Source organism: Streptosporangium jomthongense, assembly GCF_042650425.1.
In the GTDB taxonomy this organism is placed as follows: Bacteria; Actinomycetota; Actinomycetes; order Streptosporangiales; family Streptosporangiaceae; genus Streptosporangium.
On record NZ_JBHSBC010000032.1, the window covers coordinates 493,439 to 542,701 of the forward strand.

Below are 49,263 nucleotides of genomic sequence, written 5' to 3' on the forward strand. Positions count from 1 at the left end.
GAGTCGAACCTGACACGGAAGTCGTCGCCGGGCTCGACCGTCGCGGGGGCGGTCACGGTGTAGTCGCGGGTGTAGCCCTCGATGGGGGTCCACACGCCGTCGATGCGGGTCCGCGAGATGTACGGAACCGTCACCGTCGCGGTGGTCCGCACGGCCCCCGTCGCTGTCCCCGTCGCCCCCGTCGTCGTGGTCTGCCGGGCCTCGGCCGGGGCGGTCAGGCCGGTCAGGGCCACGGCGGCGAGGCAGGCCGCGGCGGCGGTACGGAGGGTCCACTTGTTCATGCGTGTTTCCTTCGTTCGTTACCCATTGTTTTCCAGGAGGTTTTCCGGGTTTTTCGGCGCGAGCCGTCCCCGGCGTAGGAGAGACACGAGGTCAGGAGGAGATCAGGGTGGTGGTGAAGACCACCGGCGCGTCAACGGGGACGTAGCACTGGAAGGGGTCCCACTGGCCGTTGACCGCGTGCTCACGCGTCCACCCGAAGGCGGGCCGGTCGAACCCGGAGCCCCCCGGCGACGTGGTGACCGTGCCCGGCCCCTCCGCGCGCACCGTGACGACCAGGTCGGGCACCGCGACCTCGACCCCGCCCGCGATGGTCCCGCCGAAGCCGACCACCAGGTCGTCGTCCTGCCGCTCGGCGGTGAACTCCAGCCCGCCGGGGGTGTCGCCCCCGCGCAGCTCCCACTCCAGTACGGCCGCCTGGCCGGAGACCCGGTAGGCGATCCGCAGGTCGGTCAGCGTCCGGTTGAACGCGGGCAGGGCCAGGATCGGCGCGCTGGCGAAGACGACCGTGAACTCCTCTCCCGGCGCGACCCGTTCCGGAGCGGTCACCGTGAAGTCCCTGGAGTACTCGATCGGCGTCCACTCGCCGTCGATCCTGGTCCTGGCCAGGTACGGCACGCTCACCGCGACACCTCACCGTTCACTGAGCCGTTCACTGAGCCGTTCACTGGGCCGCCCGCCGCCGCGCCGACCGTGGTGGCCGGTTCCGGCTGCCAGTCGTGCTCGACCCATCGGGACCTGACCAGCAGGCCGCCGTCGGCGTCCTCGACCAGCACGTCGTGGACCACGCAGCTCGGCGCGATCTCCGGCTGCCTGACCCCGGGGCGGGTCGCGACGACGAGCACGTAGAAGGTGGCGTGGATCTCGCCGCCGGAGCCCGGTTCCACGCGCAGCATGTTGAACCAGTGGCGCCGCTGCACGGGGTCGCCGGCGAAGCGCTCCCGGTGGAAGGCCTTCAGCTCCTCGGCGATGCCCGCGCGGGTCCTGGCCGCGGGCCGTCCCGGCGTGTGCCGGAACTCGCCGTCCTCGGTGAAGGTCTCGGCGTAGGCGTCGAATTCACCACCGTCGAGCGCGTGCATCTGGGTGGCGTGGAACTGCTGTATCCGCGCGTACAAATCCGGTGGGGCCGTAACTTCTCTCATCTGGCGGACTCCTTTCGAGAAGTCCTCATAATGCTAGAAAGAGGCGCTCGAATGACACTTGAGAAACATGGCCGACCGCTCATCCGGACTCCGCCACGGTGCCGCGAGCCCCGTTCAGCTGCCGGATATTTCCGGATTCAACACGGGCAAGGGCATCAAGGATGGCATTCTGCCTAATGTCCCTTTTTGTGGAGAGTTCCGGGTAATTTCCCACGCCGTAGACCCGTTCCGCCTCCGAGCTCAGCAGCTCGATCGTCTCCTCCGTCAGCTCGGGACTGCCGAGTTCCCGCCAGCTCGCCTCAAGTCCCCGGCCCAGGTGCCCGAGCCAGCGGCGCAGACCTCCCTCGCCGCCCCCCAGGTGGAAGGCCTGGAACGGCCCGACCGTCGCCCACCGCAGGCCGATCGAGTTGACCACGACGCTGTCCAGCTCCTCCATCGTGACCACGCCCTCGCGGACCAGGTGGATGCTCTCCCGCAGCAGCGCCGTCTGCAGCCGGTTGGCCACGAACCGGGGCACCGGCCTGCGCAGCGCGATCGGGACCTTGCCGACCGAGCGGTAGAAGGCCATCGTCTCCTCGATCGCCTCCGGGGTGGTGCGCGTGCCGCCGACCACCTCGACCAGCGGCACCACGTGCGGCGGGTTGAAGGGATGGCCGACCACCAGCCTGCCCTGGTCCGGGACCCGCTCGCCGAAGTCGTCGGGCACCAGCGTCGAGGTCGAGGACAGCAGCAGCGCCCCGGGCGGGGCCGCGCCCGCGATCACCCCGAACAGCTCCCGCTTCAGCGCCGGGTCCTCCGGGGCGTTCTCCTGCACCACGTCGGCGCCGGAGACCGCCCGCGCCACGTCGGGTTCGAAACGCAGCCCGGCCAGCAGCTCCTCCGGGTCACGCCCGCCGCCGGGCAGCGTCGGCGCGAAGGTCCGCAGCCCCTCCTCGACGACCCGCCGGGCGTCGGGGCGCCTGCTGTTGACGGTGACGTCCAGCCCGTGCGCCGCGAACAACGTGATCCAGCCCAGCCCGATCGTGCCCGCGCCGATGACCGTCACGGCGCCTGGTCGCGTTCCCATCCGTTCCGTCCTCCCTGTCGGGCTTGTCGGGCTCACCAGCCGACCGCTCCGGTGTTGAGGCAGGCGAGCAGGGAGCGCGCCTGGACGTTGACGTAGTGCGGGTGCCGCGCCAGGAAGCGCAGCTGCCCCGGGGTGACCCAGCGGAAGCCGGGCGGCGGGTCGAGCGGCGCGTCCGCCTCGTTCACGTCCACCACCAGGTAGCGGCCCTCCGCGTTGAGGAACCTGCCGCCCTCTTCCGAGTGGATCGCCCGGTAGCGGACGCTCTCCGGCCCGGCGGTCAGCACCAGGTCCAGGAAGGGCGGCCGGTCGGCGCCGCTCAGGTGGGCGTAGTTCTCCGGGGTGTACTGGACGGTCGGGGCCAGCTCGATCGTGTCGCGCAGTCCCGCCTCCGCCTTGGCGTGCACCAGGACGTGCGGGACCCCGCCGATGCGCCTGGTCAGGAAGGCCGTGACGGCCAGGCCGTGCGGTTCGAGCAGCGGCTGGGTCCAGCGGGTCACCTCGCGGTTGCCCGCCGCGACGGAGACCGCGACGATGCTGAAGTAACGGCCCGCGTCGTGGTCGATGGACCAGGGGCCGCGCCGCCAGTCGTTCACCTCGGTCAGCGGCATCAGCTCCACCCGCATCTCCCGCCTGGCCCGCTCCGCGGTGAACCAGGACAGCAGCTCGGTGTCGCTGTGCAGCGCGCCCGCCTCGTCGGAGCCGATCGGCGCGCAGGCCAGGACCGTACGGGCGTCCATGTTGACGACGTTGTCCCGGCGCAGCAGCTCCCCGATCTGCCCGAGCGTCAGCCAGCGGAAGTCGTCGCCGATCGGGACGTCCTCGTCCACCTCGACGATCATGTTGCGGTTGATCTTCTGGTGGAACCACGAGCCCTGCTCCGACTGGAGCACGTCGGCCAGGACCCGTCCCCTGGTGGGATCGACGAAGTACTCCAGGTAACGCACCTCGGAGCCCCGGTGCACCTTGGTGTAGTTGCTCCGGGTGGCCTGGACGGTCGGCGACAGTTGCAGCAGGTTGGGGTTGCCCGGCTCCATCTTCGCCTGCATCAGCAGGTGCGGAACCCCGTCGAACTCCTTGAGCAGCAGGCCGAGGATGCCGACCTCGGGCTGTCTGATGATCGGCTGGTCCCAGCTCAGGACGGGCCCCTGGTCGGCCGTGACACGCAGCCCCTCGACGGTGAAGAACTTGCCGCTGTGGTGGGCCAGCCTCGCGCCGTCCTCGACGAAGTCCCACTGGTCGAGTCTGGCGAACGGGATGCGTTCGACGACGAAGCGGTGGGCCAGGGCGCGTTCGGCCAGCCAGTCCGTGACCTGCGCGGTGCTCAGCTGCCAGCCCGCCGTCGTCTCCGCCAGCGAGCGCGCGAGCCGTTCGGCCAGTCCGGCGTCCTCCCTGGCGCGCAGCCTCGGCAGGTCGAACAGCCCGGCCGTCATGCCCCCACCCCCGCCGCCGTCCGCAGGGCGTGTTTGACCGGCCCCCACCAGCCGGGGTTGTCCCGGTACCAGGCGACCGTCTCGGCCAGCCCCCGCTCGAACGGTACGGCGGGCCGGTAGCCGAGTCGTTCACGGATCTTGGTGTCGTCGAGGGAGTAGCGCCGGTCGTGCCCCTTGCGGTCGGCCACGGGACGGATCACCGAGCGGTCGGCGCCGAGCAGCGCGATCAGCCGTTCGGTGACGGCGATGTTGGTCTGCTCGCTGCCGCCGCCGATGTTGTAGACCTCACCCGCGCCTCCCCCGGTCAGGACGAGCTGGACGCCCCGGCAGTGGTCGTCGACGTGCAGCCAGTCGCGGACGTTGAGGCCGTCGCCGTACAGGGGCAGCGGCTCGCCTTCGAGCAGGTTGGTGACGAACAGCGGGATCATCTTCTCGGGGTGCTGGTGGGGGCCGTAGTTGTTGGAGCAGCGGGTGATCGAGACGTCGAGCCCGTAGGTGCGCCAGTAGGAGCGGACGAACAGTTCGGCCGCCGCCTTCGAGGCCGCGTAGGGGGAGTTGGGCAGCGGCGGGCACTCCTCGTGCCAGGAGCCCTCCTCGATGGAGCCGTACACCTCGTCCGTCGAGACGTGCACCACCCGCTCGACCCCGGCCGCGAGGCAGGCCTCCAGCAGCGTCTGGGTGCCGCCCACGTTGACGTGCGCGAACTCGGCGGCGTTCCTGAGGGAGCGGTCGACGTGCGTCTCGGCGGCGAAGTGGACGACCGCGTCGTGCCCGGGCAGCAGGTCGAGCAGCAGCGGCAGGTCGCAGACGTCGCCGTGCACGAATTCGAGGCGGGGGTGCCCGATCGGCAGGTTCGCGATGTTGCCGGCGTAGCTGAGCTTGTCGAGCACGGTGACCCGGACGTCGTGGAAGCCCGGGTAGCCGTCGTCGAGAACGGTGCGCGCGTAGTGTGAGCCGATGAAACCGGCGCCGCCGGTGACCAGCAGTCTCATGCCGCCGTCTCGATTCTGGCCTCGTCGCCGACCACGAGCCGTAACACGCCGTCCGGCGGACGCCCCCCGACGACCGTGCCGCGCCCGATGACGGAGTCACGCAGCCCCGCCACGCCCGTCAGGCGGGCCCCGTCCATCACGACCGAGTCCCGCAGCCGGGTGCCGCTGATCACGCACCCCCTGCCGACGGTCGTGCCGGGGCCGATCTCGCTGTCCTCGACCACGCTGTCGCCGCCGATGAGCGCCGGGCCCTCGATGCGGGACCGTACGACACGGGCGCCCGCCTCGACGACCACCGGGCCGGTGACACCGCTGGCCGCGTCGATCGAGCCGTCGAGACGCGGGGGCAGGCCGCCGAGCAGCCGCCGGTTGCAGTCGAGGACGTCCTCGACCCGGCCCACGTCCCGCCAGTAACCGGGGTACTCGGCGGCCGTGACCTCGGCCCCGTCGTCGACCAGCCACTGGATCGCGTCGGTGATCTCCAGCTCGCCCCTGGCGCTCGGCCGGATGGCGGCGACGGCCCGGTGGACGGCGGCGGTGAAGAAGTAGACGCCGATCAGGGCGAGGTCGCTGCGGGGCCTTCGCGGTTTCTCGACCACCCGCTCAAGCCTGCCGTCGGGGCCGAACTCGGCCACTCCGAACGACTGCGGATCGGCGACCTTGCGTACCACCACGTGTGCGGCGGGCCGGTTCGCGGTGAAGCGCGCCGCGGGCTCGGCGACCCCCTCGGGCAGCATGTTGTCCCCGAGGTACATCACGAAGTCGTCCTCCCCGAGGAACGGCCTGGCGATCGTGACGCAGTGCGCCAGGCCGAGCGGCTCGTCCTGCGGGATGTAGGTCACGCTCATCCCCAGCCCGCCGCCGTCACCGATCGCCTCGCGGATCTGCCGTTCCCCGGCGCCGACGACGATCCCGGCCTCGGTGACGCCGACGGCCCTGAGGTTGTCCAGGACGTGTTCGAGAACCGGTCTGTTGACGATGGGGATGAGCTGTTTTGGCATGGAGTAGCTGAAAGGGCGCAGGCGGGTTCCCGTCCCGCCTGCCAGCACCAGAGCCTTCACGGCGGAGTCCTCTCTGGACGATCTCGACGATCGCGGCGCCGGGCCGCTATGTGCTCTCCCGTTGCCGCTGGAACCCGTTGACGACCTCAAGCCAGCGCTCGTGGTCGGTGACGCGCTCGGCGGCCTGGTCGGCGACCTCGGGATGCGGAAGGATCAGGAACCGCTCCTCGGCGATCCCCTTGAGCAGCGCGTCGGCGACCTCCTCCGGGCCGATGGCGGTGGAGGTGAGCGTCAACCCGCTCGAACTCGCGGCCCTGCGCGTCTCGGTGCGGACGCCGCGGGGGCAGACGGCGTGCACGCTGACGCCGCGGTGCCGGTAGGTCAGTGACAGCCACTCGGCGAAGGCCAGCGCCGCGTGCTTGGACACCGCGTACGGCGCCGCCCCGACCATGGTGAGCAGTCCCGCCGAGGAGACGACGGAGACGAAACGCCCCTGCCCCCGTTCGAGCCAGCCGGGCAGCAGGTCCCGCGCGGCCCGCACGTGGGCCATCACGTTGACCTGCCAGGCGCTCTCCCAGTCCTCCTCGGGCGCCTCGGGACCACCGGCCCGTACGGCTCCCGCGTTGGCGCAGTAGACGTCGATCCGCCCGCCGAGCAGGCGCAGGGCCTCGGGCACCAGGCCCCGCTCCGCGTCGCCGGGCAGGGCGATCCCGCCGATCTCCCCGGCCACCTCCTCGGCGCGCTCAGGGTGGCGGTCGTTGACGACGACCCGGGCGCCCTCCTCGGCGAACCGCCTGGCCAGCGCGGCCCCGATGCCGCGTCCCGCGCCGGTGACCACGACCGCCGCCTCTCGCAGGCCCATGCCGTACGGCTCCTCTCTCACGCGCCGTGCCCGGCGGCCCGCAGGCCGTCCAGGGCCCGGCTCGCGGCGTAGTCCGGCAGGATCCCGGCGCGTTCCGCCTCGGCGAGCGTGGGAGCCCGCCGGTCGCGCTCGGACAGGACCAGGTCCAGGTCGCGCGGCAGCGGCAGCCCCAGGGCCGGGTCGAGCGGCGAGACCGCCAGCTCGTTCTCCGCGACGTATCCCGTGGACAGCAGGTAGGAGACGGCCGTGTCGTCCTCAAGCGCGACGAACAGGTGCCCGACGCCGACCGGGAGGTAGACCGACCTGAAGTCCCGCTGGTCGAGGACCACGCTGTCCCACACGCCGTAGGTCGGCGACCCCACCCGGGTGTCGAGGACCACGTCCAAGGCGACGCCCCCGGCGCAGTAGGCGTACTTCGCCATGCCGGGGGGTGTGGCGGTGAAGTGGACGCCGCGGACCACCCCGCGCCGCGACCGGCTGTGGCTGGCCTGCGCCACCGGGAACAGCGGGCGCCCGACCGCCCTGACGAACGGTTCCTCCTGGTAGGGCGACAGGAAGAAGCCCCGTTCGTCCCCGAACACCTCGGGGGTCAGCTCGTAGGCCCCCTCGACCTTCAGCTCGCGGACGCGCATCCCGCTCACCCGGCGCCCAGGACGCCGACGTACAGGCCGGGCCCCGCCCAGTCGTGCTCGACGAACTCCGCGGCGAAGCCCGCACGGGTGAAGGCGTCGAGATACTCCCGCCTGGAGAACAGCGACATGACGTGGACGTCGGAGTGGTGGCTGATCCCCGTCTCCGGGTGGGCGGCCGTCCAGTGCACCTCCATCCGGCTGGCGGCTCCCTCCCGCTGCCACGTCGAGTGGGAGACCCGGGAGACCGTCAGGCCGCCGACCTTCACCACGTCCCCCTGGACGTGCCCGGGGAGGAAGTTCTCCGGCGCCCACCAGGGTTCGACGACCACGACACCACCCGGGTTGAGGTGCCTGGCGAAGCTCTCCAGCGTCGCGGTCAGCTCACCGACGTCGGCCAGGTAGCCGACCGAGCTGAACATGCAGGTCACCGCGTCGTAGGTGACGCCGAGGTCGAACTTGCGCATGTCGCCCTGCCACAGGGGCACCCCGGGGACCCGGTCGCGGGCCCTGGCGAGCATCCGCTCGGACAGGTCGACCCCGGCGACCTCGCCGAACGTCCCGGCGAAGTGACGCAGGTGCGAGCCGGTCCCGCAGGCGACGTCGAGCAGGCTCCGCGCGCCGGGGTTGCGCTCGCGGATCAGCGCCGAGGTGACCGCGGCCTCCCGCTCGTAGTCCTTGCCCCTGCCCTCGTAGACCACCTCGTAGAGGTCGGCCCTGTCGTAGGCCCCGAGGACCTCGCTCTCGTTCATCTGACGCCCTCCAACGGGTCGGCTCCTACAGCGTGGACAGCACTTCGCGCAGCGCGGCGATCACCTTGTCCTGCAGCTCCTCCGACAGCGCCGGGTACATCGGCAGGGAGAAGATCTCCTTGGCCAGCCGTTCCGTCACCGGCAGCGACCCGGCGCCGTAGCCCAGGTGGGAGAAGCCGGTCATCGTGTGCACCGGCCAGGGGTAGCTGATGTTCAGGGAGATCCCGTACGACTTGAGCCGCTCGATGATCCGGTCCCGTTCCGGGTGGCGGACCACGTACACGTAGTAGACGTGCTCGTTGCCCGGCGCCGTGGACGGCAGCAGCAGCCCGCCGGGGCCGGTGAGGTCGCCGAGCGCCTCCTCGTACCGCCTGGCGACCGCCTGACGTGCGGCGATGTAGGAGTCGAGTCTGCGGAGCTTGCGGCGCAGGATCTCGGCCTGCACCTCGTCGAGCCGGGAGTTGTGCCCGGGGGTCTGCACGACGTAGTAGACCTTCTCCATGCCGTAGTAGCGCAGCCGCCGCAGGTTCTGCTCGATCTCGTCGTCGGAGGTGGCCACCGCCCCCGCGTCGCCGTACGCGCCGAGCACCTTGGTCGGGTAGAAGGAGAAGGCCGCGGCGTCCCCGAGCGTCCCGGCCAGCCTGCCGTGGTGACGGGCGCCGTGCGACTGGGCGCAGTCCTCAAGGATCTTCAGCCCGTGCTCGTCGGCCAGGGCGCGCAGCGGCGCGAAGTCCACGCACTGGCCGTACAGGTGCACCGGCAGCAGCGCCTTGGTCCGCGGGGTGATCGCGGCGGCCACCTGGGCGGTGTCCATGAGGAAGTCCTCCTCGCGGACGTCCACGAAGACGGGCCTGGCCCCCGCCCCGTCGATGGCGACCACGGTGGGGGCCGCGGTGTTGGACACCGTGACGACCTCGTCGCCGGGGCCGACCCCGAGCGCCTCAAGCCCCAGCTTGACGGCGTTCGTCCCGTTGTCCACGCCGACGCTGTGCCTGAGCCCGTGGTAGGCGGCGAACTCCTCCTCGAAACCCTTGACGCTGGGCCCCAGGATCAGCTGGCCGGAACGGAAGACCGTGTCCACGGCGTCGAGGATGTCCTCGCGCTCGTTGTCGTACTCCGCCAGGTAGCTCCAGACGTAGGTGCTCATGAACGTGCTCCCGGTCCTTCCGGTGGTCAGCTGTGGGCTCCGATGAGGGGGAAGACGCGGTCGTCGTCGAGCGGCTGGCCGGGCAGCAGCCCGCCCAGGTCGTCGGGGACGAGGTCGCTCGGCTCGTAGACGGCTTCGGCGTCCATGTAGACGGTGGCCAGCGAGACCCTGACCTCGTCGGTGTCGTTGCGGCCCGCCAGGTGCAGGACCCGCTCGTGGTGGAAGGTGACGTCCCCGGCCCGGACCGGGACGGTGACCCGCGGCTCCCAGACCAGGTTCACCGGGCAGCGGAAGGGGTCCTGGTCCCCGGAGTCGTCCCGCTCGTGCGGGACCAGGTGCGAGCCGGGGATGTAGCTCATGCAGCCCCGCTCGACCGGGACGTCGGTCAGCGCCGCCCAGGCGGTCAGGCCGATGGACCGGCCGGCGAACGGGATGGCCGGGGCGTCGGCGTGCAGCGGGGTCAGGGCCGACCCCGCGGTGCCCTTGCGCAGGAGCTCCGACTTGAACAGCCGCAGCGGGCCTCCCGCCAGCCGTTCGGCGACGGCTGTCACCCGGGGGTGCAGCGCCAGGCCGCGCAGTTCCTCACTGACACGGTCGACGTGGGGAACCCAGTCCATGACCCGCCCGTCGGCCCGGTCCCAGTTCACCTTCTCCGCCTCGTCGAGACGGAGAAGGGAGACCGCCAGGAGGCTCTCCACCTCCTGCGGCGTCAGTACGCCGGGGATTCGGATGAACCCCTCCCGCCGATAACGCTCAACCACTTCGTCGGAGACGAGGTCGGGCATGTGCCTGCTCCTTCCCGTGTGCCCCGCGGCGCCCTCGTGGACGCCGGGAACGATCGGACGGCGCGAGTGTCTCCGACACGACTCGAAGCGCGGTCGAGCCTTCCTCCATCGGGTCCCCGAGCCGATTTCGAGCTGTGCTCAAGGCGGCTGACCCATGCTGCTGCTGGCTCCGCGATCGACGGACGCCCGCACACAGGTACACAGCCTGGAGGTACGCCGATGGAAAGTTCAGCCAGAGGCCGGCGCGTCGTCATGACGGGGATGGGCGTCCGCACTCCCGGCGGGGCAGGCACCAAGGAGTTCTGGGACCTGCTCACCTCGGGGAGGACGGCCACCCGCCGGATCTCCTTCTTCGACGCCTCACCCTTCCGCTCGCAGGTCGCGGCCGAGGCCGCCTTCGACCCCGTCGCCGAGGGCCTGACCCCCCGGCAGATCCGCAGGATGGACCGGGCGACGCAGTTCGCCGTCGCCTGCACCCGGGACGCGGTCGCCGACAGCGGACTCGACTTCGACGCGCTCGACCCCTACCGGGTCGGGGTGAGCCTGGGCAGCGCGGTCGCCTCGGCGACCAGCCTGGAGAAGGAGTACCTCGTCATGTCGGACGCGGGCAGGAACTGGCTCGTCGACCCCGCCTACCTGTCGCCGCACATGTTCGACTACCTGAGCCCGGGGGCGATGCCCGCCGAGGTCGCCTGGACGGTCGGGGCGCAGGGGCCGGTGACGATGGTCTCCGACGGGTGCACCTCCGGCATCGACGCGGTCGGCCACGCCGTACGGCTCATCCGGGAGGGCAGCGCCGACATCATGATCGCCGGGGCGACGGACACCCCGATCTCGCCGATCGTCGTCGCCTGCTTCGACGCGATCAAGGCGAGCACACCGCGCAACGACGACCCCGAACACGCCTCCCGGCCCTTCGACCGGACCCGTGACGGCTTCGTCCTCGCCGAGGGGGCCGCCGTGTTCGTCCTTGAGGAGTACGAGGCGGCGCGGGCCAGGGGCGCGCACATCTACGCCGAACTCGGCGCCTCGGCGACCCGGTGCAACGCCCACCACATGACGGGCCTGACCAGGCACGGCCGGGAGATGGCCGAGGCGATCAGGAACGCGCTCGACGACGCGCGGGCCGACGCCACCGACATCGACTACGTCAACGCCCACGGCTCGGGCACCCAGCAGAACGACCGGCACGAGACCGCCGCCTTCAAACTGGCGCTCGGCTCCCACGCCTACCGGGTGCCGGTCAGCTCCATCAAGTCGATGGTCGGCCACTCGCTCGGCGCGATCGGCGCCATCGAGATCGCCGCCTGCGCGCTGGCCATCGAGTACGACGTCGTGCCGCCGACCGCCAACCTCCACGAACCCGACCCCGCCTGCGATCTGGACTACGTGCCGCTGACCGCCAGGGAGCTGCCGGTGCGCACCGTGCTCACGGTCGGCAGCGGCTTCGGCGGCTTCCAGAGCGCCATGGTCCTGCGAGCCGTCGCGTGAGCGGCCCGGCCGTACGGCCCGCGCCGGCCGGGCACGTTCCCACGGTCGTCACGGGCGTCGGCGTGGCCGCGCCCAACGGCCTGGGCACCGAGGAGTACTGGCGGAACGTGCTCGAAGGCCGCAGCGGCATCACGGACATGACCAGGTTCGACACCTCCGGCTACCCGTTCAAACTGGCCGGGCAGATCACCGGGTTCGTCGCCGAGGACCACCTGCCCGCCAGGCTGCTGCCGCAGACCGACGTCTCGACCCGGCTGGCGCTGGCCACCGCCGACTGGGCGCTCGCCGACGCCGCCGTCGAACCCGGCGACGGGGAGAACTACGACATGGGGGTGATCACCTCCAACGCCACCGGCGGGTTCGAGTTCACCCACAGGGAGTTCCACAAGCTGTGGGACCAGGGGCCGTCCTACGTCAGCGTCTACGAGTCCTTCGCCTGGTTCTACGCGGTCAACACCGGCCAGATCTCCATCCGCAACGGGCTGCGCGGCCCCGGTGCCGCCCTGGTCGGCGAGCAGGCGGGCGGGCTGGACGCGCTGGGGCACGCCTGCCGTACGGTGCGGGAGGGCACCGGCCTGGTGATCAGCGGAGGGGTCGACTCCGCGCTCGACCCGTGGGGGTACCTCTCCCAGTTCGCGGGCGGCCTGGTCAGCGCGGAGTCCGACCCGCGCCGCGCCTACCTGCCCTTCGACGCCGCGGCCGGCGGCTACGTGCCCGGCGAGGGCGGGGCCGTACTGGTCGTGGAGTCCGCCGAGGCCGCCGAACGCCGGGGAGCGCCGCGGATCTACGGTGAGATCGCCGGATACGCGGCGGCCTTCGACCCGCCTCCCGGCTCCGACCGGCCGCCCGCGCTGCGCCACACCGCCGAGCAGGCCATCGCCCGCGCCGGTCTGCGGCCCGGCGACATCGACGTGGTCTTCGCCGACGCCGCGGGCGTGCCGCGCCTCGACCTGGCCGAGGCCCAGGCCATCAGCGGCCTGTTCGGCCCGGGGGCGGTGCCGGTGACCGCGCCCAAGGCCCTGACCGGACGGCTCTACGCGGGCGGCGGCCCGCTGGACGTCGTGACCGCCCTGCTGTCCATCAGGGACGGGGTGATCCCGCCGACCGCGCACACCAGTGACGTCCCCGGCTCCTACGGCATCGACCTCGTCGTCGGGGAGCCGCGCGCCCTGCCGGTCTCCACCGCTCTCGTCGTGGCCCGTGGCAGGCACGGCTTCAACGCGGCCGTCGTGGTACGCGCCTGGACGAACTGATCCCGTTCCCAGCCCGAACCACGCCGTGGAAGACGGCGTGGTGTGAAAGGAGCACGACCATGTCCGCACTGAGCATCGACGACCTGCGCCGCGTCCTGGTGGAGTGCGCCGGGGAGGCCGAGGGAGCCGAGTTCGACGGCGACGGCCGGACGTTCGAGGAGCTGGGATACGACTCCCTCGCCCTGATCGAGACCGCCGCCAGGCTCAAGCAGCGCTACGGCATCGACCTCGACGACGGCGACGTCATGGCGGCCGAGACCCCGGCCGCGCTGCTGTCCCTGGCCAACGCGGCGGCCCGCTCCTGAGACCTCCCCGACCCTCCCGGGTCTCGGCGCCTTCCCAGGACTTCCTCGGACCTTCCGGGCGTGGCGCCCTCCCGGGACGGGACCTTCCCCGACGTGACATCGAAAGGCCAGTAGATGAGCACACACCGCACCGAGCACACGCTCACGGTCGACGCCCCGGCCCGCGTGCTGTACGACCTGGTCTCCGACGCCGGGACCTGGCCCGCCGTCTTCGGGCCCAGCGTGTACGTCCGGCACCTGGAACGCGACGCGAACCGGGAGCGCTTCCGCATCTGGGCCGTGGTGAACGACGAGGTGCGGAGCTGGACCTCGCGCAGGGAGCTGGACCCGCAGGGGCTCTCGGTCACCTTCCGGCAGGAGCACAGCAGGCCCCCGCTCTCCTCGATGGGAGGCGGCTGGCGCTTCCGCGAGCTTCCCGGCGGCCGGACCGAGATCGTCCTTGAGCACGTCTTCGAGACCGACGGCACGCCGGAGGCCCTCACCTGGGTCACCGCCGCGCTCGACCGCAACAGTCCCGAGGAACTGGCCGCCCTCGCCCGGATCGCCACCCTGGCACCGCGCCCACAGGACGTGGTCGTCTCCTTCACCGACACCGTCGAGGTGCCGGGGACCGCCGCCGAGGCCTACGACTTCATCCACCGCGCCGACCTGTGGGAGCGGCGGCTGCCGCACGTCGAACGGGTCAGCCTGCGTGAGGACGCGCAGGGCGCGCAGGTGCTGGAGATGAGCACCCGTACGGCGGACGGCGCGGCGCACGAGACCCGCTCGATCCGGATCTGCGAGCCGGGGGCCTGGATCGCCTACAAACAGCAGCTCACCCCGGCCCTGCTGCTCGGCCACAGCGGACTGTGGACGTTCACCGACGGCCCCGGCGGCACCGGTGGAGCGGTCGTGACCTCCCGGCACACCGCGGTGATCTCGCCGGAGGCGGTGCCCGCCGTCCTCGGGCCGGGCCGTACGCTCGCCGACGCCCGGGAGTACGTCCGCACGGCGCTGAGCCGCAACAGCCTGGCCACTCTGGAGGCGGCCGCCGCCCAGGCCAGGGCCGCCCGGTGACACCCCGATGACATGACGCCGCCCCGGAGCCGAGCGGGCTCCGGGGCGGCACCGTCTGTCTGGCACCGTCTGTCTGGCACTGTCTGTCTGGCACTGTCCGTCTAGGGCGATCGCGCCGTGGCGGTCCCGTCCTGGGCGGCCCCGCCCTTGGGCGGCGCCGCCCCTCCTCGTCAGGTCAGGCCCGGCCGGGAGCCGTCAGTAGTTGCCCAGGCCGCCGCAGACGTTGAGAGCCTGGGCGGTCACGGCCTGGGCGTCGTCGTCGACGAGGTAGTCCACCATGGCCGCCACCTCCTTCGGCTCCACGTAACGCCCGATCGGGACGCGGGTGGTGATGCGGCTCTTGGTCTCCTCCTCGTCCACCCCCCAGATCGCGGCGTAGTGCTTGCGCACCCGCTCGGCCATGGGCGTCTCGACGAACCCGGGACAGACCGCGTTGACGGTGATGCCGGTCCTGGCCAGTTCGAGGCCGAGCGCCTTGGTGAAACCGACCACACCGTGCTTGGAGGCCGAGTACGGCGCGGCGTGCACCACCCCCTGCTTGCCGCCCGTCGAGGCGATGTTGATGATGCGGCCCCGGCCCGCCGCCAGCATCCCGCCCGCGTTCAGCACCTCCTTCGTCATCAGGAACACGCTGTTGAGGTTGGTGTTGATGACGTCGAACCAGAGGTCGTCGTCGAGTTCGGCGGTGGCTCCGCCCCCGCTGCGCCCGGCGTTGTTGACCAGGATGTCGACGGGGCCGTACCGCTCCCTGGCCGTGCGCACGAACGCGCGGATCTCCTCGGGCCTGGAGACGTCACAGGTCGTGCCGTCCACCTCGTACCCCTGCTCACGCAGGGACTTGACGGTCGCGGCGACGTCCTCGGCCCCGCGGGCGCAGACGAAGACCGCGGCGCCACGGCGGGCGAGCCGTTCGGCGATCTCCCGCCCGATCCCGCTGGTCGCCCCGGTGACGAGGGCGACGGGACGCGCGGGACGGTCGGTCGGCGTGATGTCGGTCGTGTCGGTCAACTCGGCTCCCTCGCTTCGGCGAACACCTCACGTGCAGAGTGCCGCAGCGCGCTCAAACCCTGGTCGAGAAGCTCTCGGGGAGGCCGACGCCGTACGGCCTGGGCCGGATGCCTCCGCCGTCGGTGACCAGGTCGAGGGTCGGGTCCCCGGCGAGCATCGCCAGGTGCAGGCGGCGCAGGCGGGCCGACGGTTCGATGCCGAGTTCCTCGACGAGCTTGGCCCGCAGCCGGTGGAACTCCTCAAGCGCCCGTGACACGTTGCCCGTGCGGTACAGCGCCAGCATGAGCTGGGAACGGAAGCCCTCGTGCATGGGGTGCTCGGCGACCAGGACACTCAGCTCGGGGAGCAGCGCGGCCTGTCTGCCCAGTTGCAGGGCGGCGTCGATCCGCTGTTCGAGCACGCTCATCCGCAGGTGTTCCATGCTCATGACCTCGCGTTGCAGGATTCTGCCGTGCGGGACGTCCACCAGGGCCGGCCCCCGCCACAGCCGCAGGGCCCGTTCGAGCGTGGCCAGTGCCCGGGGGTCACCCGCCTCGTGCGCGGCGATGCCCGCGGTGGCCTGCGCCTCGAACTCCTCGGCGTCGGAGAGCCCCGGGCCGCGTTTGAGCATGTAGCCGCCGAAACAGGTGACAAGAAGCTCCTTGGGGGAACGTCCCGACTCCCTGGGCTGCGCGGCGGCGATCTTGTTACGCAACTGGAGCACGTAGGTCTGCAGGGTCGTGGAGGCGCTGCGCGGTATGCGGTCCCCCCAGAGTTCCTCCATCAGGGTGGACACCTGGACCACCCGTTCCCCGCGCAGCGCGAGAAGGGAGAGGACCTGCCGTGGCTTGCCCGCGCTCGGCACCACGGAGATTCCGCCTTCACTGATTCTCAGCGGACCAAGGACACTGATATCCAACAGATAACCCCCTCTTCTATTTACAGGTACTTTACATCTGACGTCTTCAACTCCCTGTCCAGCACCCTCAGAGCCTTACACACATCCATCTGTGAAACCATGTGACCACATCATGATCTTGACCGTGAAAAATACACGATGATTCATTCCCGTGTCCCCCGCACTACGGAACGACACACCTCACAGCGTTAACTTCGGCGTAACACGCAGGCCACACGCTCTTCTTCCACCCCTCCCCCCGGCATCCGATCCGCCTATTAGACAGGACGGACGAAGGCGTATCACTCTCCGTCGCCCATCGACTCCGGACCGAAGGAATTCTTTTCAAGAATATGTCAACCATTGCCACGCGAATAATCCTGAGACATCGGCGGGGAAGCGCCGGCCGCTCTTTTCAATGAGCTTCGGGAACGTTCCCTCCACCGGGAACACCGTCACACCCACGGCTCGCCACCCCTTTCCCGAGGCGCCACAACCGCCCGCTCCCCTCCGGGAACGCCCTCCGAAGCGCCGCCCCCCTCCGAGGCCGTCGCCTCCCGCATGACTCGCCCCGTTCCCCAGGAGTCGTCTTCTCGGGAACCCCGCCATCACCCCCCACACAACTCGTCCCCGTTTCCCGGAGGCCGTCGCCGTCCGCCCTCCAGGAGTACCTCCACCCCATTCCTAGCGCCGCTAGATTTCCTGCCTAAGGCATGCTAGCTTCACTCCTGTTCCTAGCGTTGCTAGCAAAGAGAGATGCTCATGCTCACCCCCGTCGCCTACGGGCTGGCCGTACTCCTCGATCTCCTCATCGCCTTCATCGGCCTCAGGTTCCTCCTGACGCCGGGCCCCGCCGCCGCCGGTTACGGCGTCCCCGCCAAGGAGAACGGCGACGCCGCCTACCTGACCATCAAGGGGCTGCGCGACCTGACCTACGGCCTCCTCGGCCTGGCCCTGCTGGCCTTCGCCGGCGCCAGGGCCGAGGCGTGGTTCATGCTCGTCGTCGCGATCGTCCCGTTCGTGGACACGGTCATCGTCCTACGCCACGGCGGCACCAAGGCCGTCGCCTTCGGCATCCACTTCGCCACCGCCGTAACCGTCCTCCTCAGCGCCGCCCTGCTGTTCATGGTCTGATCACCGCGACCGGGCCCGGAACGCTCGGCGGTAGGCGCCGGGGGTCGTGCCCAGGGCCGTGAGGAACCGCCTGCGGAGGTTGGTTGAGGAGGAGAGGCCGGCCCGGCGGGCGACGGCCTCCAGCGGGAGGTCGGAGGACTCCAGCAGGTCCTGGGCGACGGCGATCCGCTGGGCGAGCAGCCACTGTCCCGGGCTCGTGCCGAGCTGGTCGGTGAACCGCCGGGCGAGGGTGCGCGCCGAGAGCCCCGCCCACCCGGCCATGTCCTCGACGGTCACCGGTTCGTCGAGCCTCCCGGCGACCCACTCCAGCAACGGCGCGAGCGTGCCGTCGATCTGCTCGGGGTGCGGCGGCGCCGAGTACTGCAGTTGCCCGCCCTCACGGTGCGGCGGCATGACCATGGTCCTGGCGATGTGCGCGGCGTACCGGGCCCCCTGGTCGCCACGGACCAGGTGCACGCACAGGTCGAACCCGGCCCCCGCCCCGGCGCTGGTGGCCACGTCGCCGTGGTCCACGTACAGCACGTCCGGGTCCAACCGGACATGCGGGAAGCGTCTGGCGAACTCCCCCGCCAACGCCCAGTGAGTGGTCGCCTGCCGTCCGTCGAGCAGACCCGCGTACGCCAGCGCGAAGGCGCCGGAGCAGATGCTGACCACCCGCGCGCCACGGGAGTGCGCGCGACGCAGCGCCCGGACGACCTCGGAAGACGGCGGCTCCTCGACGGGCAGCCAGCCCGGGACGACCACGGTGTCCGCATGGTCGAGTGCCTCCAGCCCGTCGTTCACGAGCATGTCGTACCCGGCGAGCGTCGGGATCGGGCCGGGCCGCTCCGCGCACACGCCGAAGGCGTACCTGACGGGAAGGCCCGGCCGTTCGACCCCGAACACCTGGGCCGCGCAGGCGAGTTCGAAGGTCGACTGCCCGGGGCGGACGAGCGCCGTCATCCGATGCATGGCAAGAAAGTACCGTACGACGTCATTCCTGACACTCGGCAGGGAGACGGCCGGCCACCAGGCTGGCCACATGACGACAGAGCGGTATGTGTGGTCCACCGTCCAGGACGCCCCGGTTCGTGAGCTCTTTCCCGGCATTCGCCTGCACTCCCTGTGGAAGGGGGGCGACGGCGCCAAGGCCTACGTGCTCCAGATGGACCCGAACACGTCCTGGCAGGGGATCGACGTCCACGACCCGGGCCCCGAGGAGGTCTTCGTGGTCTCCGGGGTCTTCAACGACGGCGACCGGGATTACCCTGCTGGCACCTTCATCCACGCCCCCGCGGGCTCCTCCCACGTCCCCCGGACGACCGTCGGCTGCACCCTCTTCCTCTTCTACCCGGAGGGCTGAACCCTTCCGCCAGAGGTCTGAGCCCCAGGTCACACGGTGCCATCCCGCGAAAACCACGTCGGGCGCCGAACCGTGTTCACCGGACCCGATCCCCAGGGGCTCCAGGTCACGTGGACGTCGCCCAGGGAGGGCAATGGCCGAGAATCTGGCCGTCATATCGGCCAAGCAGATATCATGGACGTATGGAGATCATCCCGATCAGTGAGGCCAAGGATCGGCTGACCGAACTGGCCGACCGGGCCGCTCGCGAGCATGACCACTTCACCCTGACCCGGAACGGGCGGCCACACGCCGTGATCGTGTCCGTGGCCGAGTGGGAGTCCCTCCAGGAGACCCTGGAAATCCTCGCCGACCCACAGATGCGCGCCGACCTGGTCGAGGCGGCGTCCGCCGAGGCCCGCGGCGATGTGACCACCGAGGAGGAGATGGCCGCCATCATGGCGAACCGTCTTGGCAGGGCCAGCGCGTGAGCGACCGCTACACCGTCCTCCTGGCCCCTCCCGCACGACGTGCCCTGACGGCGAGTCTGCCCGAGACAGTGGCGGTCGCGGCCTGGGAGTTGATCACCGGCGCGCTCGCCAAAGAACCGTGGCGCGTCGGCAAACCCCTCCAGGAGCCATATGAGGGCCTCCACGTCGCCCGACGCGGGACCTACCGGGTGATCTACCGCATCGATGAGGACAAGCACACGGTGACGGTTCAGGTCGTCAAACACCGCCGGGATTCATACCACACCTGACATCGTCACCGTGTGCGGTCTGTCCTCAGCCGCGCCGTACCTCGAAGTGGAAGCAGCCGAATTCGATCGCGCGGACGTGGACCACCGCCGTCTCCGGGTCCTCGAACACCTCCCGCAGCGCCGTGTCCGGGTCCTCGCCGGCGGCCAGGTAGCGTCCCCCCAGGATGTGCCCGTCCGTGGCGTAGGCCCGGAGCATCCGGTGCGACTCGTGCCCCGCGGGCCAGCCGTCGGACCCGGCGCCGGGACAGTCGCCGGCGTGCACGAAGATCGGCCCCTGCTCGTCGTAGGCGCCCGGGTCCACGCCCCGTTCCGCCGCCCACCGGCGCAGCGGCGCGTACGACAGCAGCGCGACCCTCTCCCCCGCTCCCGCCCTGGTCAGGCAGCAGCGCAGCGGAGCGCCCTCCCGCTCGGTCGACACCCGGGGCGGGCGGCCCGCGTCGTCACCCTCCAGCAACTCCTTCACGACCTGGGCGTCGATCGCCCGAATCTCATATCCCATGCCGCCATCGTCGTACCGCCCGCACCCGGGCACCGGCGCTCCTCGGACCTCACATTTGCGACGGCCAGTTCCGCAGGAGGACGTCGAGGGCGTCCAGGTTTCTGGCCCAGGACTCGTCGATCGCCTTCGAGTGGCTGAACCCGCCCGCCGTCTCCAGGCTGACGTACCCGTGGAAGAAGCCGTGCAGCAGCCGTACGGCGTCCGTCTGGGCGGGTTCCGGCAGGTGGTAGCCGCGGAGCAGCGCCCGCGTCATCGTCGAGTGCCGGGTGGCCGCCTCGGCGGAGGCGTTCTCCGGGTCCAGTTCGAAGCGCGCCGCGGCGTATCTCCCAGGATGTTCCCTGGCGTAGTCGCGGTAGGCGTTGGCGAAGGCCACCAGCGCGTCCTTGCCCGAACGCCCGGTCAGCGCGGCGGCGGCCCGGTCGGCCAGCTCGGTCAGCGCGAGGATCGCCACCCTCGTCCTGAGGTCGCGCACGTTCTTGACGTGGGAGTACAGGCTCGCGTCCGTGACGCCGAATCCCCGCGCGAGTGCCGAGACGGTCACGTTCTCGAAGCCGATCTCGTCGGCCAGGTCCGCCGCCGCCCGCGTCAGCCGTTCGACGGTCACTCCCGCGCGCGCCATACGCCTCCCTCTCACAACTTAGATGAATTAACCATTTGCCTAGAGTTCCTAGGAAAGGATAGCGTCCCAACCATGAGACCGGTTACCGAGCGCGACATCCGCGCGGCCTTCGTCAACTGCACCAAAGGAGAGGCGAAGCGGCTGGCCGTACCCCGGGATCTGGCCACGCGGCCCTGGGACGACCTGGACTTCCTCGGCTGGCGCGATCCCGCCTCACCGGAGCGGGCCTACATGGTCGCCGAGTCCGGCGACGGCCTCGTGGCGATCGCCCTGCGCCAGGCCGCCCCCCACGCCGGTCATGTACGGCGCAGCATGTGCTCGCTGTGCCTGACCGTGCACCCCGGAGACGGCGTGAGCCTGCTGACCGCCCGCAGGGCGGGAAAGACCGGGCAGCAGGGCAACTCCGTCGGCGCCTACATCTGCACCGACCTGGCCTGTTCCCTCTACCTCCGCGGCAAGAAGGAAGCCGCCCCCGGTGCCCGTCTCCACGAGTCCCTGACCCTGGAGGAACTGATAACCCGCACCGCCACCAACCTCACGAACTTCCTGAACAAGGTCGTCGAGTAGTCCCGCACGACCACCGGAAAGAGGTTCGTGTCGCTCGGCAACGCGTGTGGCGAAGTTCCGGCGACCGGCCGTACGGTCATCCGGAGGCGGCATCGCATGTCTCGCGGTCGCCCTGGCGGATCTTGCCCATCTACGATGATCGAGTTCGGTGATCACCAGGGGAAGGGTGACATGGCGCAGGATCCGGATCATGCCTCCGTTCCCGGAACCCCGGCCGGAGGCAGGGTCATTCTGCTCAACGGCACGTCCAGTTCCGGCAAGAGCAGCATCGCCGGGGAACTGCTCGACGTCCTGGACGGGACGTGGTTCCACATGCCGGTTGACGCCTTTCACGCGATGCGGTGCAAGCGTGAGATAGCCGAGGAGGACCTGCAGGCCGAGGTCGACCGCACCGTGAAGGGCTTCCACCGCGCCGTCGCCGGTATGGCCGCGGCGGGGAACAACCTTGTGGTCGACCATCCGCTCAGCCGACGCTGGCGGTTGCTGGACCTTCTCGATGTGCTCGTGCCCGAGAACACGGTGCTGGTGGCGGTGCGCTGCCCGCTGCCCGAACTGGAGCGCCGTGAGGCCGAACGTGGCGACCGGCAACCCGGGCTGGCGGCTCTGCAGTACCACCGGGTCCATTCCCACGAACTGCATGACATCGACGTCGACACGAGCGTCCACAGCCCGCGGGAATGCGCCGTCCGGATCAGCGACGCACTGCCGGACCTGCCGCGCCCGACCGCCTTCGAGACGCTCAGGCGAACGCTGCGACGGCCGGGCCGATCACCCCGGAAGCACCGGTAGGGCCCGGGCCTTCTCGGCCTCGGCCTCCTCGGACTCGGCGGGAAATCCCTTCACCGTCAGCAGCACTCCCAGGCCTACTTCGAAAAGGCCGCCGGGAACCGAAAGGGCCGTGCCGACGCCGTACCCGAGGATTTCGAGAATCGCACCCACCGCGAAAACGGCGTAGCCCACCGCCCCCCACACCGCCATGAATCCGGGCACGAGTTTCGCCCGGAACAGAACGCGGCAGAACAGCAGGCTGCCAAGGCCCAGGGAGACCATGGCGATCTGGTAGGCGTAAAGGTTCCCCTGCCGCAGGACGGCGGCCAACGACGGGGAAAGGGAGATGTCCCGCGCGAGGGGGATCAGCAGAAGCAGGAAGACGATCCCGACGGCCAGCATCACCGCCTCGACGACCCTGGAGACCAGGTAGGCGTGGGCGGAGAGTTCGTGGTGGCGTTTCAGGACGGGGAACATCAGCACTCCGATGCCGGCGACGGCGACGGAGTTGACCAGCATCAACAGTGCTCCCGCCGACGTCCGCATCTGGTCGGCGGCGGCACCGGTCAGGGCGTTGCCGGGGATGTACACGACGAACGCGAGCAGAAAAAGAGCACCCACGGCTCGTCCCGTTGCTCTGGCTGACATCTCTTCCCTCTTTCACCGGACCGAGCTTCACCGGACCCGGACGTCACCGGGCCCGGCGAAGCCCGGCCCGGAGTGCGCTCGTACTAAGTACGGTCACGGTAACGTACTAAGTACGAAACGACAATCGTCCAGGAGGGCGCGATGGCTCAGCTCAGCCGTGAACGGGTGTTGCGCGGCGCCCTCGCGGTCGCCGACGCGGGGGGAATCGGGTCGCTGACGATCCGCTCGCTCGCCCAGGAGCTCGGTGTCAAACCGATGTCGGTCTACCATCACGTCGCCGGCAAGGAGGAGATCCTCGACGGCATCGTCGACCTCGTCTTCCAGGAGATCGAGCTGCCGTCGGCCGACGGCGACTGGCGAGAGGAGATCCGGCGGCGGGCGTCCTCGGCCCGTCTCGTGCTGCGGCGCCACCCCTGGGCGCTCGGGCTCCTGGAGTCGCGGACCACCCCCGGCCCCGCGACCCTGCGGCACCACGACGCGGTCCTCGGCATCCTGCGCGGGGCGGGTTTCCCGGTGCGGATGGCCGCCCACGCCTACGCGCTGCTCGACAGCTACGTGTACGGCTTCGCCCTCCAGGAGGCGTCTCTGCCCTTCGACGGCCCGCGGAACGTGACCGAGATCGTCGAGCCGATGGCGCAGCAGGCCTTCGCCGAAGGATATCCCCACCTCGTCGAGATGGCGACCGAGCACGTTCTCAAGCCCGGCTACGACTTCGGCGACGAGTTCGACTTCGGGCTCGACCTGATCCTCGACGGACTCACGCGGAGGAGATGACACGCCGGGCGGGAACCCCGCCGAGGGGCCCCGCCCAGCGACTCAGACCTGTTCGAGGGGCAGCAGGCCCCGGACACTGCGGCAGACGCCGTCGCTGGCGGCCGAGGCGGCCAGCCGCTCGGCGTCCGGCGTGCCGTACTCCGTGGTCCGCTGACGGATCCGCCGCCCGGTCGGGGCCACCATCTCCCCGATCTCGGTGATCGTCTTGAACGAGCCGTTCTCCGAGCCCGCCATCCGGCTGATCGTCTCCTCCATCAACGTGCCGCCCAGGTCGTTGACGCCGCCCTGGAGCACCTGACGGCACAGGTCGTCACGGAGTTTGACCCACGAGCACTGGATGTTGTCGATCGCGCCGTGCAGCAGGATCCTGGACAGCGCGTGCACGGCGCGGTTCTCCCGCGCCGTCGGTCCCGGCCTGGCGATCCCGGCCAGGTAGATGGGCGCGCTGTGGTGCACGAACGGCAGCAGGACGAACTCCGAGAAACCGCCCGTCTCCTCCTGCATGCGGCGGATCAGCTGAATGTGCCGTACCCAGTGGGCGTGGGTGTCCACGTGGCCGTACATCATCGTCGAGGTCGTCGGGATGCCGACCCGGTGCGCGGTCGAGATGACCTCGATCCACTCCCTGGCCGGCAGTTTGCCCTTGGTCAGCACCCAGCGCACGTCGTCGTCGAGGATCTCGGCCGCAGTGCCGGGCAGCGAGTCGACCCCCGCCTCCCTGGCCGCGACGAGCCAGTCCTCGATGGACAGGTTCGTACGGCTCGCACCGTTGATGACCTCCATCGGGGAGAAGGCGTGGACGTGCATTCCCGGCACCCTCGCCTTGACCGCCCTGGCGATGTCGAAGTAGGCGTCGCCCGGCATGTCCGGATGGATGCCGCCCTGCATGCACACCTCGGTCGCCCCGGCCTGCCAGCCCTCCCAGGCCCGGTCCGCGACCTGCTCCAGGCTGAGGGTGTAGGCGTCGGCGTCGGTACGGCGCTGCGCGAACGCGCAGAAGCGGCAGCCGGTGTAACAGACGTTGGTGAAGTTGATGTTGCGGTTGACCACGAAGGTCACGTCGTCGCCGACCGCCTGCCTGCGCAGGTCGTCGGCGATCCGGCACAGCTCGTCGAGGGCCGCGTCGTCGGCCCCTGCCCCGTTCTGGTCGCCCGCCACGTCGAGCAGGGCGACGGCCTCCTCCTCGGTCAGCGCGGCCGGGCTCTCCGCGGCCTTCCGCAGGGCCCGGCCGACCTCCCCGACCAGCACGGAGGGAGCGGCGGCCACGGGCAGCCGTTCCCTGAGCGCGTCCCAGTCACCGTAGACGTCGTCGAAGTCCTCGCGACGGTCGGCGGTCCGCCCCTCGGTGTCCACCGCGGTGTGCAGGTCGGTACGGCCCGCCGAGACGAAGCCGCCGTCGGGCTCCTGCCAGGGACGGCCGACGAGGACGGCGTCCTCCCGCGCCAGCCCCGTCTCCGGGTCGGCGAGGGCCGCCACGTGCGCGTGCAGGCGGGGATCGAGCCAGGGCTCACCCGCGAGCACGTACTCGGGGTAGATCGTCAGCCGCTCACGCAGCGTGAAGCCGGAGGCGGCGGTACGGGCGGCGAGTTCCTCGATCTGCGGCCACGGCCGTTCCGGGTTGACGTGGTCGGGGGTCAGGGGCGAGACACCGCCCCAGTCGTCGATCCCGGCCCTGATCATCAGGTCGTACTCGGCGTCGACCAGGTTCGGCGGGGCCTGCACCCGCATCCGGGGGCCGAGGACCAGCCGGGAGACCGCGATCGTGGCGGCCAGTTCCTGCAGGTCGGCGTCGGGCATGCCGCGCATCGCGGTGTCCGGTTTGGCGCGGAAGTTCTGGATGATGGTCTCCTGGAGACCGCCGTACTCGCGGGCCACCCTGCGCGTCGCGAACAGCGACTCGGCCCTGTCCTCGATGGTCTCGCCGATGCCGATGAGGATGCCGGTGGTGAAGGGCACGTTGCTGCGGCCCGCGTCCTCAAGGACGCGCAGCCGTACGGCGGGGTCCTTGTCGGGGGAGCCGTGGTGCGGCATGCCCTTTACCTCGAACAGGCGCCGTGAGGTCGTCTCCAGCATCATGCCCATCGACGGCGCGACCGGCTTGAGGCGTTGCAGGTCACGCCAGGTCATGACGCCCGGGTTGAGGTGCGGCAGCAGGCCGGTCTCCTCAAGGACCCGGATGGCCATCGCGCGGACGTAGGAGAGCGTGTCGTCGTAGCCGTGCGCGTCCAGCCACTCGCGGGCCTGGTGCCAGCGGTCCTCGGGGCGGTCGCCGAGGGTGAACAGCGCCTCCTTGCACCCCATGGCGGCGCCCTGTCCGGCGATCTCCAGCACCTCGTCAGGGCTCAGGAAAACGCTCTCCAGCTTGTGCGGAGCGGTCGCGAACGTGCAGTACCCACAGCGGTCACGACACAGACGGGTCAGCGGTATGAAGACCTTGCGGCTGTAGGTGATGATTCCCTGCCGTCCGACGGCTTCGAGACCCGCGTCCCTGACTCGGCCGGCGTGTTCGAGCAGGGTGTCGAGATGACCGTCCCTGGCGTGCAGGAGGACGGTGGCTTCGGTGAGATCAAGAGCTTTGCCGTCACGGGCGCGGGCCAGCGCCCTACGCATCGCGCTGTCGGTGGGGTTGTCGCTCATGACGGCACATTACGACCCTGCTCCGGACGGACCGGGCGCGGGGTACGGCTCCGACTTCAGCACTGCTTAAGTGGACCCTCAAGCAAATCTCGATAGACGTAAATTATTGCACCTGCATATATTGGAGGCATCCCCGGAAACCGCTCCACAGGAGTTCACGATGCTCTGGTTCCTCCTCGCCCTGCTCGCCGTGTCCGCGCTGGCCCCGCTGCTAGGCACCGACACCCGTGACGGCCGTGACTGGCGCGACGACGACCCTGCCACGTCCAGGAGAAGGCTCCCCGTCAGAAGGATCGGTAGTCCCGCACCCGTGCCCTCGGCCCCCGTGCGGGCGGGCGTTCGCCGTCCGACCTCAGCAACCTGCTGACCCGGTGACGATGCCCCAGGTAGGGGGCGAGCAGCCGCAACATCCCCGCGTCGTCGGTCCGCCGCCCCGTCAGCGCCCAGCCGACCAGCGACGACAGGTGATAGTCGCCGACGGAGAGCGCGTCCGCGTCGCCGTGTGAGCGCTGACGCACCTCGGCCGACGTCCACACCCCGATCCCCGGCAGCGCCCGCAGCAGCAGATCGGTGGCGGCGCTGTCCCCCGCCGCCTCCAGCCTCGCGGCGTACCGGGCGGCGTTCACGATCGTCCTGGCCCGTACGGCCTCGGCCCCCGCCCGGTGCCAGTCCCACGAGGGGATCGACCGGCACACCTCAGGTCCGGGAAAGACCCGCATCCCCTCGGGCGCGGGCCCCGGAGCCGGCTCACCGTAGCGGTACAGCAGCCACCGCCACGCCCGCCAGCCCTCCTCACTGACCACCTTCTGCTCCAGTACGGCGGGCACCAGGGACTCGAAGACCCGGAAGGTCCGTCCGATCCTGAGCCCTTCGTGCCGTTTCGCCGCGCGCCGTACCACCTCGTGCTCCGGGACGAAGCCCGAGACGTCGTCGTCCTCGCCGAGCAGCGCGGGCAGCGTCTCCAGCAGCCATCCGGCTCCGGGGCCCCACGCCGCACCGGTGACGCGGCCGTCGGCGACGGCGACCCGCAGCGTGCCCGGTCCGTCGGGGGTGGCGCAGGTGCGCCAGAACGCCCCGTCGGGGGTGTGCCGCCAGGCGGGGTCCCCGGGACCGTGCCGCAACGGACGCAGAGTCGCCCTGAGATCGAGCGGCCGGTCCGGCCGCCACCGTCTTTCCGCCAAGGGAGCGGGTCAGCGGTCGCTGGAGAAACGGATGGCGCACTCGGGCAGCACGACACCCGGCCAGACCCGGCTGCCCGCGAGCAGTTCGTTACCCGGCCCGACGACGGCGCCGTCACCGACGACCACGTCCCGCAGGACCGCGCCCGGCTCGACCCTGGCCCCGATGCCCACGACCGAGTCGGTCACCGACGCCCCTGCGCGGATCACGCAGTCGTCGCCGAGCACGCTGCCGGAGACCTGCGCCCCCGCCTCGACGACCGCGCGGGCGCCGACGACGGAACCGCCGTCCACCTTCGCCCCCGCGTCGACCACGGCGCCGGGCAGCGCCAGCAGGTCACCGGTCGGTCCGGGCAGGGCCGGGGAGGCCAGCCGGCCCAGGACCAGGTCGCGGGAACCCTGGACGAACGCGGCGGGGGTGCCCACGTCCAGCCAGTAGGAGGCGTCGGCGTAGCCGAGCACCAAGGCGCCGTCCTCGATGAGGCCGGGGAAGGTCTCCCGTTCGACGGAGACGACCTCCCCCGCCGGGATGGTGTCGATCACCGAGCGGGTGAAGACGTAGCAGCCCGCGTTGATCCGGTTGGTGACCGGGTTCGGTGTCTTCTCCAGGAACGCGGTCACCCGGCCGTCCCCGTCGGTCGGCACGCAGCCGAACCGCGAGGGGTCCTCGACCTCGGTCAGGTGCAACGTCACCGCGGCCTGTCTGGCGATGTGCCTGGCGACCTGGTCGCCGATGTCGTGGCCGGACAGGATGTCGCCGTTGAGCACCAGCACCGGGGCGTCCGGGCCGCAGGTCAGCGCGTCGGCGGCGTTCCTGATGGCGCCGCCGGTGCCCAGCGGCGTCTCCTCCGTCATGTACTCCAGCGAGAGCCCGAACGCCGAGCCGTCCCCGAACGCCTCGGAGAACATCTCGGCCCGGTAGGAGGTGGCGAACACGATGCGCCGTACCCCGAACGAACGGGCCCGCGCCAGCTGGTGCGCCAGGAAGGGGACCCCCGCCGTGGGCAGCAGCGGCTTCGGGGTGCCCAGGGTAAGCGGACGCAGTCGCGTTCCTTGTCCTCCGACAAGAAGAATCGCCTCAAGCTCCGACAAAGAGGTCTCCATCATCCCGCGAGATTAGCTCACCGTTCAACGGCGTGCTGAATAGCCCATTAACCGATGGAAGATCGATTCTTTCGCTAATCGAGCGCACGCTGATAGGACAACAGATGGGCCTCGGCCGAGGCGTCCCAGGTGAACTCCTTCGCCCTGGAGTGCCCCGCCTCGGAAAGCGCCGCGCGGCGCTCCGGCGAGGTCAGCAGCGAACGCAGCGCGTCGGCGATGCTGGCCTCGTCGGGCTCGGTGTAGGCGACCGCGTCCCCACCGACCTCGGGCAGCGAGGTCCGGTGCGTGGTCAGCACCGGTGTGCCGCAGGCCATGGCCTCAAGGACGGGAAGCCCGAAGCCCTCCCCTCGGGAGGGGAAGGCCGCCACCAGCGCGCCGCCGAGGAAGCCGGACAGGTCGGAGAAGGCCAGGAAGCCGGGACGGACGACCCTGACGTCCGAGGGCACCTCGTCGATCGCGGCGTCCACGTCGGCCTCGTGGACCCCGCCCGCCAGCACCAGCGCGGGCGGCGAGGGCAGCTCGCGCACCGCCCTGGCGAACCCCCTGATCAGGTTCGGCAGGTTCTTGCGCGGCTCCATCGGGCCGAGAAAGGCAACGTACGGCGTGCCGTGCAGCCCGAGCCGGTCGGCCGCGTGCGCCAGCTCCCGCTCCGAGGGCCGGTGGAACAGCCGGGGATCGACCCCGTGGTAGGCCACGTCGATCCTCGTCGGGTCGGCGGTCAGCACCCTGACCAGCTCGTCCCTCGTCGCCTTCGAGGGGACGACGACCCGCGCGGCGTGCCGTACGGCGGTGCGGGTCGCCGAGCGGAAGAAGGAGGCCCTGACCGTGTCGTGCTGGGAGGCCTCGGTGAACCACGTGACGTCGTGCACGGTCACCACGGCGGGCAACCCGGAACGCAGCGGCATCGAGTAGTAGGGGGCGTGGATCACCCGGGCGCCCACCTGCTGGGCGACGACCGGCAGCCCGGTCTGCTCCCAGGCGATCCTGGCGGCCCGGTTGGCGATGCCGAGCGGCCCTGGAACGATCCTGGCCGAAGGGGCGAGCCCGGCGTAACGTTCGGCGTCGGCGCGTTGGCACACGATCGCCAGGTCGGCTCCCGCCCGGTCAAGCGCGGCGAGAAGTCCGTCGACATATCTGATCAGAGCACCACGGTCAGCCGGAACCGCGGCCGCGTCGACGAGCACTCGGGGCGTCAAGAACGATCACTCCCCCTCAAGGGTCAGCGCGGGCTCCTTCTCCCATTTCCCCCTCACTCTATTGCGAGCGTCTTCGAAAACGTGGGGTATATCACACGGGTTTTCCCGTTGTTTGATCGTGCGTGGGACCGACGTCACGACGGGCCGCGATCCCGGCCGCACCGGCGCAAACAAGGTCACCGACCACGATCACGATTCTGGAGCAGAGCGCCACCGTGATCGCCTGTCCCTGGCTCAGCACCGGGGCCAGCACCGCGACCATGGCCACCTCGCGCACCCCCGCCCCCGCCGGGACCACGAACGTCATGATGCCCAGGCACCAGGAGAGCGCGAACGCCCCGATGGAGAAGACGATCGCGGAAAGCCCGGAGGGGCCGAAGTCACGGACGACGGCGGCCAGGTGCAGGCCGTAGGCGGTCCAGCCGAGCAGCGCCCAGCCGAGCGCGGTGAGCATGCCCCCGCGGGTGAGCGGGCGTTCGAGCGGCTCACGCCCCAGCTTCCGCAGCCCGAACCCGAGGACCGCGTTGACCACCCGGGGCTCGAAGGCCACCGCGAGCACCGGGATCAGCAGGAACACCCAGGCGTACGGCGCCGCCGAACCCGGCATGGCGGCCAGCAGCGTCACCCCCGAGACCACCAGCCCGCTGCCCAGCTGCACCGGCATCGTCAGGAAGAACGCCGCCGCGCTGCGCGACCTGGGCACGCCGAGTTCCCTGCCCATCTCCATCTGGGCCAGGACCGGCCACAGCGAGCCGGGGATGTACTTGCCGAGCTGGCCGACGAAGAAGACCTTCGCGGCGGGGCGGAATGGCAGCGGCGAGCCGAGGTCGGCCAGCAGCGCCCGCCACGTCATCATCCCGCCGCCCAGCGCGGCGATGACGGCCAGCAGCGACAGGACCAGGCCGGGCCAGGAGAGCCGGGCGAACCCGGCGCGGATGTCGTCCCACTGCCGGGCGACCGCCCACGCGCCGAAGCCGAGCGCGACGACCAGGAACGCGATCCGGACCAGGCGTTTCACGCTCTCACGGTTCCAATCTCACAGGGGTCTCACAGAGGGAGCACCGGCTCCGGCGGCTGCGGCAGGGCGGCCCCCGCGGGACGGCGTCGCCCCTTGGTCGCCACCCACAGGTAGGTCGGCACGACCGGCAGCAGCGCGCCGAGCACCGGCCGTGGCAGCCGGGACAGGACACCCTCCGCGGCCCGGCCGACCGCGCCGGGGAACAGCTCGGACCCGGCGAACTCCGCCGGGGTGGCCAGCACCGGGAAGGTGTAGTCCCACACCCGCAGTCCCCTGACCATCCGGCGCAGCCCCCTGCGGGTCCGGTAGCGCTCGTAGTAGCTGTCGGCCCGCCCGGACAGGCGCACGTAACGGTCGGCGAGCGCGGGCGGCAGATAGGACAGGAACGGCAGCCTGTAGTGCGGCTCCATCACCCCGAGCCGGTTGCCCAGGCCCAGGTAGAGCACGCCGTCGGGGGCCAGCACCCGGCGCATCTCCGCCATGATCGCGTCAGGGTCCACCACGTGCTCGTAGATGTGGTTGAAGACCAGCACGTCGATGGAGTCGTCGGGGAAGGGCAGCGCCGTACCGTCGGCACAGACGAAGCTGACCCGCTCACCGAACCGCGCCGAGGCCTTGCGCAGGCCCGGCACGTCGATGTCCACGCCGAACGTCCGCCGCGCGCCCGCCGCCGCCAGCTCGTCGGCGATGAACCCGGCCGAACAGCCGATGTCGGCGACCGTCAGCCCTTCGAGGACCCGCTCCCTCCTGCCGAGGAAGTGGCCGAGCACCGCCACGATCTTCGCGGCCTTGCGGCGGCGTTTCTCCTCGTCCAGCATGGCCGCCTGGAACTCGGAGTACTCCAGCTGCGCAACCCGCTCGCCGCTCATCGTCCGTTCACCGTTCCTCGTCGCCATCACGGCCCGCCCCTGCCCGCCGGGGCGCGCGACCCAAGCGTACCGGCGTGCCGTGTCCCTTACCGGTCACCGACCAGAGCCGCCAGGTAGGCGTCCCAGTAGGGTTCGGGGTCGACCGGCTTGACCCCGGACCGCAGCCGTTGCGGCTCTCCCGGCCGGTAGAAGGCCTCAAGCGCGGCCCGCAGGGACTCCACCGAGCCCGGCTCGACCAGCAGGCCGTCCACGCCGTCGGTCACGTGGTCGCCGAGCGTCCCCACCCGGCTGGCGATCACCGGCACGCCCTGTTCGTGGCCGAGCCACACCTGCTGGCTGGCCGTACCGCCACGGTAGGGCAGGACCAGCGCGTCCACGTCGGCGAACAGCTCCGGCACCTCGGTGTCGGCCACGTAACCCGGTCGCAGTTCGACCCGGTCGGTCAGCCCGAGCTGCGCGACCAACGCCTTCGTCTCGTCGAGACCGCCCCAGAACTCTCCGGCGACACGCAGCGAGACCCCTTCGGGCAGTGCCCTGATCAGCACGTCGAGCCCCTTGTACGGACGGACCAGGCCGAAGAACAGCAGCCGCCCGGCCACCTCCTCACCCGCCCCCCGGGCACGTCCGCGCAGGGCGGCGGGCAGGTGCGGCGCCATCTCGGCCACCGTCACCGGAGCGGGCGTCAGCCCTCGGGCCAGGTCCCCCTGCGCCCGCGAGTGGGCCAGCACCCCGTCGACCCTGCGCAGCAGCGCCCGCATCAACGGCACGTCGTACGGCTTGCGCTCGTGGGGCAGCACGTTGTGGCACAGCGCGACGACCCGGGTACGGCGCCGCAGGCCGTACAGGATGCCCAGGTAGGCGGGCACCTGCACCGGGCTGAGCACGACGAGGATCACCAGGTCGGCCCCCGCCAGGCGGCGCCCCGCGCGCACCCAGCCGTCGGGACGGCGCCAGTCGAGGTCGCGCAGGACGTTGGGGAAGGGGGCGCCGTCGGGGGTGTCCACGGTCTGGGTGCCCGGGTAGAGGAAGGAGGGGTACTGCGCCCGCCACGACTCGATCAGCACGTCGTGCCCGGCCGCCCGCAGACGGTGGGCCAGTTCCGTGGTGTGCGCGACCCCGCCGCCCTTGTAGGGGTGGGCGGGCCCGACGATCGCGACGCGCATCTACTCGCTCCTGGAGCGCACGATGAGGTCGGCCAGCAGCGCGAGCGAGCCGATGAGCAGACCGGACAGGAAGATGACGATGGTGTTGCTGGTCAGGTAGAACCCGTAGCGGATCATGTCGACCACGCCCTTGACCAGGCCGATGCCGACCAGCCACAGCGCGGGCGGCATGAGGACCTTGAGCGGGTTGAAGTACATGACCATCCGCAGCACCTGCAGGATGTAGCGGTAGGCGTCGGAGACGAAGCTGAACTTCGACGTGCCCGCCCGCTTGCTGTACTCGATCGGCAGATAGTAGACGTCGTGCTGGTTCGACAGGAACGACAGCGTGATCGTGGTGACGCAGGAGAAACCGGGAGGCAGCAGCCGCAGGTACGGCTTGGCCACCGACTTGCGGAAGGCCCGAAGCCCGCTGTTCAGGTCGGGGATCTTCTGCCCGGCGAGCCGCTCGGCCACCTTGCGGATGAACCACTTGGCGGGCACCCGCAGGAACTTGTGCGAGCCCTCCTCGGTGGTCCGCGCGCCCACGACCTGGTCGATCGCCGCGTCCTTGTCCAGGATCGCCACCAGCTCGGGGATGCGCTCGTTCGGGTAGGTCATGTCCGCGTCGGTCCACACGACGATCTCGCCCCTGGCCTCCTGCGTGCCGATCCTGCGCACGGTGCCCGAGCCGCCGTTGCGGTGGAAGGCCCGCACCCGCATGTTGGGGAAACGCGGCGCGGCCTCGTGCAGCCTGGCCAGGGTCGCGTCGGTCGAGAAGTCGTCGACGGCCACGAGCTCGTAGGTGTAACCGCTGTCGTCCATCGCCCGGCAGATGCGCTCGACCTCGTCGATGACGTGGTTCTGCTCGTTGTAACAGGGCAGGACGATTGTGACGTACGGTGTTGCGTCCACGGCGGTTCCACTCTTCGGCGTCTCGGGCGTGCTCACGACGGGCGAGGATACTCTGCCCGGCTGGGAGGCGAGTGCACTTCGCCGTCCGGCTCAGCCTGTCTCCACGACACCGGCGCCGCCGACGCCCGGCAGTTCCTCCATCGTCGCGGCGAATGACCGGGCGTCCGTCGGGTCGGCGAGCTTTACAAAGTATCCCTCGGACACGGCCGCCGAGTCGGGCAGGCGCCCTGCCCACATGAAGGACAGGACGCGCCGGGCGTGGGCGGCGTCCTCGACGTAGACGTGCTCGACCTCCTCCATGCCCGCCAGCCTCGCCTCGACGGCCTTCCTCTCCTGGGAGGTGGCCCGGCCGCGTCCCGCGCAGTCGTCCGCCCCGCACAGCGTGAGGTAGGCGTCGGCCTTGTACCGCCAGAAGGGGTGGCCGAAGGCACCGGCGTTGGCGACGCCCGGAGCCCGGTTGAGCGCGGCGGGGAAGGGGGCGATGTCGGCCCGGTCACGGAGTGTCCCGACGAACGACTCCGGCAGGTCCCCGGCCTTGAGGACGGAGAGCATGACCTCGTCCCCCGCGTAGGCCCTGCGGTAGTCCGCCAGGGCCTCCTGGCGGGAGACGAACCGCACGTCCTTCACCTGGGGCATCGCCCGCAGCCTCTCCCCGAGAGCGCGCCGTTGCTCGGCGGTCACGGCCCTGCCGTGGCAGTTCTCCCACGGGGCGTCGTCCCAGCACAGGAAGACGGAGAACGTCCCGCCCTTCGGCCAGGGACCGGCGGGCGGCGGGGAGAACTTCTGGCCGGTCGCGGAAGACCCCGTCGTGAGGGACGGCGCCTTGAGGGACGGGGCCTTGGGAGGCCGTGCCGTGGGAGTCGCGGCCTCGGGGGAGCGTCCCCGCGGGGACTCCGCCCGGGGAGCCGACGCCCTGGCAGCCGACGCCTCGGGGGACGGAGCCTTGGGGGACGACACCGCCTGCGCGGCCGTCGGCGGGAGCACCGGCAGTACGGCCACGGCCGCGACCCCGCTCAGTACGGCGCGGCGGGCCCGTGCCCGTCTCCGCGAGCCACCGGACCCGCTCCCGGGAACAATCGTGTCCAATGCGTCACCCACCGCGATAACCAGATGTCCTTCACAACAGCCATGAATGGATATCACGGATTCGATCACCGCTTGACGAGGTGGTCCCCGGCGGGCGAAACCGTTACCTACGGGCCTTCAGGAGGCGGGCGGGACGGTCATCCAGACGTCCACGGCCATCGACCAGGTGCCGTTCGGCGGCTCGACGAGGGAACGCTCGTCCTGACGGGCCCGCAGCTTCATCACCTGGACCGGATCGCCGTACGGAGCGAGCTGGTCGGCCCTGACCGCGAGCAGGACGGGCACCCGGCCCGCCGCCCGGACGCGGCCGACCAGGCGGTTGACGTCGGAGGGGATGGGGATGTCCGCGCCCTGCCGGTGGAAGACCTTGGCGGTCGGCACGCCGCAGGTGCCCCTGACGACCTGGGTGAACCGGTCACCGGTGACCCGTTCGACGATCAGCACGGAGGCGTTGGCGGGCAGGGCCGCGCACATCGCCTCGACCGCGGCGCGCTCACCGCGCTCGACCGGGGTGAAGGCGACGCCCGCCGAGGTGACCACGGGCGGCACGATCAGCAGCAACACGCCCGCGACGACCAGCCCGCGTTGCACGGGCCTGCCGTACCCGAGCCTGCGGGCCTTGTCCCTGACCCAGCGCAGCCCCCAGACCGCCAGCAGCACCAGGCCGGGGATGACGACGGGCACCAGGCGCCGGGAGGCCCACGGGTGGTCGGGGGTGATGGAAGGCAGTATCAGCGTGGCGACCGTGGTCCAGCCGATCACGGCCAGCGGCAGCAGCCAGCCGAACCCGCGCCGCCTGACCAGCCTGCGCGTCAGCAGGGCGGCGGCCATGGTGGCCAGGGCGACGGCGGGAACGCCGAGGTACCAGATCACCCAGTAGAGCGACTCCTCGTAGTAGAGCCGGGTCGGGTCGGCCGCCAGGCCGTTGTCCGCCTGGGTTCGCTGGATGAACGCGGCGTTCAGCGCGTCGTCGGCGGTCACCGGGATGCGGGTCACGGTCTGCAGCCAGGGCCGGGCCACGAAGATCGCGACGACCAGCACCACCAGGCCCGCGGCGATCTCGGGAAGCCCGCGCAGCCGTACGGCCCGCCGCAGCGGCGGGGCGAGCACCGGGGCCAGGGCCGCCGCCACCAGGGTGAGGGCCAGGACCGCCCCGCAGATGGCCAGCAGCGGCCTGACCGAGGCTCCCAGGTAGGTCAGGTACGGCCGGGACAGGAAGTAGGCGGCGGCCAGGCCGACCCCGGTTCCCACGGCCAGCCCGCACAGCAGCGGCAGGCCGAGCCGTCCCTCCTGACGGCCGCCGACCCTGCGCATGGCGATCAGCAGTCCGGCGTAGGCGAGCACGGGCAGGATGTCGCGCAGGCCGTCGATCCTGACCAGCACGGCCAGCCCGAACACCAGGCCCGCCAGGTCGGCGCCTGCGACGGCACCGTAGGCCTGGGCCGCGCGGACCAGCCCCGGCCGCTCCCCCGAGGGGACCGGCGGCAGGTAGCCGAGCCCCATGACGCCCGAGCGCAACCTGGCCCGTGCGTCGTGGAGCAGGACGAGCCCGCCGAAGAGCATGATCAGGGACGGGATCTCACTGAAGGTGGTGCGCGAGGTGTAGAGGATCGGCAGGCTGACCGCGAACACCAGGGCGGCCAGCGGCGCCCAGCGGGCGCCGACGAACCTGGCGACGAGCCCGGCGACGACCAGCACCGCCATGGCGCCGAGCAGCGGCGGGACCAGCAGCAGGCCGCCCAGCCCGCCCAGCCAGTGGCCGAGCGCCTGGATCATCGGCGGCCCCGGCATGAACTGCGGCACGACCACGCCGCCGAAGTCGTAGAAGCCCATGCTGCCGAAGACCAACGCCGGGTCGGCCCCGCCGAAGGCCGCCTCCTGGTACGGGATCGGCAGCGAGCCGTGTTCGGCCAGCCAGACGGCGTACTGCGCGTAGGTCGCCGGGTCGCGGCGGACGATGAGCTGCTCGCTGCCGAACACGGTGTTGAAGATCGCGGAACCGGCCGCGACGGCGACGACCGCGGCCGTCTGCCCGGCGGTCGCCTCGACCGTCTCCGGCAGGCGGCGCAGGCCGTAGCGGCACAGCAGCGCCGCGACCAGCAGGCCGAGCGGCAGCGCGGCGACCGGCCTGAACCAGCCCAGCATGAGCAGCGCGAACCCGGCCAGCAGCCAGCCCGCCAGGACGAGCGCGGGCACGGCCGAGAGCACGGCGAGCACCCTGCCCGCCGTGGGTCCGCGCGCGCTGTCCCACGGGCCGATCCTCATGGCTGGCCCCGAGCGTAGCGGCCCCGCCGCGTGACGGCGACGGGGGCGCGCGACGGGCGGGCCGAGCCGGTAGCGTACGCGCAGCATGCGAAGGGGGCGGTAGTGGTCGGGTGGGTGCGGGGGCGCAGGGGGCTCTTCCCGGTGCCGGAGCGGGCCGCGCTGGAACCGCTGAGGCAGCGGTGGTTCCTGGTGGTGCTCGGTCTCGGCGTCGTCCTGCGGGCGCTCGCCATGCTCGGCTACCGGCCCGCGCTGTGGTTCCCCGACTCCTACACCTACGTGGTCACCGCGATGCGGCCCAGGCCCGACCTGGTGCGCCCGGCGGGCTACTCGATGTTCCTGCGGCTGTTGGAGCCCCTGCACAGCTTCGCCCTCGTCGCGGGCGTCCAGCACCTGCTCGGGCTCCTGACGGGCGTGATGGTCTACCTCACCGCCAGGCGGCTGCGCGCCCCCGCCTGGGCCGCGACGCTCGCCTGCGTCCCCGTCCTGCTGGACGCCTACCAGATCGAGCTGGAGCACCTGCTGGTCTCCGACACGCTGTTCACGACGCTCGTGGTGGCCGCCGTCTGCCTGGCCGTACGGGAGCCCGGGAGTCAGCGGGGGCGGATGGCCGGGGCGTGCGCGATCGGCCTGCTGGTCGCGGCGGCGACGCTGACCAGGACGGTCGGGCTGCCGCTGGTCGCGCTCCTGGGCGCGTGGCTGCTCTACCGGCAGCGGGGCCGGGTGGCGGTCGCGGCGGTGACGCTGGCCGCGGCGGCTTTGCCGATCCTGGGTTACGGCGTCTGGTTCCACGCGACCACCGGCAGGATCGGCCTGGTCGGCGCGAACGGCGCCTTCCTGTACGCCAAGACGATGACGTTCGCCGACTGCGCGGTGATGAGGCCGTCGGCGGAGCTGGCCGTCCTGTGCGACCCCCGGCCGCCCGCGTCGCGGCCCCCCTCGCAGGAGTATCTCTGGGGCCAGGACTCCCCGCTGGTCAGGCTGCCCGGCATCACCTTCACCCGGGAGACCGACGCGCTGGCCGGGGAGTTCGCCTCGCTGGCCATCCGCAGCCAGCCGCTGGACTATCTGGGCTCGGTCCTGACGGAGCTCGGCCGCTCCTTCACGCTGGACCGGCCCGTCTACCCCGACCAGGAGATCTACGACCACTACCTCTTCCCGGCCGCGACGCCCGAGCCGCCGGGACGTTACCCGGCCCTGGTCGGCGCCTCCTTCGCCCGGCTCTACGAGCGGGGGCCGATCGAGACCGAGGTGGTCGAGCCGTACGCGGGCTGGATGCGGGCCTACCAGGGCGTCGCCGCGCTGCCCGGCGCCGCGCTGCTGGTGATCCTGCTCCTCCCTCCGGTCGTCGCGGGGGTACGGCGGGCCAGGTCGGCCGGATCCGTCCCGGTGGTGTGGGCGCTGCCCTGGGCGACGGCGGTGACGTTGCTGGTCATGCCCGCGGCGGTGGCGGAGTTCGACTACCGCTACGTGCTGCCCGCCGTACCACTGGCCTGCCTTGCTGCGGCTTTCGCCGCGAGTAAACCTTCCTTCAGTAACATTCCAAGAAATGTCCGTATTTGAGTATGCTGGGCGGCCGGATCACCGCGCAGTCCCCGGGGGAGATCATGGCTGAGTTCGTACCATCACGACTCCCCACGCCGACTTCGTGACCTACTCTTTGGGCGCTATGAGCGAGCCGAGACAGCGGGTGTCGCCGCCGAGCAAGGAGATCGCATGAGCGACCAGCGGCACGTCGCCATGAGCGATCACACCACCCAGCCGGCCCTTGGGCGCAGGGCGTCCAGGCGCGCGGCCGGGAACGGCGTGACGCCTGAGGAGATCTCCCCTCTTTACCAGGAACCTCCCAGGAGGAACGGCGGCGGCCGGTCGAGAGGGTCGGGCGGCAAGGCCGCCAAGCTCGGCGTCGGCGCCTGGGTCAGCGTCGCGCTGACCGGCGTCATGGTGGTCGGCACCCTCACCGGCTACAAGTTCTACCGGGACATCGAGGGCAACATCACCCGTGAGGACGTCGAGGGCAAGCTGGGCGCCGACCGCCCGCCGGAGACGGGCGCGCTCAACGTCCTCGTCGTCGGCTCCGACAGCCGCGACGGCGCGGGCAACAAGAAGTACGGCCAGCACCTGCAGGGAACGGGTGAGCGGACCGACACGATCATCCTCCTGCACATCTCCCCGAACCGCGACAAGGCGACGCTGATCAGCTTCCCCCGCGACTCGATGGTCCAGGCGCCCGAGTGCCAGAACCCCAAGACCAAGGCGATCATCCCCGCCGGTCTCCGGCAGATCAACGCGACCTTCAACGACGGCGGCATCGCCTGCACGTGGAAGACGATCGAGACGCTGACCGACATCCACATCAACCACTTCGTCAAGGTCGACTTCTCCGGGTTCAAGGGCATCATCGACGCCCTCGGCGGCATCGAGATCTGCCTGCCCAAGGACGTCACGGACAAGAAGGCCAAGCTCGAACTGAAGAAGGGCAAGCACACCGTCAAGGGCGAGACCGCCCTGGCCTACGTCCGTGCCCGCTACACGCTCGGCGACGGCAGCGACATCAGCCGCATCAAGCGCCAGCAGGTCTTCCTCACCCAGGTGATGAAGAAGGCGACCAGCTCCGACCTGCTCACCGACCTCGGCAAGCTGACCAGCTTCCTTGAGGCCGCGACCTCCTCGGTGACGATGGACCGCAACCTCACCACCGGACGGCTCCTGGAGATCGCGCAGAGCGCGGCCTCCCTCAACGCCAAGGGCCTGAAGTCCGTCACCGTCCCCTGGAAGCCGTACGCGCCCGACCCCGGCCGGGTCGAGTGGGCCCAGCCGAAGGCCGACCAGCTCTTCGCCGCGATCCGCAGCGACATCGAGGTACAGCCGACCGCCACGCCGAAGCCCTCGGCCAGCCCAGGCCAGACCTCGGCCCCCGCCAAACCCGCGATCAAGCCCTCCCAGGTCAGGGTCCAGGTGCTCAACGGCACCAGCGTCGCCGGCAGGGCGCAGGAGGTGGCCGACGCGCTGGCCGCCCAGGGCTTCACGGTGACCGAGGTCGGCAACGCGCGGCTGCCCAGCGGCGCCGACCAGCCGAAGACACGCATCCTGTACGCCAGGAACGCCCAGGACGGCGCCGACTACGCCGCCCCGGTGGCCGCCAAGCTCCTCAACAAGGAGAAGGTCAAGCCGGAGGGCGGCAAGCTCAAGCCGGGCGGCAGCGAGCCGTACGTCCCGTCGGCCACGGGAACGGCCTCGACCGCGCCCACCGCGACGCCGACGGCGAGCGCCCCGGCCACCACGACGGACGGCCAGGGCCCGGTGATCCAGCTGGTCATCGGCGCCGACTGGCAGGGTGTCGCCGCCCCCATCAAGATCCCGGACAGCATCAAGGGCGACGTGGTCGACGCCAACACCAACCCCTGTCTCTGAGCCCCTCCCGCTGGTGCCACCCGCGCCCCGTTCCTCCGGGAACGGGGCCGTTCTCCCAGCTCCGGGCCGCCCCGACGGTCACGAAACCCCGTGAAACGCGGCGAGCTCGTGCGACAGGGCGTCCAAGAGCGTTTATGGTGGTCCGACCGGTGGACGACTCCGTCATCCGTCCGTGTCCCGGGCGATCTCGCCGGTCCGCTTCCCCGTCTCCGACAGATAGCTGAGCGTTTTCCTCGTGAGCGACACCCGACCCTCTTCCCCGGTACCGGCCCCATGGGACGACGGCGCCAGTGGCGCCGGAGGCGGCGGGCAAACCGGCGGACAGGACGGAAGGGCGGCGCCGTGGCCCCAGCCTCCGGCCCCCGACCCTGCGGAGGGGGCGGGCGAGGTGACCGCGTGGGGCTACCCCGCCTACCGGGAGCCGGAGAACGCGCCCGGCGGGGAGACGAGCACGCCGTACTGGGAGGGGTCCTCCGCTTTCGGGAGTGAGGAGACCTCCGGGGCGGGCGCGGCGCCGTCCGCCGCACGGCAGGCGCGCAGCCCCTACCCCAGCCCTCACGACCCCCCGCACACCACCGCGTCCCAGGAACCCGCCTCTCAGAGGCCGGAGGCCCGGGAGCCCCTGCCCCAGAGGCCGGGATCCCGGGAGCGGGACGCACGGTGGGCTCAGGAGTTCGGCGCGGCCCAGGCACGGGCGTGGACCTCGGGCACCCCGTCCGAGCCCCCCTCCTCGGAGACCTTCTCCTACTGGGAGAACTCCGCCCCGCAGCAGCCCGAGCCCCAGGAGGCCGACCGTCGGCCCTCCGCGTGGGGAGAGGCGACCGTCTCCCCCTGGGAGCAGGCCCACCCCGTCCCGTCTCAGGAACCCCCCGCGCCCGCCGAGCAGGCCGGGTACACCGCACCGGCTCCCGCCGAGCTCCCCGAGCGGACCACGCCGCGCCGCCGGGGCTCACGGGCGGCCTCGCACCTGAACGCCCGGCCCAGAATCCCTGCCTACCTGGACGAACACCCCCAGGTCACCGAGCAGCAGAGGGCCCCGGTTCCCGTCGGCGCGCACGCCGCGGGACCGGCCGTCGCCCCCTCGTCCGTCGGAGGTCCGGCGGCCCTGGAGTGGGAGCAGCGGGCCTACGCCGAGGAGGAGCCCGCCGCTCCCCCGGCGAAGAAGAAGCGCGAGCCGTACCTCGACAACGTCAAGTTCGTCCTGATCGTCATGGTGGTCATCGGGCACTCGCTGGTGCCGACCCTGGCCGCGCACTCCTCCAGGGCCGCCTACCTGTTCATCTACACGTTCCACATGCCGGCGTTCGTGCTGATCAGCGGCTATCTGGGACGCAACTTCTGGAACTCGAACGCGAAGATCAACAAGCTGGTCGACACCATGCTGGTGCCGTACGCGTTCATCGAGATCGGTTACGCCCTGCTGCGTTACGCGCTCGGCCAGAAGTGGACCCTGACGATCATCGACCCGGCCTGGCTGAACTGGTATCTCGTCGCGCTGGTGCTCTGGCGGATCTCCACCCCCATCTGGACGCGGATGCGCCAGCCGTTGCTGGTCGCGGTGACCATATACATGGTGGCCGGTTTCTCCGAGATATCCGGCGACTTCAGCCTCGACCGGTTCTTCGGCCTGCTGCCGTTCTACGTGCTCGGCCTGCTGCTCAAGCCCGAGCACTTCGACCTGCTCAAGCCGTTCTGGGTGCGGATCGCCGCCGGGTTCGTCGTCGCCGGAGGCGTCGCGGTGGCCGTCTACCTCGCCCCCAGGGTCGGCCTCGACCCGGTCTACTACCGCTACAGCTTCAAGTACATGCACCTCAGCTGGTGGATGGGCCTGAGCGTGCGCGCGGCCATGCTGCTGGCGGGCCTGGCGCTCTCGGTCGCGCTGCTGGCGCTCGTGCCGAGGCGCGAGACCTGGTTCTCCGACCTGGGCACCCGCACGCTCTACACCTACCTGCTGCACGGTGTCGTCGTGCTCATCGCCAAGGACCAGAAGTGGCTGAGCCTCCCCTGGCTGTACGGCCCGCTCGGCGTGCTGGCGATCGCGTCGAGCTCGCTCGTACTGGCGATCATCCTGAGCCTGCCGCAGACCCGCACGCTCTTCAAATGGCTGCTCGAACCCCGCCTGGTCTGGCTGTACCGCAGGCCCTCCTCGAAGGAGAGTTCAGCCGCCGTTCCCCGGTAGTTCACTCAACGCATCCGGTGCGGACGGAACCGGCACTCAGCATCGGCATATGCGGGTATGTGTCGGGACGATCGTCCATCACCCCGAAGACGCCCGGATCATGCATCGGCAGATCCGGGCGCTCCTCGACGCCGGGCATGACATCACCTATGTCGCGCCCTTCACCGACTGCAACGTCACGCCCGATCCCGGGATCAGGGCGATCGACGTTCCCCGCGCGACCGGGCGGCGCCGCTGGCGCGCGCTCAAGGCGGCCAGGAAGGCACTCAAACGCGGGATCGAGGGCGCCGACCTGCTGATCGTCCACGACATCGAGTTGCTGTTCCGGCTGCCCAGGCGCAGGCCCGCGACCGTGTGGGACGTGCACGAGGACACGGCCGCCGCCCTTGAGGCCAAGCCGTACCTGCCCGAGGTGCTGCGCCGTACGCTGCCGTCGCTGGTGCGCGGGGTCGAGGCCAGGGCCGAGCGGCGCATGCACCTGATCCTGGCCGAGGAGGCCTACCAGGAGCGCTTCTCCAGGCCCCATCCCGTGGTGCTCAACACCACCTACGTGCCCCGGCGCCCGCCCGCCCCGCCCGGGGGGAACCGGGTGATCTACGTCGGCCAGCTGTCGGCGGCCAGGGGGGCCGTCGAGCTGGTCGAGCTGGCCAGGCGGCTGCTGCCGCACGGGATCAGGACCGATCTGGTCGGGGCGGCCGACCAGGAGATCAGGCCGCTGCTGCGGGACGCGCAGCGGGAGGGCGTGCTCGACTGGTACGGCTACGTGCCCAACCAGCACGCGCTGCGGATGGCCGAGGGGGCGATCGCCGGGCTCTCCCTGCTGCACGACGTGCCCAACTACCGGCAGTCGATGCCGACCAAGGTCGTGGAGTACATGGCCAGGGGGGTCCCGGTGGTGACGACGCCGTTGCCCGCCGCCGCCTCGATGGTCGAGCGGGTCGGTTGCGGCGTCGTCGTGCCGTTCGGGGACGTGGACGCGGCGCTGCACGCCGTGCTCGGGCTGCGGGACGACCCCGGCGGGGCCACGGCGATGGGCAAGCGCGGGTACGAGCAGGCGCTGAACGAGCACCACTGGCCCGACCACGCGGGTGAGTTCGTCGGCCGCCTTGAGGAATGGGCCGGCAAACCGGTGACGTCCGCCGTGGAGATTGGTGTACTGGAGGCATGGCACGCCATCTGATCCAGGGACGTGAGATATCCACCCCCGTCCGCGTCCGCGACGCGGTGGCGTGCGCGGCCTCCTATCTCGTCAGAGCGGACGCCGCCCGGGCCGTGATCGCCTACTCGGGGTTCGACGTCGCCGAGGTGCTGCCGGGCAGGGCCCTGTGCACACTGGCGTTCGCCGAGCACGCCGACGGTGACCTGGAGGCCTGCCGGGAGTTCGCCGTCTCCTTCCTGACCAGGCCGCCCGACGCCGGGCCGCCGCCCAGGGCTCGTGGCCTGCGGGCCAACCTCGCCGAGCTGCGCCGGGCCGGGGCGGGGTCGTTCGTCCACTGGCTGCCGTCCGACCGGGAATTCGCCGCGGAGGCGGGACGCGCCATCTGGGGCTTCCCCCGGGAGGTCGCCGACATCGACCTGCGGATGGCCTCGCCGTACAAGCGGTGCGTGGTGCGCAGGGACGGCCGCCTGGTGCTCGACCTGCTCGTCAAGCCGGGGGCGGCCGTCCCCTTCGTGGGCAGGGTCACGCCGCCGAGGGCCTACGGCCAGCTCGACGGTGTCACCCGCCGTGTCCCCTGGTCGGCCACCCTGCGCGGAGTCCGGGCCCGCCTCGGCGGGGCGCTGATCCGCCTGGGCAACCACCCGATCGCCAAGGAGCTGAGCGAGCTCGGCCTGCCCAGGCGCGCGGTGCTGACCGGTACGGTCTCCCACCTGGCCATGACGCTCGGCGAGGCCAAGCAGCTGTAGGTCAGCCCTCCAGTTCGAGGAGCGGCAGTTCGGCGCGGGTCGGCAGGCCCTGCCAGTCGCTGGGGCTCGACGCGGCGAAGGCCGCGAGCTGGGCGCCCCTGCGCAGCCTGTCCGTCGGGTGCAGCCGGTCGAGCAGGGCGCTGAGATAGCCCGCGACGAAGGCGTTCTCGCACCCTCCGGGGTCGACCACGGGCGCCACGATGCCCGGGGCGTCGTGGCGGACGCCGTCCACCCGCACGCTCGCCCCCCTGGTCCCCCTGAGCACCACGACCTGCCTGCCGCCGCCGAGGGCGGGTTTGACCAGGTCGAGTTCGCTCTGCCGTACGAACAGCAGGTCGGCCGAGCCTGCCAGGGCGCCGAGGACCTCCTCCGCCTCCCGCAGGTCGGGCCAGAGCCGGTCGTGGTAGTCCACTGCCACCGAGACGACGACCCCCGCCGCCTGCGCCGCCCGTACCGCGGCCTGCACGGCGTCGCGCGCGCTCAGCGCGGCGGTGACCCCGCTGACGTGCAGGATGCGCACGGCCGCGATGCGGTCTATGGGAACGTTCCCCTGGGCGAGCCGGGTGCCTGCCCGATAGTGGGTGACCTTGGCCGCCTGCCCCGGTCTGGTCTCCCGCAGGATCATCCCGGTCGCCGAGCCGTCCTCGGTCCTGGCGTCGGAGACGTCCACTCCCTCGCCGCGCAGCGCGGTGAGCACCCGCTGGCCCAGCTCGTCCGCTCCCACCTTGCCCAGCCACGCGACCTTGTGGCCGAGCCTGGCCAGGCCGACCGCGACGGTGAACTCCGATCCCGTGACGTCCAGCCTGACCTCGTTCTCGTGACGGATCCGGCTGCTGCTGACGATGGCGAAGGCCTCGCCGAGGGTGTAGACGTCCACGCCGGAACCTTTCGCGGCGCCGTAGGACGCCGATGGAGCCATGTTCGGATTTTCGAACTCTAGCGATTCTCCCCGTCCCGCTCTCCCCAGGGAGCACAACAGCAACCGGCCGGTGATCTCCGCGTGCTCTGACCTCCAGGGGTGCTGGGAGCCTTCGCCAGGAAGGCCTTCCCGGGCTATCGGAGCCTTATGGTCCCGGGTGCCTTCATGTGCTCCCGGAGGACCTTCGTCGGTCTTCAGAGGTCTGAGGACCTGTTAGGGTTCTCGCATCGAGGAGAGCCCATGGGAGGTGGGAGATGGCCGAGTCACCCGGCCTGCGGCACGGACCCGTCGTGCCGCAACTGGAGAGCCTGCTGCGCGAGCTGCTCAGGGAGCAGCGCTGGAAGGCCGGTGAACGGCTGCCCAGCGAGGTGCGGCTCGCCGAGGAGCTCGGCGTCGGCCGTTCCTCGGTGCGCGAGGCCATCCGCCTGCTGGCCCGTGACGGTCTGGTCGACGTACGGCACGGCTCGGGCACGTTCGTCACCGACCTGTCCGCGATCCCCCACGAGGGGCCGGACGTGCGCCAGCTCCTGCGCCGGGCCCGGCTGCTTGAGGCCTACGAGGTGCGCAGGGCCCTTGAGGTCGAGGCCGCCAGGCTCACCGCGCGGCGCATCCGCCCCGAAGACGTCGAGCGGCTGAGGGCGAGGCTGCGCGAGCGCCAGGAGCGGGTCGGCGGTGACCCTGCCGCCTTCGTCGACGCCGACCTCGACTTCCACCACGCGATCGTGGAGCTGTCCGGCAACGCCGTGCTCGTCGGCCTGTTCGACGTGGTGCGCCCCGTGCTGCGCGCGGCGCTGATCGAGATGGTCACCCACGAGGCCGCCCTGCCCGACGTCTCGTGCGCCCACGCCGACGTGCTTGAGGCGCTGGCGCGCGGCGACGCCGAGGCCGCGGTGGCCGCCACGGCCGACAACCTGGAGGGCACCATGGCGTTCATCAGGGCGGAGATGGCCGACCGATGATCGTCTCCCAGCCCTCGGAAACCGGGCCCGTCCTGCACGCGCAGGAGGTCGACGTCGTGCGCGACGGCAACCACCTGCTGCGGCAGATCTCCCTGACCGTGCACCGGGGTGAGCACTGGGCCCTGCTCGGCGCCAACGGCGCGGGCAAGAGCACGCTGCTCAACCTGCTGGGCGCGGTCACCCACCCCACCCGCGGCGTCGTCGAGGTGCTCGGGCGCAGGCTGGGCCGGGTCGACATGCGGGAGCTGCGCTCCTACCTGGGTCACGTCGACCCGCGTCACGCCCCCGACTCCCCGCTGCGGGTCAGGGAGGTCGTCCTGACCGGCCTGACGAACACCATCGCGCTCGTGCCCCGCTGGGCGCCCACCGCCGAGGAGACCCAGCGCGCCGACCACCTGATCGAGCTGCTGGGCATGGGCGCCAGAGGCGAGGCGCGCTGGCCCACGCTGTCGCAGGGCGAGCGTGGCCGGGCCCTGATCGCCAGGGCGCTGATGCCCCGGCCACGGCTGTTGCTGTTCGACGAGCCGGCGACGGGCCTTGACCTGGCCGCCCGAGAGCAGCTCCTCGGCAGCATCGACCTGCTCAGGCACGAGCATCCCTCGCTGGCCACGGTCCTGGTCACCCACCACCTGGAGGAGCTTCCCGCGAGCACCACTCACGCGATGCTGCTCAGGAAGGGCCACTGCCTGGCCTCCGGCCCGGTTGACGACGTCCTGACCACCGACCTGATCAGCGCGTGCTTCGACCACCCGGTGCGGATCACCCGCAGCGAGGGCCGCTGGAGCGCCAAGGCCGCCACCCTGCTGGCGACCCCCTGACCTCTTCCCTGGAGTTCCGGAACTCCAGGGAAGATCGACACCTTATGTTGTCTGAGGTCTGAGGACAGTCCTCAGACTTTCACGAGAAGGACGCACGAGAGAGTGAAGAACCGCAGGGCCCTGGGGCTGCTCACGGTCACCCACGGGGTCAACGACATGTACCAGGGCGCCGTCCCCGCCCTGCTCCCCTTCCTGGTGGCCGAGCGCGGCTACAGCTACGCGCTGGCCACGGGGATCGTCGTGGCCGCCACGGGGCTGTCCAGCGTCGTGCAGCCGCTGTTCGGCGTGGCCGTGGACCGCCGCCGGATGAGCTGGCTGGTCGCCGTGGGCATGATCGCGGCCGGCGTCGGGGTCGGCCTGTCCGGCCTGGTCGACGACTACGCGTGGACGTGGCTCGCCATCGCGGTCTCCGGCCTGGGCGTCGCCGCCTACCATCCCGCGGCGGCCAAGGCCGCACGGGTCGCCGGCGGCGGCTCCGCGCGTTCGATGGGCGTCTTCTCCGTCGGCGGCAACGTGGGAGGCGCGCTCGCCCCGCTGTTCGTCGCCCTCGTCCTCAACGCCGCCGGAACCCGGGGCACCTGGCTGCTTGCCGTGCCCGCCGTGGTGGCCGGAGTCGGCTACCTCCTGGCCCGGCGTGTCTCCGACTCCGGCCCGGCAACCGCGACCGCCCCGGCGAGCGCGGAGGGGGCCACGGGGCGCGACGACTGGCGGGCGTTCGCCCGGCTGTCGGCCCTGGCGGTCTTCTGGTCGATCCCCTATGTCGTCATGGGCTCCTTCGCCGCCCTGAACGTCATCGGCCGCTTCCACGTCTCGACCGCCACCGGGACGGCCACGCTCACCGTCTTCACCGCGGGCGGCGTGGTCGGCACCCTCGCGGGCGGATGGCTCGCCGAACGACGGGGACGGCTGAGCACGATCCGCCTCGGTTATCTGACGGCCGCGCTCGCGGTGGCGGGCGTCGTGTTCTCACCCGGTCTGGCGGGGGTGCTGTGCTGTACGGCGCTGTTCGGCACCGCCCTGTTCGTGCCCTTCGCCGCCCAGGTCACCCTGGCTCAGGACTACCTTCCCAACCGGGTGGGAACGGCCAGCGGGCTCACCCTGGGGCTGACCCTGTCGGTCGGCGGCCTGCTCTCCCCCGCCTTCGGCGCCCTGGCCGACGCCTGGGGGGTGCGCACCGTGCTGGTCTGCCTCGTCGCGGTCCTGGCCGTGGCCGTCCTGATCACGCTGAGGCTTCCCGAGCCCTCCGGCCCCCTCCCGTCTCCCAGTTCCGACCTGGAGCCCGCAGACGCCGCCGCGTGAACCCCGGAGAGGCCGCGAAGCGCGCGGAACCCCCGGGCCGGACGACCACCGGCGCCGCCCTCGTACGGCTTCGGCGGACCTTGCAGCCCGGGGGCTCTTCCCCGCCCTTGGGTGCCGCACCCCTTCCCGCTTCTCACCACTTATCACCACATAAGGGAAATTTGTCCCTTCTCTCCAGGTCAGCGGGGTCACGATGCCGGTCGGCGATGTCGAGGGGGTACCTGTTAAACGGCACAAAGCCGGGTACCGGCATGCTTGGGGCTCAACACACAGACATCAAGGGGAAATCGGATGACTTCGGTACCCATCATCAGGTTGAACAACGGCGTCGAGATCCCGCAGCTGGGATTCGGGACCTACCAGATCAAACCTGGCGAGACGAAGGCGGCGGTGCTGTCCGCGCTCGAAGTCGGCTTCCGGCACATCGACACCGCCGAGATGTACGGCAACGAGGCACAGGTCGGCGAGGCGGTCAGGGCGTCCGGTCTCGACCGGGGCGAGGTGTTCGTCACGAGCAAGCTGAACAACGGCTTCCACGCCCACGACGACGCCCTGAAGGCGTTCGACCGGACGCTGGAGGAGCTGGGGTTCGACTACCTGGACCTGTTCCTCATCCACTGGCCGCTGCCCGCCGTCGGTGACTTCGTGGAGACCTGGAGGGCCCTGGAGGAGATCTACCGTTCGGAGCGTGTCAGGGCCATCGGCGTCTCCAACTTCCACGTGAGCCACCTGCGCAGGGTCCTGGAGGAGACCGAGACCGTGCCCGCGGTCAACCAGATCGAGGCGCATCCGTACCTCACCCAGGACGACATCAGGGCGTTCGACGCCGAGCACGACATCGCCACCGAGGCGTGGTCGCCGATCGCGCAGGGCAAGGTGCTCACCGACCCGACGATCGTACGGATCGCCGAACGACACGGCAGGACACCCGCCCAGGTGACGCTGCGCTGGCACATCCAGCGGGGCGACATCGTCTTCCCCAAGTCGCTCAGGCGCGAGCGCATGCAGGAGAACTTCGACATCTTCGACTTCGAGCTCTCCGAGGAGGAGATGAACACGATCTCCGCCCTCAACCGCGGCGAGCGGGTCGGCCCCGACCCGGACACCTTCAACTGGATTCCCTAGTCCCTCTCACGAACTGGTCCACGGACCACAGCGATGGCGGCCGCCCGACCCGGACGGCCGCCATCGGCGCCCC

49 protein-coding genes (1 of these 49 running past the window's edge) are annotated in these 49,263 nt (G+C 71.1%); 20 read left to right on the forward strand and 29 right to left on the reverse strand.

Annotated features, from left to right (window positions below; genetic code table 11):
• From ACFOYY_RS27775 to ACFOYY_RS27830, 12 genes are all read right to left on the reverse strand, one after another.
• Positions 1-281 carry the 5' portion of a hypothetical protein gene (locus tag ACFOYY_RS27775; RefSeq protein ID WP_362910161.1) on the reverse strand. 397 nt of this gene lie to the left of the window's left edge, so 281 of the gene's 678 nt are visible here — the first part of the coding sequence; the start codon lies at positions 279-281; its stop codon lies beyond the left edge, outside the window.
• Between the two features lie 91 nt (positions 282-372).
• On the reverse strand, positions 373-903 hold the full coding sequence (locus ACFOYY_RS27780) for a hypothetical protein (protein WP_352009896.1): 531 nt from the start codon (positions 901-903) through the stop codon (positions 373-375).
• Positions 900-1,421, reverse strand: a complete 522-nt coding sequence (locus ACFOYY_RS27785) for a nuclear transport factor 2 family protein (protein WP_386193423.1) — start codon at positions 1,419-1,421, stop codon at positions 900-902. Before ACFOYY_RS27785 ends, ACFOYY_RS27780 begins: the two co-directional genes overlap by 4 nt.
• Positions 1,422-1,500: 79 nt before the next feature.
• Positions 1,501-2,487, reverse strand: coding sequence for a 3-hydroxyacyl-CoA dehydrogenase NAD-binding domain-containing protein (locus ACFOYY_RS27790; RefSeq protein ID WP_386193426.1), 987 nt, complete (start codon positions 2,485-2,487; stop codon positions 1,501-1,503).
• 32 nt (positions 2,488-2,519) lie between these two features.
• A complete protein-coding gene (locus ACFOYY_RS27795) occupies positions 2,520-3,917 on the reverse strand; it encodes an NDP-hexose 2,3-dehydratase family protein (protein ID WP_386193429.1) in 1,398 nt (465 codons plus the stop codon).
• Positions 3,914-4,909, reverse strand: a complete 996-nt coding sequence (rfbB, locus tag ACFOYY_RS27800) for a dTDP-glucose 4,6-dehydratase (protein WP_362772510.1) — start codon at positions 4,907-4,909, stop codon at positions 3,914-3,916. The genes ACFOYY_RS27795 and rfbB overlap by 4 nt, the downstream gene beginning before the upstream one ends.
• Positions 4,906-5,970, reverse strand: a complete 1,065-nt coding sequence (locus ACFOYY_RS27805) for a glucose-1-phosphate thymidylyltransferase (protein ID WP_352009901.1) — start codon at positions 5,968-5,970, stop codon at positions 4,906-4,908. The genes rfbB and ACFOYY_RS27805 overlap by 4 nt, the downstream gene beginning before the upstream one ends.
• Positions 5,971-6,016: 46 nt before the next feature.
• On the reverse strand, positions 6,017-6,772 hold the full coding sequence (locus ACFOYY_RS27810; RefSeq protein WP_352009902.1) for an SDR family NAD(P)-dependent oxidoreductase: 756 nt from the start codon (positions 6,770-6,772) through the stop codon (positions 6,017-6,019).
• Between the two features lie 17 nt (positions 6,773-6,789).
• Positions 6,790-7,404, reverse strand: a complete 615-nt coding sequence (locus tag ACFOYY_RS27815) for a dTDP-4-dehydrorhamnose 3,5-epimerase family protein (RefSeq protein ID WP_386193433.1) — start codon at positions 7,402-7,404, stop codon at positions 6,790-6,792.
• A gap of 5 nt (positions 7,405-7,409) precedes the next feature.
• Complete coding sequence (locus tag ACFOYY_RS27820; protein WP_352009904.1) at positions 7,410-8,153, reverse strand: class I SAM-dependent DNA methyltransferase; 744 nt, start codon at positions 8,151-8,153, stop codon at positions 7,410-7,412.
• A 25-nt stretch (positions 8,154-8,178) separates the two neighbouring features.
• Complete coding sequence (locus tag ACFOYY_RS27825; RefSeq protein ID WP_352009905.1) at positions 8,179-9,300, reverse strand: DegT/DnrJ/EryC1/StrS family aminotransferase; 1,122 nt, start codon at positions 9,298-9,300, stop codon at positions 8,179-8,181.
• Positions 9,301-9,326: 26 nt separating this feature from the next.
• A complete protein-coding gene (locus ACFOYY_RS27830; protein ID WP_386193436.1) occupies positions 9,327-10,085 on the reverse strand; it encodes a phytanoyl-CoA dioxygenase family protein in 759 nt (252 codons plus the stop codon).
• Positions 10,086-10,304: 219 nt separating this feature from the next.
• Here ACFOYY_RS27830 and ACFOYY_RS27835 point away from each other — a divergent pair, with 219 nt between their 5' ends.
• The 4 genes from ACFOYY_RS27835 (at position 10,305) to ACFOYY_RS27850 (ending at position 14,190) form a co-directional block, all read left to right on the forward strand.
• Positions 10,305-11,576 (forward strand): beta-ketoacyl-[acyl-carrier-protein] synthase family protein, encoded by a 1,272-nt coding sequence (locus ACFOYY_RS27835; protein ID WP_352009907.1) that lies wholly within the window; start codon positions 10,305-10,307, stop codon positions 11,574-11,576.
• Positions 11,573-12,829: a ketosynthase chain-length factor gene (locus tag ACFOYY_RS27840; protein WP_386193439.1), complete on the forward strand. Its 1,257-nt coding sequence runs from the start codon at positions 11,573-11,575 to the stop codon at positions 12,827-12,829. The genes ACFOYY_RS27835 and ACFOYY_RS27840 overlap by 4 nt, the downstream gene beginning before the upstream one ends.
• A gap of 59 nt (positions 12,830-12,888) precedes the next feature.
• Positions 12,889-13,134 (forward strand): acyl carrier protein, encoded by a 246-nt coding sequence (locus ACFOYY_RS27845; RefSeq protein WP_352009909.1) that lies wholly within the window; start codon positions 12,889-12,891, stop codon positions 13,132-13,134.
• 114 nt (positions 13,135-13,248) lie between these two features.
• Entirely contained in the window at positions 13,249-14,190 is a 942-nt protein-coding gene (locus tag ACFOYY_RS27850) for an aromatase/cyclase (RefSeq protein WP_386193442.1), read from the forward strand.
• Positions 14,191-14,385: 195 nt separating this feature from the next.
• Here ACFOYY_RS27850 and fabG read toward each other — a convergent pair whose 3' ends face one another.
• Positions 14,386-15,198 (reverse strand): 3-oxoacyl-ACP reductase FabG, encoded by an 813-nt coding sequence (gene fabG, locus ACFOYY_RS27855; RefSeq protein WP_352009911.1) that lies wholly within the window; start codon positions 15,196-15,198, stop codon positions 14,386-14,388.
• A gap of 52 nt (positions 15,199-15,250) precedes the next feature.
• A complete protein-coding gene (locus ACFOYY_RS27860) occupies positions 15,251-16,045 on the reverse strand; it encodes an AfsR/SARP family transcriptional regulator (RefSeq protein WP_352009912.1) in 795 nt (264 codons plus the stop codon).
• Positions 16,046-16,831: 786 nt separating this feature from the next.
• On the opposite strand from ACFOYY_RS27860, the gene ACFOYY_RS27865 reads away from it, so the two are divergent.
• Positions 16,832-17,209, forward strand: coding sequence for a DUF4267 domain-containing protein (locus tag ACFOYY_RS27865; protein ID WP_352009913.1), 378 nt, complete (start codon positions 16,832-16,834; stop codon positions 17,207-17,209).
• Here the strand turns inward: ACFOYY_RS27865 and ACFOYY_RS27870 are convergent, their stop codons facing one another.
• Complete coding sequence (locus ACFOYY_RS27870) at positions 17,210-18,151, reverse strand: GlxA family transcriptional regulator (protein WP_362773274.1); 942 nt, start codon at positions 18,149-18,151, stop codon at positions 17,210-17,212. It abuts the gene before it with no gap.
• A 79-nt stretch (positions 18,152-18,230) separates the two neighbouring features.
• Here ACFOYY_RS27870 and ACFOYY_RS27875 point away from each other — a divergent pair, with 79 nt between their 5' ends.
• The 3 genes from ACFOYY_RS27875 (at position 18,231) to ACFOYY_RS27885 (ending at position 19,290) form a co-directional block, all read left to right on the forward strand.
• Entirely contained in the window at positions 18,231-18,551 is a 321-nt protein-coding gene (locus ACFOYY_RS27875; RefSeq protein WP_386193447.1) for a cupin domain-containing protein, read from the forward strand.
• A 182-nt stretch (positions 18,552-18,733) separates the two neighbouring features.
• Positions 18,734-19,021, forward strand: a complete 288-nt coding sequence (locus ACFOYY_RS27880; protein ID WP_352009915.1) for a type II toxin-antitoxin system Phd/YefM family antitoxin — start codon at positions 18,734-18,736, stop codon at positions 19,019-19,021.
• The gene (locus tag ACFOYY_RS27885; RefSeq protein ID WP_352009916.1) at positions 19,018-19,290 is read left to right on the forward strand and encodes a type II toxin-antitoxin system RelE family toxin; all 273 of its coding nucleotides are present in this window, start codon (positions 19,018-19,020) and stop codon (positions 19,288-19,290) included. The genes ACFOYY_RS27880 and ACFOYY_RS27885 overlap by 4 nt, the downstream gene beginning before the upstream one ends.
• Positions 19,291-19,315: 25 nt before the next feature.
• On the opposite strand, the gene ACFOYY_RS27890 is transcribed toward ACFOYY_RS27885, so the two are convergent.
• Both ACFOYY_RS27890 and ACFOYY_RS27895 read right to left on the reverse strand, forming a co-directional pair.
• A complete protein-coding gene (locus tag ACFOYY_RS27890; RefSeq protein WP_386193452.1) occupies positions 19,316-19,789 on the reverse strand; it encodes a DUF1203 domain-containing protein in 474 nt (157 codons plus the stop codon).
• A 49-nt stretch (positions 19,790-19,838) separates the two neighbouring features.
• Complete coding sequence (locus ACFOYY_RS27895) at positions 19,839-20,408, reverse strand: TetR/AcrR family transcriptional regulator (RefSeq protein ID WP_362910191.1); 570 nt, start codon at positions 20,406-20,408, stop codon at positions 19,839-19,841.
• 72 nt (positions 20,409-20,480) lie between these two features.
• Between ACFOYY_RS27895 and ACFOYY_RS27900 the strand changes: the two genes are divergently transcribed.
• Together ACFOYY_RS27900 and ACFOYY_RS27905 are read left to right on the forward strand one after the other, a co-directional pair.
• Positions 20,481-20,975, forward strand: a complete 495-nt coding sequence (locus ACFOYY_RS27900) for an FBP domain-containing protein (protein ID WP_352009919.1) — start codon at positions 20,481-20,483, stop codon at positions 20,973-20,975.
• A gap of 171 nt (positions 20,976-21,146) precedes the next feature.
• Positions 21,147-21,764, forward strand: coding sequence for a phosphotransferase-like protein (locus ACFOYY_RS27905; RefSeq protein ID WP_352009920.1), 618 nt, complete (start codon positions 21,147-21,149; stop codon positions 21,762-21,764).
• On the opposite strand, the gene ACFOYY_RS27910 is transcribed toward ACFOYY_RS27905, so the two are convergent.
• Positions 21,744-22,364 carry a DUF4386 domain-containing protein gene (locus ACFOYY_RS27910; RefSeq protein ID WP_386193456.1) on the reverse strand — a complete coding sequence of 207 codons (621 nt, stop codon included), beginning with the start codon at positions 22,362-22,364 and terminating at the stop codon, positions 21,744-21,746. The genes ACFOYY_RS27905 and ACFOYY_RS27910 overlap by 21 nt on opposite strands.
• Positions 22,365-22,532: 168 nt before the next feature.
• On the opposite strand from ACFOYY_RS27910, the gene ACFOYY_RS27915 reads away from it, so the two are divergent.
• Positions 22,533-23,165 (forward strand): TetR/AcrR family transcriptional regulator, encoded by a 633-nt coding sequence (locus ACFOYY_RS27915; protein WP_352009922.1) that lies wholly within the window; start codon positions 22,533-22,535, stop codon positions 23,163-23,165.
• A gap of 42 nt (positions 23,166-23,207) precedes the next feature.
• Here ACFOYY_RS27915 and ACFOYY_RS27920 read toward each other — a convergent pair whose 3' ends face one another.
• From ACFOYY_RS27920 to ACFOYY_RS27965, 10 genes are all read right to left on the reverse strand, one after another.
• On the reverse strand, positions 23,208-25,802 hold the full coding sequence (locus tag ACFOYY_RS27920) for a bifunctional FO biosynthesis protein CofGH (RefSeq protein WP_386193460.1): 2,595 nt from the start codon (positions 25,800-25,802) through the stop codon (positions 23,208-23,210).
• A 284-nt stretch (positions 25,803-26,086) separates the two neighbouring features.
• The gene (locus ACFOYY_RS27925; protein WP_352009924.1) at positions 26,087-26,923 is read right to left on the reverse strand and encodes a DNA-3-methyladenine glycosylase family protein; all 837 of its coding nucleotides are present in this window, start codon (positions 26,921-26,923) and stop codon (positions 26,087-26,089) included.
• A 69-nt stretch (positions 26,924-26,992) separates the two neighbouring features.
• Positions 26,993-28,087: a nucleotidyltransferase family protein gene (locus tag ACFOYY_RS27930; RefSeq protein ID WP_352009925.1), complete on the reverse strand. Its 1,095-nt coding sequence runs from the start codon at positions 28,085-28,087 to the stop codon at positions 26,993-26,995.
• Between the two features lie 71 nt (positions 28,088-28,158).
• A complete protein-coding gene (locus ACFOYY_RS27935; RefSeq protein ID WP_386193464.1) occupies positions 28,159-29,280 on the reverse strand; it encodes a glycosyltransferase family 4 protein in 1,122 nt (373 codons plus the stop codon).
• Positions 29,281-29,371: 91 nt separating this feature from the next.
• Positions 29,372-30,298, reverse strand: coding sequence for a lysylphosphatidylglycerol synthase transmembrane domain-containing protein (locus tag ACFOYY_RS27940; protein ID WP_352009927.1), 927 nt, complete (start codon positions 30,296-30,298; stop codon positions 29,372-29,374).
• A 29-nt stretch (positions 30,299-30,327) separates the two neighbouring features.
• Entirely contained in the window at positions 30,328-31,167 is an 840-nt protein-coding gene (locus ACFOYY_RS27945) for a class I SAM-dependent methyltransferase (protein WP_362772563.1), read from the reverse strand.
• Between the two features lie 86 nt (positions 31,168-31,253).
• Complete coding sequence (locus ACFOYY_RS27950) at positions 31,254-32,330, reverse strand: glycosyltransferase family 4 protein (protein WP_352009929.1); 1,077 nt, start codon at positions 32,328-32,330, stop codon at positions 31,254-31,256.
• Positions 32,331-33,224, reverse strand: a complete 894-nt coding sequence (locus ACFOYY_RS27955; RefSeq protein ID WP_362772569.1) for a glycosyltransferase family 2 protein — start codon at positions 33,222-33,224, stop codon at positions 32,331-32,333. It abuts the gene before it with no gap.
• Positions 33,225-33,314: 90 nt separating this feature from the next.
• Entirely contained in the window at positions 33,315-34,322 is a 1,008-nt protein-coding gene (locus ACFOYY_RS27960) for a permease-like cell division protein FtsX (protein ID WP_386193469.1), read from the reverse strand.
• 105 nt (positions 34,323-34,427) lie between these two features.
• Positions 34,428-36,575: a hypothetical protein gene (locus ACFOYY_RS27965; RefSeq protein ID WP_386193471.1), complete on the reverse strand. Its 2,148-nt coding sequence runs from the start codon at positions 36,573-36,575 to the stop codon at positions 34,428-34,430.
• A gap of 102 nt (positions 36,576-36,677) precedes the next feature.
• On the opposite strand from ACFOYY_RS27965, the gene ACFOYY_RS27970 reads away from it, so the two are divergent.
• The 5 genes from ACFOYY_RS27970 to ACFOYY_RS27990 all read left to right on the forward strand — a co-directional run bounded on the left by ACFOYY_RS27970 (position 36,678) and on the right by ACFOYY_RS27990 (position 44,070).
• The gene (locus tag ACFOYY_RS27970; RefSeq protein ID WP_362772578.1) at positions 36,678-38,135 is read left to right on the forward strand and encodes a phospholipid carrier-dependent glycosyltransferase; all 1,458 of its coding nucleotides are present in this window, start codon (positions 36,678-36,680) and stop codon (positions 38,133-38,135) included.
• 153 nt (positions 38,136-38,288) lie between these two features.
• On the forward strand, positions 38,289-39,986 hold the full coding sequence (locus ACFOYY_RS27975; RefSeq protein ID WP_386193475.1) for an LCP family protein: 1,698 nt from the start codon (positions 38,289-38,291) through the stop codon (positions 39,984-39,986).
• A gap of 235 nt (positions 39,987-40,221) precedes the next feature.
• Positions 40,222-42,165, forward strand: coding sequence for an acyltransferase family protein (locus tag ACFOYY_RS27980; RefSeq protein WP_386193478.1), 1,944 nt, complete (start codon positions 40,222-40,224; stop codon positions 42,163-42,165).
• A gap of 49 nt (positions 42,166-42,214) precedes the next feature.
• Complete coding sequence (locus tag ACFOYY_RS27985) at positions 42,215-43,345, forward strand: glycosyltransferase (protein WP_386193480.1); 1,131 nt, start codon at positions 42,215-42,217, stop codon at positions 43,343-43,345.
• Positions 43,330-44,070, forward strand: a complete 741-nt coding sequence (locus ACFOYY_RS27990) for an acetoacetate decarboxylase family protein (protein WP_362772587.1) — start codon at positions 43,330-43,332, stop codon at positions 44,068-44,070. Before ACFOYY_RS27985 ends, ACFOYY_RS27990 begins: the two co-directional genes overlap by 16 nt.
• A gap of 1 nt (position 44,071) precedes the next feature.
• On the opposite strand, the gene ACFOYY_RS27995 is transcribed toward ACFOYY_RS27990, so the two are convergent.
• On the reverse strand, positions 44,072-44,989 hold the full coding sequence (locus ACFOYY_RS27995; RefSeq protein ID WP_386193485.1) for a PfkB family carbohydrate kinase: 918 nt from the start codon (positions 44,987-44,989) through the stop codon (positions 44,072-44,074).
• A 254-nt stretch (positions 44,990-45,243) separates the two neighbouring features.
• On the opposite strand from ACFOYY_RS27995, the gene ACFOYY_RS28000 reads away from it, so the two are divergent.
• The 4 genes from ACFOYY_RS28000 (at position 45,244) to ACFOYY_RS28015 (ending at position 49,190) form a co-directional block, all read left to right on the forward strand.
• Positions 45,244-45,948 (forward strand): FadR/GntR family transcriptional regulator, encoded by a 705-nt coding sequence (locus ACFOYY_RS28000; protein ID WP_352009939.1) that lies wholly within the window; start codon positions 45,244-45,246, stop codon positions 45,946-45,948.
• A complete protein-coding gene (locus ACFOYY_RS28005) occupies positions 45,945-46,766 on the forward strand; it encodes an ABC transporter ATP-binding protein (RefSeq protein WP_386193487.1) in 822 nt (273 codons plus the stop codon). Before ACFOYY_RS28000 ends, ACFOYY_RS28005 begins: the two co-directional genes overlap by 4 nt.
• A 102-nt stretch (positions 46,767-46,868) precedes the next feature.
• Positions 46,869-48,065, forward strand: coding sequence for an MFS transporter (locus tag ACFOYY_RS28010; RefSeq protein ID WP_386193490.1), 1,197 nt, complete (start codon positions 46,869-46,871; stop codon positions 48,063-48,065).
• Positions 48,066-48,356: 291 nt separating this feature from the next.
• On the forward strand, positions 48,357-49,190 hold the full coding sequence (locus tag ACFOYY_RS28015) for an aldo/keto reductase (protein WP_386193493.1): 834 nt from the start codon (positions 48,357-48,359) through the stop codon (positions 49,188-49,190).
• The last annotated feature ends 73 nt before the right edge of the window (positions 49,191-49,263 follow it).

Excerpts from the sequence above, each read along its gene's own strand:
- ACFOYY_RS27975 (WP_386193475.1), top strand. The coding sequence starts at position 38,289 with ATGAGCGACCAGCGGCACGTCGCCATGAGCGATCACACCACCCAGCCG.
- ACFOYY_RS27990 (WP_362772587.1), top strand. The coding sequence starts at position 43,330 with ATGGCACGCCATCTGATCCAGGGACGTGAGATATCCACCCCCGTCCGC.
- ACFOYY_RS27880 (WP_352009915.1), top strand. The coding sequence starts at position 18,734 with ATGGAGATCATCCCGATCAGTGAGGCCAAGGATCGGCTGACCGAACTG.
- ACFOYY_RS27835 (WP_352009907.1), top strand. The coding sequence starts at position 10,305 with ATGGAAAGTTCAGCCAGAGGCCGGCGCGTCGTCATGACGGGGATGGGC.
- ACFOYY_RS27810 (WP_352009902.1), bottom strand. The coding sequence starts at position 6,772 with ATGGGCCTGCGAGAGGCGGCGGTCGTGGTCACCGGCGCGGGACGCGGC.
- ACFOYY_RS28000 (WP_352009939.1), top strand. The coding sequence starts at position 45,244 with ATGGCCGAGTCACCCGGCCTGCGGCACGGACCCGTCGTGCCGCAACTG.
- ACFOYY_RS27995 (WP_386193485.1), bottom strand. The coding sequence starts at position 44,989 with ATGGCTCCATCGGCGTCCTACGGCGCCGCGAAAGGTTCCGGCGTGGAC.
- ACFOYY_RS27845 (WP_352009909.1), top strand. The coding sequence starts at position 12,889 with ATGTCCGCACTGAGCATCGACGACCTGCGCCGCGTCCTGGTGGAGTGC.
- ACFOYY_RS27785 (WP_386193423.1), bottom strand. The coding sequence starts at position 1,421 with ATGAGAGAAGTTACGGCCCCACCGGATTTGTACGCGCGGATACAGCAG.
- ACFOYY_RS27930 (WP_352009925.1), bottom strand. The coding sequence starts at position 28,087 with ATGATGGAGACCTCTTTGTCGGAGCTTGAGGCGATTCTTCTTGTCGGA.
- ACFOYY_RS27830 (WP_386193436.1), bottom strand. The coding sequence starts at position 10,085 with ATGCCCGACCTCGTCTCCGACGAAGTGGTTGAGCGTTATCGGCGGGAG.
- ACFOYY_RS27875 (WP_386193447.1), top strand. The coding sequence starts at position 18,231 with ATGACGACAGAGCGGTATGTGTGGTCCACCGTCCAGGACGCCCCGGTT.
- ACFOYY_RS27920 (WP_386193460.1), bottom strand. The coding sequence starts at position 25,802 with ATGAGCGACAACCCCACCGACAGCGCGATGCGTAGGGCGCTGGCCCGC.
- rfbB (WP_362772510.1), bottom strand. The coding sequence starts at position 4,909 with ATGAGACTGCTGGTCACCGGCGGCGCCGGTTTCATCGGCTCACACTAC.
- ACFOYY_RS27950 (WP_352009929.1), bottom strand. The coding sequence starts at position 32,330 with ATGCGCGTCGCGATCGTCGGGCCCGCCCACCCCTACAAGGGCGGCGGG.
- ACFOYY_RS27790 (WP_386193426.1), bottom strand. The coding sequence starts at position 2,487 with ATGGGAACGCGACCAGGCGCCGTGACGGTCATCGGCGCGGGCACGATC.
- ACFOYY_RS27890 (WP_386193452.1), bottom strand. The coding sequence starts at position 19,789 with ATGGGATATGAGATTCGGGCGATCGACGCCCAGGTCGTGAAGGAGTTG.
- ACFOYY_RS27905 (WP_352009920.1), top strand. The coding sequence starts at position 21,147 with ATGGCGCAGGATCCGGATCATGCCTCCGTTCCCGGAACCCCGGCCGGA.
- ACFOYY_RS27870 (WP_362773274.1), bottom strand. The coding sequence starts at position 18,151 with ATGACGGCGCTCGTCCGCCCCGGGCAGTCGACCTTCGAACTCGCCTGC.
- ACFOYY_RS28005 (WP_386193487.1), top strand. The coding sequence starts at position 45,945 with ATGATCGTCTCCCAGCCCTCGGAAACCGGGCCCGTCCTGCACGCGCAG.
- ACFOYY_RS27820 (WP_352009904.1), bottom strand. The coding sequence starts at position 8,153 with ATGAACGAGAGCGAGGTCCTCGGGGCCTACGACAGGGCCGACCTCTAC.
- ACFOYY_RS27795 (WP_386193429.1), bottom strand. The coding sequence starts at position 3,917 with ATGACGGCCGGGCTGTTCGACCTGCCGAGGCTGCGCGCCAGGGAGGAC.
- ACFOYY_RS27895 (WP_362910191.1), bottom strand. The coding sequence starts at position 20,408 with ATGGCGCGCGCGGGAGTGACCGTCGAACGGCTGACGCGGGCGGCGGCG.
- ACFOYY_RS27915 (WP_352009922.1), top strand. The coding sequence starts at position 22,533 with ATGGCTCAGCTCAGCCGTGAACGGGTGTTGCGCGGCGCCCTCGCGGTC.
- ACFOYY_RS28015 (WP_386193493.1), top strand. The coding sequence starts at position 48,357 with ATGACTTCGGTACCCATCATCAGGTTGAACAACGGCGTCGAGATCCCG.
- ACFOYY_RS27825 (WP_352009905.1), bottom strand. The coding sequence starts at position 9,300 with ATGAGCACCTACGTCTGGAGCTACCTGGCGGAGTACGACAACGAGCGC.
- ACFOYY_RS27985 (WP_386193480.1), top strand. The coding sequence starts at position 42,215 with ATGCGGGTATGTGTCGGGACGATCGTCCATCACCCCGAAGACGCCCGG.
- ACFOYY_RS27815 (WP_386193433.1), bottom strand. The coding sequence starts at position 7,404 with ATGCGCGTCCGCGAGCTGAAGGTCGAGGGGGCCTACGAGCTGACCCCC.
- ACFOYY_RS27865 (WP_352009913.1), top strand. The coding sequence starts at position 16,832 with ATGCTCATGCTCACCCCCGTCGCCTACGGGCTGGCCGTACTCCTCGAT.
- ACFOYY_RS27900 (WP_352009919.1), top strand. The coding sequence starts at position 20,481 with ATGAGACCGGTTACCGAGCGCGACATCCGCGCGGCCTTCGTCAACTGC.
- ACFOYY_RS27965 (WP_386193471.1), bottom strand. The coding sequence starts at position 36,575 with ATGAGGATCGGCCCGTGGGACAGCGCGCGCGGACCCACGGCGGGCAGG.
- ACFOYY_RS27945 (WP_362772563.1), bottom strand. The coding sequence starts at position 31,167 with ATGAGCGGCGAGCGGGTTGCGCAGCTGGAGTACTCCGAGTTCCAGGCG.
- ACFOYY_RS27850 (WP_386193442.1), top strand. The coding sequence starts at position 13,249 with ATGAGCACACACCGCACCGAGCACACGCTCACGGTCGACGCCCCGGCC.